The organism is Hymenobacter cheonanensis (assembly GCF_030581075.1).
GTDB lineage: Bacteria > Bacteroidota > Bacteroidia > Cytophagales > Hymenobacteraceae > Hymenobacter.
Window position 1 is genome coordinate 1 of record NZ_JAUQSW010000005.1, and the last position, 56,230, is coordinate 56,230.

Annotated in this window: 53 protein-coding genes (1 of these 53 cut by a window edge); 25 read left to right on the plus strand and 28 right to left on the minus strand. The window is 62.1% G+C overall.

The genetic code is table 11. The annotated features are described in order from the left end of the window. Positions 1 to 2,629 (minus strand): N-6 DNA methylase (locus Q5H89_RS10910; RefSeq protein ID WP_305019349.1); only part of this gene is annotated, 2,629 nt, incomplete at its 3' end. 82 nt (positions 2,630 to 2,711) lie between these two features. Between Q5H89_RS10910 and Q5H89_RS10915 the strand changes: the two genes are divergently transcribed. The 3 genes from Q5H89_RS10915 to ytxJ all read left to right on the plus strand — a co-directional run bounded on the left by Q5H89_RS10915 (position 2,712) and on the right by ytxJ (position 5,948). Then, complete coding sequence (locus Q5H89_RS10915; protein ID WP_305019663.1) at positions 2,712 to 4,691, plus strand: alpha-ketoacid dehydrogenase subunit alpha/beta; 1,980 nt, start codon at positions 2,712 to 2,714, stop codon at positions 4,689 to 4,691. A 66-nt stretch (positions 4,692 to 4,757) separates the two neighbouring features. Beyond that, on the plus strand, positions 4,758 to 5,468 hold the full coding sequence (locus Q5H89_RS10920; protein ID WP_305019350.1) for a hypothetical protein: 711 nt from the start codon (positions 4,758 to 4,760) through the stop codon (positions 5,466 to 5,468). A 126-nt stretch (positions 5,469 to 5,594) separates the two neighbouring features. Then, positions 5,595 to 5,948, plus strand: coding sequence for a bacillithiol system redox-active protein YtxJ (gene ytxJ / locus Q5H89_RS10925; protein ID WP_305019351.1), 354 nt, complete (start codon positions 5,595 to 5,597; stop codon positions 5,946 to 5,948). A gap of 78 nt (positions 5,949 to 6,026) precedes the next feature. Here ytxJ and Q5H89_RS10930 read toward each other — a convergent pair whose 3' ends face one another. Continuing rightward, entirely contained in the window at positions 6,027 to 6,623 is a 597-nt protein-coding gene (locus Q5H89_RS10930) for a DUF4142 domain-containing protein (RefSeq protein ID WP_305019352.1), read from the minus strand. Positions 6,624 to 6,701: 78 nt separating this feature from the next. Then, a complete protein-coding gene (locus Q5H89_RS10935; protein ID WP_305019353.1) occupies positions 6,702 to 7,358 on the minus strand; it encodes a DUF4142 domain-containing protein in 657 nt (218 codons plus the stop codon). Between the two features lie 206 nt (positions 7,359 to 7,564). Between Q5H89_RS10935 and Q5H89_RS10940 the strand changes: the two genes are divergently transcribed. Continuing rightward, a complete protein-coding gene (locus Q5H89_RS10940; protein ID WP_305019354.1) occupies positions 7,565 to 8,416 on the plus strand; it encodes a hypothetical protein in 852 nt (283 codons plus the stop codon). Between the two features lie 229 nt (positions 8,417 to 8,645). On the opposite strand, the gene Q5H89_RS10945 is transcribed toward Q5H89_RS10940, so the two are convergent. Together Q5H89_RS10945 and queA are read right to left on the minus strand one after the other, a co-directional pair. Beyond that, on the minus strand, positions 8,646 to 9,374 hold the full coding sequence (locus Q5H89_RS10945; RefSeq protein WP_305019355.1) for a 2-C-methyl-D-erythritol 4-phosphate cytidylyltransferase: 729 nt from the start codon (positions 9,372 to 9,374) through the stop codon (positions 8,646 to 8,648). 145 nt (positions 9,375 to 9,519) lie between these two features. Further along, positions 9,520 to 10,569, minus strand: coding sequence for a tRNA preQ1(34) S-adenosylmethionine ribosyltransferase-isomerase QueA (gene queA, locus Q5H89_RS10950; protein ID WP_305019664.1), 1,050 nt, complete (start codon positions 10,567 to 10,569; stop codon positions 9,520 to 9,522). A 191-nt stretch (positions 10,570 to 10,760) separates the two neighbouring features. Between queA and Q5H89_RS10955 the strand changes: the two genes are divergently transcribed. From Q5H89_RS10955 to Q5H89_RS10985, 7 genes are all read left to right on the plus strand, one after another. Further along, on the plus strand, positions 10,761 to 12,026 hold the full coding sequence (locus Q5H89_RS10955; RefSeq protein WP_305019356.1) for an ABC transporter permease: 1,266 nt from the start codon (positions 10,761 to 10,763) through the stop codon (positions 12,024 to 12,026). 175 nt (positions 12,027 to 12,201) lie between these two features. Beyond that, positions 12,202 to 13,068 carry an LOG family protein gene (locus tag Q5H89_RS10960; RefSeq protein ID WP_305019357.1) on the plus strand — a complete coding sequence of 289 codons (867 nt, stop codon included), beginning with the start codon at positions 12,202 to 12,204 and terminating at the stop codon, positions 13,066 to 13,068. A gap of 315 nt (positions 13,069 to 13,383) precedes the next feature. Beyond that, positions 13,384 to 15,120, plus strand: a complete 1,737-nt coding sequence (locus tag Q5H89_RS10965) for a hypothetical protein (RefSeq protein ID WP_305019358.1) — start codon at positions 13,384 to 13,386, stop codon at positions 15,118 to 15,120. 167 nt (positions 15,121 to 15,287) lie between these two features. Continuing rightward, positions 15,288 to 18,182 (plus strand): DNA polymerase I, encoded by a 2,895-nt coding sequence (gene polA / locus Q5H89_RS10970; protein ID WP_305019359.1) that lies wholly within the window; start codon positions 15,288 to 15,290, stop codon positions 18,180 to 18,182. A 31-nt stretch (positions 18,183 to 18,213) separates the two neighbouring features. Further along, positions 18,214 to 18,654 carry a hypothetical protein gene (locus Q5H89_RS10975; RefSeq protein WP_305019360.1) on the plus strand — a complete coding sequence of 147 codons (441 nt, stop codon included), beginning with the start codon at positions 18,214 to 18,216 and terminating at the stop codon, positions 18,652 to 18,654. Then, entirely contained in the window at positions 18,633 to 19,100 is a 468-nt protein-coding gene (locus Q5H89_RS10980; RefSeq protein WP_305019361.1) for a 3-oxoacyl-ACP synthase, read from the plus strand. The genes Q5H89_RS10975 and Q5H89_RS10980 overlap by 22 nt, the downstream gene beginning before the upstream one ends. 74 nt (positions 19,101 to 19,174) lie before the next feature. Next, entirely contained in the window at positions 19,175 to 19,588 is a 414-nt protein-coding gene (locus Q5H89_RS10985; RefSeq protein WP_305019362.1) for a DoxX family protein, read from the plus strand. A gap of 11 nt (positions 19,589 to 19,599) precedes the next feature. Here the strand turns inward: Q5H89_RS10985 and Q5H89_RS10990 are convergent, their stop codons facing one another. Next, positions 19,600 to 20,808, minus strand: coding sequence for a serine hydrolase domain-containing protein (locus tag Q5H89_RS10990; protein WP_305019363.1), 1,209 nt, complete (start codon positions 20,806 to 20,808; stop codon positions 19,600 to 19,602). A 58-nt stretch (positions 20,809 to 20,866) separates the two neighbouring features. After that, entirely contained in the window at positions 20,867 to 21,886 is a 1,020-nt protein-coding gene (locus Q5H89_RS10995; RefSeq protein ID WP_305019364.1) for a class I SAM-dependent methyltransferase, read from the minus strand. Between the two features lie 48 nt (positions 21,887 to 21,934). On the opposite strand from Q5H89_RS10995, the gene Q5H89_RS11000 reads away from it, so the two are divergent. After that, positions 21,935 to 22,927, plus strand: coding sequence for a YpdA family putative bacillithiol disulfide reductase (locus Q5H89_RS11000; RefSeq protein ID WP_305019365.1), 993 nt, complete (start codon positions 21,935 to 21,937; stop codon positions 22,925 to 22,927). Between the two features lie 71 nt (positions 22,928 to 22,998). Here Q5H89_RS11000 and Q5H89_RS11005 read toward each other — a convergent pair whose 3' ends face one another. Then, a complete protein-coding gene (locus tag Q5H89_RS11005; RefSeq protein ID WP_305019366.1) occupies positions 22,999 to 23,484 on the minus strand; it encodes a lipocalin family protein in 486 nt (161 codons plus the stop codon). Positions 23,485 to 23,571: 87 nt separating this feature from the next. Next, a complete protein-coding gene (locus tag Q5H89_RS11010; RefSeq protein WP_305019367.1) occupies positions 23,572 to 24,735 on the minus strand; it encodes a J domain-containing protein in 1,164 nt (387 codons plus the stop codon). Positions 24,736 to 24,874: 139 nt separating this feature from the next. Between Q5H89_RS11010 and Q5H89_RS11015 the strand changes: the two genes are divergently transcribed. The 3 genes from Q5H89_RS11015 to Q5H89_RS11025 are packed head-to-tail and all read left to right on the plus strand — an operon-like array spanning position 24,875 to position 26,995. Further along, positions 24,875 to 25,246 carry a phage holin family protein gene (locus tag Q5H89_RS11015; RefSeq protein WP_305019368.1) on the plus strand — a complete coding sequence of 124 codons (372 nt, stop codon included), beginning with the start codon at positions 24,875 to 24,877 and terminating at the stop codon, positions 25,244 to 25,246. A gap of 44 nt (positions 25,247 to 25,290) precedes the next feature. Next, positions 25,291 to 26,247, plus strand: a complete 957-nt coding sequence (locus tag Q5H89_RS11020) for a hypothetical protein (protein WP_305019369.1) — start codon at positions 25,291 to 25,293, stop codon at positions 26,245 to 26,247. Further along, positions 26,240 to 26,995, plus strand: coding sequence for a geranylgeranylglyceryl/heptaprenylglyceryl phosphate synthase (locus Q5H89_RS11025; RefSeq protein ID WP_305019370.1), 756 nt, complete (start codon positions 26,240 to 26,242; stop codon positions 26,993 to 26,995). Before Q5H89_RS11020 ends, Q5H89_RS11025 begins: the two co-directional genes overlap by 8 nt. A gap of 142 nt (positions 26,996 to 27,137) precedes the next feature. Here Q5H89_RS11025 and Q5H89_RS11030 read toward each other — a convergent pair whose 3' ends face one another. The 5 genes from Q5H89_RS11030 to panD form a co-directional block, all read right to left on the minus strand. After that, positions 27,138 to 28,064, minus strand: coding sequence for an AraC family transcriptional regulator (locus Q5H89_RS11030; RefSeq protein ID WP_305019371.1), 927 nt, complete (start codon positions 28,062 to 28,064; stop codon positions 27,138 to 27,140). 164 nt (positions 28,065 to 28,228) lie between these two features. After that, positions 28,229 to 29,392: an acyl-CoA dehydrogenase family protein gene (locus tag Q5H89_RS11035; protein WP_305019372.1), complete on the minus strand. Its 1,164-nt coding sequence runs from the start codon at positions 29,390 to 29,392 to the stop codon at positions 28,229 to 28,231. Between the two features lie 111 nt (positions 29,393 to 29,503). Continuing rightward, positions 29,504 to 29,989 (minus strand): D-glycero-beta-D-manno-heptose 1-phosphate adenylyltransferase, encoded by a 486-nt coding sequence (gene rfaE2 / locus Q5H89_RS11040; RefSeq protein ID WP_305019373.1) that lies wholly within the window; start codon positions 29,987 to 29,989, stop codon positions 29,504 to 29,506. A gap of 52 nt (positions 29,990 to 30,041) precedes the next feature. Further along, positions 30,042 to 31,112 carry a lysylphosphatidylglycerol synthase transmembrane domain-containing protein gene (locus tag Q5H89_RS11045; RefSeq protein ID WP_305019374.1) on the minus strand — a complete coding sequence of 357 codons (1,071 nt, stop codon included), beginning with the start codon at positions 31,110 to 31,112 and terminating at the stop codon, positions 30,042 to 30,044. 78 nt (positions 31,113 to 31,190) lie between these two features. Next, positions 31,191 to 31,538, minus strand: coding sequence for an aspartate 1-decarboxylase (gene panD, locus Q5H89_RS11050; protein ID WP_305019375.1), 348 nt, complete (start codon positions 31,536 to 31,538; stop codon positions 31,191 to 31,193). 110 nt (positions 31,539 to 31,648) lie between these two features. Between panD and Q5H89_RS11055 the strand changes: the two genes are divergently transcribed. The 4 genes from Q5H89_RS11055 to Q5H89_RS11070 are packed head-to-tail and all read left to right on the plus strand — an operon-like array spanning position 31,649 to position 35,540. Further along, on the plus strand, positions 31,649 to 32,482 hold the full coding sequence (locus Q5H89_RS11055) for a hypothetical protein (protein WP_305019376.1): 834 nt from the start codon (positions 31,649 to 31,651) through the stop codon (positions 32,480 to 32,482). Positions 32,483 to 32,516: 34 nt separating this feature from the next. Then, positions 32,517 to 32,717, plus strand: coding sequence for a hypothetical protein (locus Q5H89_RS11060; protein WP_305019377.1), 201 nt, complete (start codon positions 32,517 to 32,519; stop codon positions 32,715 to 32,717). Between the two features lie 12 nt (positions 32,718 to 32,729). Then, positions 32,730 to 34,790 (plus strand): prolyl oligopeptidase family serine peptidase, encoded by a 2,061-nt coding sequence (locus Q5H89_RS11065; RefSeq protein WP_305019378.1) that lies wholly within the window; start codon positions 32,730 to 32,732, stop codon positions 34,788 to 34,790. A gap of 51 nt (positions 34,791 to 34,841) precedes the next feature. Next, entirely contained in the window at positions 34,842 to 35,540 is a 699-nt protein-coding gene (locus Q5H89_RS11070) for a DUF4369 domain-containing protein (RefSeq protein ID WP_305019379.1), read from the plus strand. A gap of 21 nt (positions 35,541 to 35,561) precedes the next feature. On the opposite strand, the gene Q5H89_RS11075 is transcribed toward Q5H89_RS11070, so the two are convergent. The 9 genes from Q5H89_RS11075 to Q5H89_RS11115 all read right to left on the minus strand — a co-directional run bounded on the left by Q5H89_RS11075 (position 35,562) and on the right by Q5H89_RS11115 (position 43,028). Further along, on the minus strand, positions 35,562 to 35,864 hold the full coding sequence (locus tag Q5H89_RS11075) for a DUF4286 family protein (protein WP_305019380.1): 303 nt from the start codon (positions 35,862 to 35,864) through the stop codon (positions 35,562 to 35,564). Positions 35,865 to 35,882: 18 nt separating this feature from the next. Next, entirely contained in the window at positions 35,883 to 36,323 is a 441-nt protein-coding gene (locus tag Q5H89_RS11080; protein ID WP_305019381.1) for a DUF6526 family protein, read from the minus strand. A 117-nt stretch (positions 36,324 to 36,440) separates the two neighbouring features. After that, positions 36,441 to 36,827, minus strand: coding sequence for a hypothetical protein (locus Q5H89_RS11085; protein ID WP_305019382.1), 387 nt, complete (start codon positions 36,825 to 36,827; stop codon positions 36,441 to 36,443). Positions 36,828 to 36,966: 139 nt separating this feature from the next. After that, complete coding sequence (locus tag Q5H89_RS11090; RefSeq protein WP_305019383.1) at positions 36,967 to 37,941, minus strand: cation diffusion facilitator family transporter; 975 nt, start codon at positions 37,939 to 37,941, stop codon at positions 36,967 to 36,969. Between the two features lie 71 nt (positions 37,942 to 38,012). Continuing rightward, positions 38,013 to 38,711, minus strand: coding sequence for an ATP-dependent Clp protease proteolytic subunit (locus Q5H89_RS11095; protein WP_305019384.1), 699 nt, complete (start codon positions 38,709 to 38,711; stop codon positions 38,013 to 38,015). An 89-nt stretch (positions 38,712 to 38,800) separates the two neighbouring features. Next, complete coding sequence (locus Q5H89_RS11100) at positions 38,801 to 39,082, minus strand: hypothetical protein (protein WP_305019385.1); 282 nt, start codon at positions 39,080 to 39,082, stop codon at positions 38,801 to 38,803. A gap of 4 nt (positions 39,083 to 39,086) precedes the next feature. Next, complete coding sequence (locus Q5H89_RS11105; protein ID WP_305019386.1) at positions 39,087 to 39,647, minus strand: RNA polymerase sigma factor; 561 nt, start codon at positions 39,645 to 39,647, stop codon at positions 39,087 to 39,089. A gap of 306 nt (positions 39,648 to 39,953) precedes the next feature. After that, positions 39,954 to 42,425: a TonB-dependent receptor gene (locus tag Q5H89_RS11110; RefSeq protein ID WP_305019387.1), complete on the minus strand. Its 2,472-nt coding sequence runs from the start codon at positions 42,423 to 42,425 to the stop codon at positions 39,954 to 39,956. Between the two features lie 261 nt (positions 42,426 to 42,686). After that, positions 42,687 to 43,028 carry a hypothetical protein gene (locus Q5H89_RS11115; RefSeq protein ID WP_305019388.1) on the minus strand — a complete coding sequence of 114 codons (342 nt, stop codon included), beginning with the start codon at positions 43,026 to 43,028 and terminating at the stop codon, positions 42,687 to 42,689. A 213-nt stretch (positions 43,029 to 43,241) separates the two neighbouring features. Here Q5H89_RS11115 and Q5H89_RS11120 point away from each other — a divergent pair, with 213 nt between their 5' ends. Next, positions 43,242 to 43,742, plus strand: a complete 501-nt coding sequence (locus Q5H89_RS11120) for a hypothetical protein (protein ID WP_305019389.1) — start codon at positions 43,242 to 43,244, stop codon at positions 43,740 to 43,742. Between the two features lie 68 nt (positions 43,743 to 43,810). On the opposite strand, the gene Q5H89_RS11125 is transcribed toward Q5H89_RS11120, so the two are convergent. After that, positions 43,811 to 44,008 (minus strand): hypothetical protein, encoded by a 198-nt coding sequence (locus tag Q5H89_RS11125; RefSeq protein ID WP_305019390.1) that lies wholly within the window; start codon positions 44,006 to 44,008, stop codon positions 43,811 to 43,813. Here Q5H89_RS11125 and Q5H89_RS11130 point away from each other — a divergent pair. Both Q5H89_RS11130 and htpG read left to right on the plus strand, forming a co-directional pair. Next, positions 43,988 to 44,386 (plus strand): hypothetical protein, encoded by a 399-nt coding sequence (locus Q5H89_RS11130; protein ID WP_305019391.1) that lies wholly within the window; start codon positions 43,988 to 43,990, stop codon positions 44,384 to 44,386. The two genes, Q5H89_RS11125 and Q5H89_RS11130, sit on opposite strands and share 21 nt — an antisense overlap. 112 nt (positions 44,387 to 44,498) lie before the next feature. Then, positions 44,499 to 46,328, plus strand: coding sequence for a molecular chaperone HtpG (htpG, locus tag Q5H89_RS11135; RefSeq protein WP_305019392.1), 1,830 nt, complete (start codon positions 44,499 to 44,501; stop codon positions 46,326 to 46,328). A gap of 124 nt (positions 46,329 to 46,452) precedes the next feature. Here the strand turns inward: htpG and Q5H89_RS11140 are convergent, their stop codons facing one another. Next, on the minus strand, positions 46,453 to 47,340 hold the full coding sequence (locus Q5H89_RS11140) for an SDR family oxidoreductase (RefSeq protein ID WP_305019393.1): 888 nt from the start codon (positions 47,338 to 47,340) through the stop codon (positions 46,453 to 46,455). Positions 47,341 to 47,486: 146 nt separating this feature from the next. Further along, entirely contained in the window at positions 47,487 to 48,386 is a 900-nt protein-coding gene (locus Q5H89_RS11145) for a helix-turn-helix transcriptional regulator (protein ID WP_305019394.1), read from the minus strand. A 169-nt stretch (positions 48,387 to 48,555) separates the two neighbouring features. Here Q5H89_RS11145 and Q5H89_RS11150 point away from each other — a divergent pair, with 169 nt between their 5' ends. Then, on the plus strand, positions 48,556 to 50,178 hold the full coding sequence (locus tag Q5H89_RS11150) for a carboxylesterase/lipase family protein (protein WP_305019395.1): 1,623 nt from the start codon (positions 48,556 to 48,558) through the stop codon (positions 50,176 to 50,178). Positions 50,179 to 50,350: 172 nt separating this feature from the next. On the opposite strand, the gene Q5H89_RS11155 is transcribed toward Q5H89_RS11150, so the two are convergent. Next, positions 50,351 to 51,046 carry a LytR/AlgR family response regulator transcription factor gene (locus Q5H89_RS11155; protein ID WP_305019396.1) on the minus strand — a complete coding sequence of 232 codons (696 nt, stop codon included), beginning with the start codon at positions 51,044 to 51,046 and terminating at the stop codon, positions 50,351 to 50,353. Beyond that, positions 51,043 to 52,098 (minus strand): sensor histidine kinase, encoded by a 1,056-nt coding sequence (locus Q5H89_RS11160; protein WP_305019397.1) that lies wholly within the window; start codon positions 52,096 to 52,098, stop codon positions 51,043 to 51,045. The genes Q5H89_RS11155 and Q5H89_RS11160 overlap by 4 nt, the downstream gene beginning before the upstream one ends. 225 nt (positions 52,099 to 52,323) lie before the next feature. Between Q5H89_RS11160 and Q5H89_RS11165 the strand changes: the two genes are divergently transcribed. Further along, positions 52,324 to 54,756 carry a TonB-dependent receptor gene (locus tag Q5H89_RS11165; RefSeq protein ID WP_305019398.1) on the plus strand — a complete coding sequence of 811 codons (2,433 nt, stop codon included), beginning with the start codon at positions 52,324 to 52,326 and terminating at the stop codon, positions 54,754 to 54,756. Between the two features lie 319 nt (positions 54,757 to 55,075). After that, positions 55,076 to 56,230, plus strand: partial view of an AsmA family protein gene (locus Q5H89_RS11170; protein WP_305019399.1) — the start only. Its footprint extends 1,884 nt past the window's final position; only the first 1,155 of its 3,039 coding nucleotides appear in the window; the start codon lies at positions 55,076 to 55,078; its stop codon lies beyond the right edge, outside the window.

A 56,230-nucleotide genomic window follows, 5' to 3' on the forward strand; every position in this document is an offset into this window, starting at 1 on the left:
CCCCCCCCCCCCCCCCCCCCCCCCCCCCCCCCCCCCCCCCCCCCCCCCCCCCCCCCCCCCCCCCCCCCCCCCCCCCTAAAAGCTTAATCGCAGCGGGCAACACTATCAATGCCGGGTCAATCAATCCAAACGGCACTAAGTGCCGGGCTAGCGCCGTGCGAAATAGGAAGTTGGTGTTGATACGCCCCTTTAAATGGACGCCCTTCCACGGCTCTTTCGCATCCTTATCATTCGCCTCGTCCGAACGCACCGATATGCTGCGGTCATTCCAATCGGGTGGAATGGTGCCTTCGGGTTTTATAAAAAAGAAGTTACGGGGCAGAATACTCGCGCCTTGCTTAAACAACTCCTTATAGGGAGTTCCTCCACTGGTTTGGTCGTCGCTGGCCTCACCCGTTGTCAGGGCCGAGCCGCCGGCCGTTTGGGCCACGCGCCAGGTCACGTCGGCTACGGTGAGGCGGCTGTGGGCCTCTTCCCAGGTGGCATTGTGGCGGCGGGGGCGGCCGGTGTAGCGGCGGCCGGGCAGGCCCTCGGGGGGTAGGGAGCGGGGCACGGGGGTGGCCTCGGCAAAGAGCACGCAGGCCGGCACCGGAAACAGGGGCTGCACGCCCTTCAGGTCCCACACCCCGGTGAGGCGCAGGCCCTGGGCCGTGCCCAGGCGGGTAGCGGCGTGCTGGTCGGCCGACAAAAACGCGCGGGGCAGCACAAAGGCCAGCTGCCCGCCCGGCCGCAGCAGGTAGCTGGCGGTGTGCGAAAGGAAGATGGCCGCTATTTCGAGCTGCGGCATCAGGGCCTTGCGCCTGGGTTCGAGGTGGTAGGCGCGGGCCAGGCGCAGCAGCTTGGCTTGGTAGTCGGCGTTTTCCACGGCGTTGTAGGTAAACCACGGCGGGTTGCCCACCACCACGTCGAACTGCTGCTTAAGAAAAAACGGCTGGTAGGTATTGCGCAGCAAAAAGTGCCAGATGCTGTCTTGGCGGGTTTCCTTGGCCTTTTTCAGCTCGCGGTACACGTCATAGAAGGCTGAGTAGAGGCCAGCGGGCGCGGCCGTGCGGTACTCGGTTTCGATGGCCTTGGCCAGCGCTCCGGCCGGGGCATCGGGCTGGCCCTGGGTTTGGAGGGCCAGCTTCTCGGCCACCCGAATGCCCACATCGAACAGGGCCGGGTGCTGCAAGAGCAGCGCCGGCAGGTGCACCCGCTTGCGGTTGATGCGCAGGCTCAGGTCGTCGCCAAACAAGCCCACCTGCCCGCCGGCCGGCGTATCGAGCGTGTTGGCCAGGTACACGCGCAGGCGCACCTTGCGGCGGGCCTGGCGCACGCGCTCCTGGCCCAGGGCCAGCAGCAGGGTGGTTTTGGCAATTTGCACCGACAGCGGGTGAATATCAATGCCCGCCACCTGCTCGCACAGCGCCTCCACAGGCCGCTCAGGGTCGGCAATGGTGAGCGAGCGCACGGCGGCCAGCAGAAATGAGCCCGAGCCGCAGGCCGGGTCCAGCACCCGCGCCGTGGGCGCGAGGTGCAGGCTAGCCACTACCTGCTGGCACAGCCAGTCGGGGGTGTAGTACTCGCCCAGGGCCTGGCGGGTGGCCCGGCTCACGAGGCTCTGGTAAATGCCCTTGAGAATGTCGGCCTCGGTGCGGCGGTAGTCATAGTCGGCCAGCTGGTCGGCGAGCTGCACCAAAGCCGGGCGCACAGCCGCGAAAGCCGCTGCATCGGCCGCCACCCACTGGTAGAAGTCGTTCTCCACAAAGTTCTCCACCTGCAAGCCATCGAAGGCGTGGCCCGTGAGCACCTGCGCCAGCAGCGGCCCGCCCAGGTCGGGCGGGGTAGGCTGGCCGGCACTCAGCAGCTCATAGGCCATGAGCTTGCTGAACACCGAGAGGTAGGTGTGCACCACAAACACGTCGGGCGAGTCGTCGAACGAGCCGTAGGCCAGCGACATGAACTTGCGCCACTCGCGGTAGGCCACCTTTAATTCGGGCCGCCCGATAGCCTCGTCATAAGCCAGCTTGAGGGCCTGAAACGTGGTGCCAAACAGCGCCGATGTATCGCCGAAATCATACAGAATGTTATCCAGCGTAGGCTGCTGCGGCTGCGTGCGAAACAGGTGCCGGTCGAGGAACCCAAACAGCCCGGTTGCCGAACTGACCGTTAACTCAAAGCTTTCGGTGGGGCGCAGCTCCACCTGGGCCGAGGTAAGGTGCACCTTGCCCACGTAGCTTTCCGAAGCTACCCCATACACACGCCAGCGCACGCCGTCGGCGGCAATGAGGCGAAAGTCGTCGCGCCGGCCCGCGTTGTAGTTGGCCGCGAAGTAATCGCGCAGCTGGTCTTCGGCGTGGCGCAGCTTGGCCGGCGCTTTGATATCGCGCTCAAACTCAATAATGACGTCACGATACTGCGTATCGGCGCGGCCGGCAGCAGCCCCGCTACTACGGTCGGGGCGCGGAATGCGCAGCTGGTGCTCGGCGCCCCGGTTAAACTCCTGGATAATGCGCCTGTTATCGTCGTCGGTGCCAAATACCTGGTTGAGATAAGTCACAAACTGCTCTTTGCGAGCGGCCTCTGATTGAGCCGTTTCGAGGTGGCGCAGGAAGTTGCGGGCGTGGCTTTCGGCAGTAGAATTAGGCATAAAAGCAAATATACCAGGCGGTCCCGTCCACCCCGCCACCCCGCCGCTACCTTTGCCGCTCCCAACCCGCCCCGAAAATTCCATGATGTTCGACCGCAAAGACTACCCCAACGACCTGCTGCTGCGCCTCTACCGCGAGCTGCTGAAGCCGCGAATGATTGAAGAGAAAATGCTGATTCTGCTGCGCCAGGGCAAGGTGAGCAAGTGGTTTTCGGGCATCGGGCAGGAGGCCATTTCGGTGGGTAGTACGCTGGCGCTGAACCCCGATGAGTACATTTTGCCGCTGCACCGCAACCTGGGCGTGTTTACGGGGCGCGGGGTGCCGCTGGGGCGCTTGTTTGCGCAGTGGCAGGGCAAGGCCACCGGCTACACCAAGGGCCGCGACCGCTCGTTCCACTTCGGCACCAACGAGCACCACATCGTGGGCATGATTTCGCACCTCGGCCCCCAGCTGGCCGTGGCCGACGGCATTGCCCTGGCCGATGTGCTCGACCAGAAACCGCGCGTCACGCTCACCTATTCGGGCGATGGCGGGGCTAGCGAGGGCGATTTTCACGAGGCCCTGAACGTGGCGGCGGTGTGGCAGCTGCCGGTCATCTTCCTCATCGAAAACAACGGCTACGGCCTCAGCACGCCCAGCAACGAGCAGTTTCGCTTCAAGTCATTCGTCGACAAAGGCCCCGCCTACGGCATGGAGGCCGTGCAGATTGACGGCAACAACGTGCTGGAGGTCTACGACAAAATCAATACCCTTGCCCAGGACCTGCGCCAAAATCCGCGCCCGGTGCTGGTCGAGGCCCTTACCTTCCGCATGCGCGGCCACGAGGAGGCGAGCGGCACCAAGTACGTGCCCGCCGAGCTGATGCAGGAGTGGGCCACCAAAGACCCGGTCGAAAACTACGAAAAGTGGCTGCTGGCCGAGGGCATTCTCAGCGAAACGGCCAGGGTGCAAATCCGCGAAAGCATCAGGCAGGAGATAGACAAAGGCTGGCAGGAAACCGAGGCCGCCCCCGCCCCGGTAGCCGATGCCGGCCAGGAGCTGGCCGATATGTATCAATCCTTTACGCCGCCAGTGGCTAGCCCCCCGGCCGATGGCCCGGCGCCGGAGAAGCGCTTTATCGACGCTATTCAGGAGGGGATGCGCCAGAGTATGCAGCGCTACCCCGAGTTAGTGCTCATGGGCCAGGACATTGCCGAGTACGGCGGCGTGTTCAAGATTACCGAAGGCTTCGTGGCCGAGTTTGGCAAGGGCCGCGTGCGCAACACGCCCTTGTGCGAGTCGGCCATTGTGGGCGCGGGCCTGGGCCTGAGTATTCGGGGCAAGAAGGCGATGGTGGAGATGCAGTTTGCCGATTTCGTGACCTGCGGCTTCAACCAGATTGTGAACAACCTGGCCAAGAGCCACTACCGCTGGGGCCAGAACGCCGACGTGGTGGTGCGCATGCCCACCGGCGCGGGCACGGCCGCCGGCCCCTTCCACAGCCAAAGCAACGAGGCGTGGTTTACACACGTGCCCGGCCTGAAAGTGGTGTACCCCAGCAACCCGCACGATGCCAAGGGCCTGCTCTGCGCCGCCTTCGAAGACCCTAACCCAGTGCTGTACTTCGAGCACAAGCTGCTCTACCGCTCGCTGAGCGGGCCGGTGCCCGAGGCGTACTACACCACGCCCATCGGCCAGGCGGCGCTGGCCCAGGAGGGCGAGGAGGTCACCATCATCACCTACGGGCTAGGGGTGCACTGGGCCCTGAGCGCCTGCAGAGAGCTGGGCATCAGGGCCGATATTCTGGATTTGCGCACACTGTTGCCCTGGGATACCGAGGCCGTGGCGCGCTCGGTGCGCAAAAACGGCCGCGTGCTCATCCTGCACGAAGACACCCTAACCGGCGGCCTGGGCGGCGAGATAGCGGCCTGGATTGCCGAAAACTGCTTTGCCAGCCTCGATGCGCCGGTGCGCCGCGTGGCCTCGCTCGATACGGCCGTGCCCTTTGCGCCGCCGCTTGAGGCAGGGTTTTTGCCGCAGCAGCGCCTGCGCGAGCAGTTGCTGGCGCTGCGCAACTACTAGCCCCGCCCGGCGGCTAGTATCTTGCGGGTAGTCCAGCTCCGTATTCTTGTTGTGAAGTTTTTACCGATGCTATTCTTTCGGGCGGCCCTGCCGCTGGTGCTGCTAGGGCTGCTCAGCGGCTGCGCGGTCTACGACTCCGTGTTTCACCCGCACCGGCTGCCCACGCCCAAAATGGACGCCGCCACCAAAGCCAAGGTGAAAGCGGCCGAAAAGGCCCGCCACAAAGGCTTGTCGCTGAAGGCAGCCGACGAGCCGGGCACCAGCGCTACCGCCACCGACGGCGGCGACCCCGCCGCGCCCTCCGTGGCCCCGGCCGGCACCGAGGAAAAGAAGAAAACCATGTCGTACAGCGACTTGCCCGAGGGCACCCGCATCAAGTACGACAAGCAGGGGCTGGTAAAAAAGAGCTTCCTCGACCGCGCGGCCCTCAACCGCCGCAAGCTGCACCACTACGATACCCGCCCCCTCACCCCGCGCGAGGCGAGCCGCGAAAACCGCAAGCTGCGCAAAAAGGGCCACACCGACCACAGCAAAGGCGCGCCATCCGACAAGGCCAAAAAGGAGCCGCTCGACCCCGCCCTCGACCCGGGCCCCGACCCCGGCCCGCCCCCCGCTAGCCCCGCCGCCCCCGCGCCGCCCGCCAAAAGCAAGCAGGCTGCCCCCAAGCCCGACCCCACGCAGCCCGCCCCGGCCCCTAAGCCGGAAAAAGCGAAGAAAAAGGCCAGCAAAGCGCCCGTACCTAAGCCCGACCCCACGCAGCCCGCGCCCGGCCAGTAGCTTCCGGGCCGGGGCTGCCAGCCCCAAAACGAACCCAAGCCCCGGCCAAGTAGTTAAAAGGCCTGGTGCGCTGGCCGCGCTAACTTGCCCGGTTTCTATTTTTTTGATTTTCACCAACTTATTAATATGGCTACCCCCTGGATTCCGCTTACCCAGCCCGAGCAGCTGCACGATATCGTGCAGGAATCGCACGAGCACCCGGTGCTTATTTTCAAGCACAGCACCACCTGCTCTATCAGCGCGGCGGCTAAGGCCAAGGTCGAGCGCCAGTGGCCCGATGCTTCGCTGCCCGCCGATACTCCCATTTATTACCTCGATTTGCTGCGCTTCCGCCCCCTCTCGGGCCAGATTGCCGAAGAGTTTGGCGTGCAGCACCAGTCGCCGCAGCTGCTGCTCATCCAGGATGGCCAAGTGCGCTACCATGCCTCGCACATGGGCATCCGCCTCAGCGAGGCCGGCGAGGCGCTGGCTGCCAAATAAGCCCTGGCACAAGGCCATAAAAAGCCCCGACGCTACCTGGCGTTGGGGCTTTTTTATGCTGGCCAACGCTAATGGGATTTATTTTTTAGCGTCCACAGTGGGCTGAATCTTCTTCACCATTGCCAGGTGCATTTGCAGCGTGGGCAGCGTTTTAGCGGCCAACGCTTTCACTTCCGGGTCGCCGGCTTTGGTGCTAGCCTCCTGAAACTCTTTGATGTCTTCCTGGTGGTCGTCTACCATCTCGGACACGTATTTCTGGTCCAGCTTCACGCCTTTCTCGGCGAGCACCTCGTCGTAAACCTTCTTCTGGTCGTCGCCGAGTGAGGCCGGTAGCTTGATGCCCTTCTTGGCCGCCAGTGCTTTCAGCTCGGCGTTGGCCTTGGTGTGGTCAGTCACCATTTGCTGGGCAAACTGCCTGGCCTCGGCCGTGGTAGCGCGCTGGGCCACTACCTTGCCCAACTCCACTTCGAGCATGCCGCCGCTGGCGGCCTTGGTCATAAACTCGGAGTCATATTCCTTGTCTTCGCGCACCGCGGCATTCTGGCCCCCGCCCCGGGTGGTGCTGTCGATTTTGGCTTCATTGGTTTGCTGGGCTTCCTTCACCGAGTCGGAAGACGAGTTGCAGCTGGCGGCCCCTAGCAACAGGGCGGCCAGTGTAAGCTGGCTGATTTTCATGGAAAGGATACAATAAAAGGGCAGCATCTTATACGTAAGATACTGCCCTTCTGGCTACTTAAGTAAGAAGCCGACTACTTACATTTTCATGTTGGCGTCGTTGCTAGCCATTTGCAGGTGGCTTTCTACCACGGGCAAGGTCTTGGTGATAAAACCCTGGATGGCCGGGTCTTTGGTCATCGTTTGGTGCGCGGCCATGGTGTTGGCCGTCTTCTGGTGGTCGGCCACCATCTGGCTGATGTATTTCTGCTCAAAGGCCTTGCCCGACAGCTTTTCCATGGCTGGGGCCATTGCCTTGTGGTCGGCATCCATGTCGGTAGGCAGCGTCACGCCTTTTTTGGCGGCTATCTGCTTAAGGTCGGCCGTGCTCTTGGTGTGGTCGGCTATCATCTTGTTGGCCATTTCTTTGGCTGCGCCGGTCACACCTTTGGCCAGTGCCATTTTGCTCTGCTGAATCTCGTTCTGGTCAGAGTGCGCGGCCGTCATCATAAACTCAGCATCGGTAGCATGCGGGCCAGTGGGGCCGTTGGGGTCAGCCTTGCCGGTGCCGGCGGGGGCCTGCGCGGCCATCGACGAGCTGCTGTCGCCGGCGGCCGGCGTAGTAGAAGCCGACGTCGAGTCGGTGGCCGAGGTGCCGCCGGCCGTGGTGGTGGTAGTGCTGGTATCAGTATTGGAGCCGCACGAGCTAAGGGTGAGCAGACAGGCGGCGAAGAGGGGCAAAGAAGCGCGAAGCATGGGCTGGGGGAGGGGAAAAGGGAATGGTATGAGGTCCTTGATTACGAGGGTTTTAGTTAAAAGTTAGGGTAATTTATAAGGCCTTGATTGCTAGTTTGGCACGCGGTGCTGCTGTTCAGGACAAATTTTTACAGGGCCTGTTAAACCTCCCGTTGGCTTCGCACTCTCAGCTACCATAACACCTCACTTTCTTTTACCTTCCTGCCATGCGCTACGCTACTCCCCTCCGCACCCTCGCCTACGCTGCCCTGGCTAGCGGGCTGCTTTTCACCGCCAGCTGCCAGCGCGCCGATGTGGTGGCCGACGACCTGACCTCGGCCGAAGACCAGGGCCAGGGCGACGAAGAAAATGCCGCCACCGCCGACCTCGTGGAGGCCGCCTCTCCGCAGGATGTTACGGCCTCGGCTAGCCCGTCTATCGTGGGCGCGGCCGAGCTGCGCAGCCTCACTGCCGGTTGCTTCACGCGCACCTACGATGCCGCCACGCGCACGCTAACCCTCGATTTTGGGCCTACCAACTGCCTGTGCGCCGATGGCCGCTACCGCCGGGGCCAAATCACGGCCGTGTTTAGCGGGCCTTACCGCCAGGCCGGGGCGGTAGTCACCATCAACCGCACCAACTATTTTGTGAACGACAACCAGCACCTGGGCACGCGCGTCATCACTAACTTGGGCAGCGGCTCGTTCGACCTGAGCGTGCAAAACGCCAGCATCATCTTCGCCAATAATGGCGGCACCACGGCGTGGTCGTCGCAGCGGCGCTACACGCGCACGGCTGGCTTCGGCACCCCGTCCATCCTCGACGATGCGTACAGCATTACCGGCTCGCTCACTGGCACCAACCGCCGCAGCGTTACCTACACGGCCACCATCCAGAGCCCGCTCATCAAGAAGTTTGCCTTGGGCTGCGCCCGGCATTTTGTGGCCGGTACCATCGAGGTCACCAACTCGAAGTCGCAGGCCATGCTCATCAACTACGACCCTAGCGGCACCGCCGCCTGCGACAATATTGCCACCGTGACCATAAACGGCCACACTCGCACCATTTATCTCAAATAAATCACGGATTACCCGGATTTTAGCGGATTACGCGGATTTTGTGGACGTCTCCCGCGAGGCTCTTTACTTATTGACTGCTTAACTGCCCTTCCCGCTCGTTATTTATTCGTAAGCTTACCTTAAGCAAAAAGGGCCACTCAAGCGAGTGACCCTTTTCGTTTCTTACTTGCTCGCCCGGCAAGCCCATTGAGCCTGCAAGGCACACCGTCCACAAAATCCGCGTAATCCGCTAAAATCCGGGTAATCCGTGATTTAGGAGCGCCTCGGCCAGCAGCAGGTCTTCGGGCGTGGTAATTTTGAGGTTGCGGTAGTCGCCCTCCACCAGCTGCACGGGGTGCAGGTCATCGACCACGCTGGCGTCGTCGGTGAAGGTGGGCAGCTCGGGCAGGCGGTAGGCGCGGCGCAGCAGGGCCAGGTCAAAGGATTGGGGCGTTTGCATCAGGCGCAGGCGCCGCCGGTCGAGCGGCGACGAGCCGGCCGCCCCCAGCAGGCGCACCGAGTCTTTGGGCGGCACAGCGGCGGCCGCCGCGCCGTGCGTGGCCGCGGCTTGGTAGGCTGCCTCAATTACGGCCTGCGGCACCAGGGGGCGCACACCATCGTGCACGGCCACAAGGGCCCCAGGGGGGGCCTCGGCGGGCAGCGCGGCCAGCCCCGCCTTCACCGAGGCCCAGCGCGTGGCCCCGCCGGCCACTAGGGTATGCGTAATCGTAACGCCATGCTCTGCCGCCAGCTGCTGCCAAAAGGCGAGTTGGTCGAAGGGCAGCACCACCACCAGCTGCGCCACCCCTAGCGCGGGCTCGGCAAAGCGCCGCAGCGTGTGCAATAGCACCGGCTCGCCGCGCAGCAAGAGAAACTGCTTGGGGCGGTCGGCGCCCATGCGCAGGCCGCTGCCACCCGCCACGATAATGGCATAGCGGGCAGATAATGAAGTGGGTGCAGAAACAGAAGCGTCTGTCATTGCGAGCGTAACGAAGTGAAGCGTGGCAATCTTTCCTCCCCGCTAGGGTTTGTAATCCAATGATAAGGACGACAAGGAAAGATTGCCGCGCTTCACTTCGTTGCGCTCGCAATGACAGACGTTTTACTACGCTGCCTAACCTGCTTTACAAAATCAGCATCGCGTCGCCAAAGGCGAAGAAGCGGTACTTTTCCTTGATGGCTTCCTGGTAGGCTTCCATCAGCAGCTTGTAGCCGGCAAAGGCCGAGGCCATCATCACCAATGTGCTTTCGGGCAGGTGGAAGTTGGTAAGCAGCGAGTTAGCTATTTTAAACTCGTAGGGCGGATAGATAAATTTATCGTTCCAGCCCGAAGTTACCTTGATGCGGCTATTGGCCGATACCGAGGCGTCGAGGGCCCGCATGGTGGTGGTGCCGATGGCACACACCTGCTTTTTGGCGTCCATGGCTTTGTTGACCACCCGCACCGCATCGGCATTCACGAAGAACTGCTCCGAGTCCATTTTGTGCTTGGTGAGGTCTTCCACATCCACGTTGCGGTAGGTGCCCAGGCCCACGTGCAGCGTCACGTAGGCTTTCTCAACGCCCTTGATTTCCATGCGCTTCATCACCTCGCGCGAGAAGTGCAGGCCGGCGCTAGGGGCTGCCACGGCCCCGATGTTCTCGGCGAAAATGGTCTGGTAGCGCTCCTTGTCGGCGGGCTCGGTTTCGCGCTTCAGCACGTCTTTGGGCACGGGCGTTTCGCCCAGTTCGTAGAGCGCCTTACGGAATTCCTCGTCGGTGCCATCAAACAAAAACTTGATGGTGCGGCCGCGCGAAGTAGTGTTATCAATGACCTCGGCCACGATGTCGGACTCGCCAAAGTAGAGTTTGTTGCCCACCCGTATTTTACGGGCCGGGTCTACCAGCACGTCCCAGAGGCGGCCTTCTTTATTCAGCTCACGCAGCAGGAAAACCTCAATCTGGGCACCAGTGCGCTCTTTTTGCCCGTACATGCGGGCCGGAAATACTTTCGTGTCGTTGAAAACGAAGACATCACCTTCCACGAAATAGTCCAGAATATCTTTGAACATCTTGTGCTCAATCTGGCCGGTAGCGCGGTGTACCACCATCAGGCGCGATTCGTCGCGGTGGCGGGCAGGGTGACTGGCAATCAGCTCTTCGGGGAGTTCGAACTTGAACTCATGCAGTTTCATCGCCATGATGGGCAGTACTAGGGGGAAGTTACCGAAAATTCGGGGGGCAAAGGTACGGCTTTGTTTTTAGATTGTTGATACGCTGCAAGGTTTACCAGGCCGCGCAGGCCAGAAATAACTCCGGGGCTGCTCCTTGGTTGCTGCCGGCCCGCACGGCCTGCCGTTATTTGGCCTCTCAAACCCCGCGTGCCATGCTCCTCACCCTTCGCCTCGTACTCGAAAGCTTCGCCTTTGCCTGGCAGGCGCTGCGGTCCAACCTGCTGCGCACCATCCTGTCGCTGCTCGGCGTCACGGTGGGTATATTCTCCATCATTGCCGTGTTCATGGTCGTCGATTCGCTCGAATCGAACGTGCGCAGCAGCATGAACTTCCTGGGCGACAAGGTAGTGTACGTGGGCAAGTGGCCCTGGGTCTTCGACCCCAACCAGCCCTGGTGGAAGTACTTCAACCGCCCCGTGCCCACGGTGCGCGAGTTTCGGCAGCTGCAGCGCATGCTGCCCCCTAGCAGCCAAAAAGGCATCGCCATCTTTGTGCCCAAAAGCGGCAACACTTTTAAGGCCGATGCTAACTCGGTGAGCGACTGTGCCATGCAGGGCGTGAGCTACGAGTACCGCGACGTGTCGAACGTGCCCATCGAGCAGGGACGCTACTTCACGCCGCAGGAAGTGGAGGCCGGCCGGCCGGTGGCCATCATCGGGGCCACCATTGCCGAAAACCTCTACCCGCAGGGCGAGCCGGTGGGCCGGCAGTTTAAAACGCATGGCCGCTACTTCACGGTTATCGGCGTGATGAAAAAGGAGGGCAAAAAGCTGCTCGATACCCCTAGCAACGACACCAACTGCCTCATTCCGTACGATGCCTTCGCCAGCCTCTTCGCCATGAGCAGCACCGGCATGAGTGGCCCCTCGCCCAGCATTGGCGTGAAGGGCCGCGACGACGACCCCGGCCTGCTCAACCTGGAGGCCGAGATGCGCGGCGACCTGCGCGTTATCCGCGGCCTCAAGCCCCGGCAGGAAGACAATTTTGCCCTCAACCGCCCCGAGATGATTGCCGAAACTATCGGCAAGCTCTTCAGCGTCATTGGCATAGCGGGCGGCATCATCGGCTCGTTTGCCATGCTGGTGGGCGGCTTTGGCATTGCCAACATCATGTTTGTGTCGGTGCGCGAGCGCACCAACATCATCGGCATCCAGAAATCGCTGGGGGCCAAAAATTACTTTATCCTGTTTCAATTTCTGTTCGAGGCCGTGTTTTTGTGCCTGCTAGGGGGCGCGGCGGGCATTTTTCTGGTGTGGCTCATTACGCTGATTCCACAGGAAGCGCTAGCCCTCACGCTGAGCGCGGGCAACATCTCGCTGGGCCTGCTGGTGTCGGTGGGCATTGGCATTCTGGCCGGCATTATCCCGGCGGTGCTGGCCGCTAACCTCGACCCGGTGATTGCCATTCGGGCAAAGTGAAAAAATAGCGAAGCGCTCCGGAAAGGCAAAAAAAAGCGGTTTGACCGCCGCTTTTTTGCAAAAATTTACCTTTTCACCTCATTTTTCGGCGCACACATCTATCTTCGCGCCCCTACTTTTGGCCGCCCCGCTTTTTGAGCCGGGGCGGTTTCGTTTTTTCCCCACCCTGGCACTCATGTCAAAACTCAAGAAAACCAGCAAAACCAAGTCTTCCGACGAAACCCTGAACGCGGGCTCGGGCAAGACCATTGTGCAGCCCAACGTTAACGATAACAAACTCACCAGCATTACGGAGCTGCGCCAGCAAACCGGCGGCGTGGCCAAGGGTGCGCACGACCCCGACGAGCAGCGCATCCGCAAAGCCTTCGTTGACAAGGACTGGAACGAGATTAAAATCGCCGATAGCTGGCAGATTTTCAAGGTGATGGCCGAGTTTGTGGAGGGCTTCGAGAAGATGTCCAAAATCGGCCCCTGCGTCAGCATCTTTGGCTCGGCCCGTACCAAGCCTGATAATCAATACTATAAGCTAGCCGAAGAAATTGCCTCCAAGCTCGTGCGCCACGGCTACGGCGTCATCACGGGGGGCGGCCCCGGCATTATGGAAGCCGGCAACAAGGGGGCCCGCGCCGAGGGCGGCAAGTCGGTGGGCCTCAACATCGAGCTGCCCTTCGAGCAGACGCACAACATCTACATCGACCAGGATAAGTGCATCGACTTCGATTACTTCTTCGTGCGCAAGGTGATGTTTGTGAAGTACGCGCAGGCCTTCGTGGGTATGCCCGGCGGCTTCGGCACCATCGATGAATTATTTGAGGCGCTGACCCTTATCCAAACCAAAAAAATCGGCCGTTTCCCCATCGTGCTCGTGGGCTCGGCCTACTGGGGCGGCCTGTTCGAGTGGATTCAGAACGTGATGCTGGGCGAAGAGCGCAATATCTCGCCCGAAGACATGGACCTCGTGCACATTGTGGACGACGCCAGCGAGGCGGTAAAAATCATCGACGATTTCTACCACAAATACTCGCTGTCGCCCAACTTCTAGGGCGCTTCTATCTGCGCAGAACATGCCAAAAGGCCGGCCCGGTGCACGCTGCACCGGGCCGGCCTTTTTGTGTGGCAATACCGGCAGACTGCTCCCAAACCAGAAGCAATTCTGAAGAAAGGCTGGGGTAGTATAATGCAAATTCATCGAGGAATCAGCCTAATTCAACGCCAAAAAAAGGCCGTTGAACGAAAAACCGGCTGAACCAAGAAGAAGGGAATCGGACCGGGAAATACTTTTGGTACAAAAAAAACTAGGTATTATACCAACGGTTTTTTTGCTCGCTCTTTGTCATCCTTTCCCTTCCTTCTTTTTATGAAACACACTGCTACCTGCCTCGCCACCACCTTTTTGCTAGGGCTGACGCCTTGCTTAACGGCCACTGCCCAAACCAGCACCATCGACTACCGAAACAGCACCAGCACCGGCAGCCTTGAAAAACGCACGGCCACGGAAACCAGCCTGGCCACCTCGTTCAAATTCGGGTCGTACAACACGGCCGTTACCAACCCCAACGAGGCCACCTTGGGAAACGACAACGACGTATTTCAGCTCACCAACCAGTACAGCGCCCAAATCAGCGGCCGGGCCCTGGTGTGGCGGCAAGACAACTCGACCACCTACCTGCCGAGCAGCGTGCCTAGTGTGCAGGTGAATACGGCCACGCCCTTGAAGTCGCAGGTGCTGCTCACCTTCAGCCGGGAGGTGACGGGCCTCACGTTTGTGATTCAGGATATTGACCTCTCGACCCTGACGAGCAGCGCCTCGACCGGCGGCAGCGACTACACCGATGAGGTAGATTTTTACCCGCTCGACGGCGATGGCCAGCCCGTAGATATGTCGCCGGGCAACGTGACAGGCAGCATTGGCAACCCCAACACCTGCACTTACTATGGCCCAACCACGATTGATGGCAAAAAGCAGGTGGCCCTGCGCGGCACGGGCCTGAACGGCACCATCAGCGGCCCTAGCCGCCGGGGCAACGTGACCATCACGTTTGTGAACCCGGTGAAGACGATGCTGCTCACGTACCGCAACCTGAATACGTTTAGAAACAGCGATTTTCGCTTGCAAACCATTGCCTTTGAGCAGATTGCGTGGTGCTCGCAGGCCGACCTCACCACCACCATCGTCAACTCGGATACGGGCACGCTGGTGGCCGGCAAAACCGGCAAGTTCACGGTGACCTTCAGCAACGTGGGCGACCTGGACACCGACAATGTGCAGGCCCAGGTGAAGCTGGCCCCCTTCCTGAGCAACGTGACGGCCACCAACGGGGGCCTCTACAACCCGCAAACCGGCATCGTGACGTATCCAACCACGGCCATTGCGCCCTATGGCGGCAAGCTTTCCTCGGTAATCAGCTACACGGCCCCGGCTGCCAAAACCCTCGTAACGGCCACCGCTACCATTACCACCACTACCAGCCAGGGCCTCGACCCCAGCCCCAACACGGCCACGGCCACGGCTACGCCGGTGGGCCCGCTGCCGGTAGCGCTGACGGCGTTTGCCGCGCAGGCCGTGGGCCGCGATGCCCGCCTGACCTGGACGACGGCCTCGGAGCAAAACAACGACTACTTTGGCGTAGAGCGCAGCCTGGATGGGCAAGCCTTTACGCAGGTGGGCCGCGTAGCCGGGCACGGTACCGCGCTGGTAGCCAATAGCTACAACTATACCGATGCCGCCGTGGCCAGCCGCGCCGCCGGCCCCGTGTACTACCGCCTGCACCAGGTAGACCTGGACGGCACGAGTACCTACTCGCCGGTGCGCACCGTCAGCTTTGACGGGGCTGGCGCGGTGGCCGGCCTGGGGCTGTACCCCAACCCCGCCGCGCCCACCGATGCCGCCGTAACCCTCGACCTGCGCACCCTGCCCCTGGGGGCCTACGACGTGAACCTGGTGAGCGCCCTGGGCAGCACCGTAGCGCACTACCCCGTGCAGGGCGGCCAAAGCCAGGCCCTTACGCTGCCTGCCACGCTGGCTAGCGGGGCCTACCTCGTGCTGGTGCAGGGCAATGGCCTGCGCCTGTCGCAGCGCCTGGCCCGCCACTAGGCCAACTAATTGAACCATAGTTTGAAAGGCTCACTGAAAAGAATTTTTAGTGAGCCTTTTGGCTGGGCCCTTTTTGCCAGGGGATGGTGGCCGACGGAATCAACGGCAGGGCTAGCCGGTTTAAAATATGGGCCGCCCGCCGCGCCGGCCCGTACTTTGTCTCTACCATGACTGACCAGCCCACCGCGCCCGCCAAAAAGCTTTTCCTGCTCGACGCTTTTGCCCTCATCTATCGCTCGCACTTCGCCTTCGCCAAGAACCCTAGGGTCAACTCGAAGGGCATGAATACGGGCGCCATTCTGGGCTTCACCAACACCCTGGTGGAGGTGCTGCTCAAAGAGAAGCCTACCCACCTGGGCGTATGCTTCGACTCGGGCAAAACCTTCCGGCACGAGAAGGACGAGAACTACAAGGCCAACCGCCAGGCCATGCCCGAGGACATTGGCATTGCCATCCCCTACATCAAGCAGATTATCGAGGGCTTCCACATTCCGATTCTGCTGATGGCCGGCTACGAGGCCGACGACGTGATTGGTACCCTGGCCCAAAAAGCTGAGAAAGAAGGCTTTGAGGTGTTTATGATGACGCCCGACAAAGACTACTGCCAGCTCGTAACCGAGCACATCAAGATTTACCGCCCCGCCTTCATGGGCAACGCGGCCGAGGTGCTCGACGTGCAGCACGTGCTGGAGCGCTTTGAGGTGGAAAACGTGATGCAAGTAGTTGATATTCTGGGCTTGCAGGGCGATGCGAGCGATAATATCCCCGGCATTCCGGGCATTGGCGAAAAGACGGCCAAGGCACTCATCAAGCAGTTTGGCTCGGTCGAAAACCTGATTGCCAACTCCGATAAGCTCAAGGGTAAGCAGCAGGAAAACGTGCGCAACTTTGCCGAGCAGGGCCTGCTGAGCAAGGAGCTGGCCACCATCCACGTCAACGTGCCCATTGAGTTTGAGGCCGATAAGCTCGTCATGGACGCGCCCGACGCCCCGCGCCTGCGCGAGCTGTTTGAGGAGCTGGAGTTTCGGCAGCTCGCCGCCCGGGTGCTGGGCGAAAGCGGTGGGGCTAGCGCCAGCCGCCCGCCCGCCGGCCCCGTGGGGCGCGGCGCCCGCCGGCCCAAGGTAGCCGCGCCGAGCGCCCAGGGCTCGCTGTTTGGCGAGGGCAGCGCGGCGGTAGTTATTGCCGCCGAAAACGGGGAGTTTGCCCCCGGCGAGGCGGGCGAGTACTACCACGGCCCCACCAAAACGCTGGCCGACGTGCCGCACCACTACCACCTGGTAGATACGCCCGAGCTGCGCAAGTCGCTGCTGGATTTTTTGTTACAGCAAAAGGAAGTGAGCTTCGACACCGAAACCACCGGGCTCAATACCATGACGGCGCGGCTGGTGGGCCTGAGCTTTAGCTGGCACGCGGGCGAGGCGTACTACGTGCCCGTGCCCAGCGACGATGCGGAGGCTAGCCAGGCGCTGGTGGAGGAGTTTCGACCGTTTTTTGAGAGCCCGACTATCCTGAAAATTGGGCAGAATATCAAGTACGACCTACTGATTCTCAAGAACTACGCCGTGCGGGTGAGCGGGCCGTTCTTCGATACCATGCTGGCGCACTACCTCATCGAGCCCGACATGCGCCATAACATGGATGTGCTGGCCGAAACGTATCTGCACTACACGCCGGTGCCCATCACGGACCTCATCGGGCCCAAGGGCAAGAACCAGAAAACAATGGCCGACCTCGACCCGGCCGCCGTGAGCGACTACGCCTGCGAAGACGCCGACGTGACCTTACAGCTGCGCCACGTGTTCGAGCCCATGCTCAAAGACCTGGGTTTGCTAGGCCTGCTCAACGACGTAGAAAACCCGCTGGTGCCGGTGCTGGCCGACATCGAGCACGAGGGCGTGCGCATCGACTCGGGCGCCATGAATGAGTACTCGGCCGAGCTGCAAGGCTACGTGCAGGAGCTGGAAACCCAGATTTTTCGCGAGGCCGGTCAGGAATTCAACATCGGCTCGCCCAAGCAGCTGGGCGAAGTGCTGTTTGACAAAATGCAGGTGGGCGCCGGCAAAATCAAGAAAACCAAGACCGGCCAGTACGCCACCGGCGAGGAAATTCTGAGCCAGCTGGCCGGCGACTACCCCATTGCGGGCCTCATCCTGGAATATCGCCAGCTCAGCAAGCTGCGCAGCACCTACGTGGAGGCGCTGCCGCAGCTGGTGTGCGGCGATGGCCGCGTGCATACCACGTTCAACCAGGCAGTTACGGCCACGGGGCGCTTGTCCTCGACTAATCCCAACCTCCAGAACATTCCCATTCGCACCGAGAAGGGCCGCGAAATCCGCAAGGCCTTCGTGCCGCGCGACAGCCAGCACATTCTGCTGGCCGCCGACTACTCGCAGGTAGAGCTGCGCATCATGGCCGATTTTTCGGGCGATGCCACGATGATTGAGGCCTTCCGGCTAGGGCAAGATGTGCACACCAGCACCGCCAGCAAGGTATTTAAAGTGCCCCTGGGCGAGGTCGATGGCGAGATGCGCCGCAAGGCTAAGACCGTGAACTTCGGCATTATCTACGGCATCTCGGCGTTCGGGCTAGCCCAGCGCATCGGCATCAGCCGCAAGGAAGCCACCGATATTATCGACACCTACTTTCAGGAGTTTCCGAGCGTGAAGCAGTTCATGGACGACAGCATCAACCGCGCCCGCGAGCTGGAATACGCCGAAACGCTGCTCAAGCGCCGCCGCTACCTGCGCGACATCAATTCGCGCAACGCCACGCTGCGCGGCTACACCGAGCGCAACGCCATCAACGCCCCCATCCAGGGCACGGCCGCCGACATCATCAAGATGGCCATGATAAACATCCACGACTGGCTTATCGAAGAGAAACTGGGTACCAAGATGATACTGCAAGTGCACGACGAACTGGTGTTCGACGCCGTGCGCGAGGAAGTGGAGTACGTGACCCCAAAAATCCGCGAGCTGATGACCACGGCGCTGCTCTTGCCCCACGGCGTGCCGCTGGAAGTAGAAGTAGGCACCGGCGACAACTGGCTGAAGGCGCACTAGGCCCGCCGAGTTGTCTTAAACTTGGGTAGTCATGCAAAACGGAATCATAAAAATCAAAGCCACAAAAGATTATGACGATGACTGCACCTTTGAGGCGGTAGTAAATACTGCCGATATTAAGGCAACTGCCAGCTTCTGGGGTTACACCGACACCTTGGAAGAATTTGGGACAGCGTTGGCGAACTTTCCGGCTACTGCTCAGCAAAGAGTGCGATTTCAGTCTGGTGAAGACGTGGAAGCGAGCTACCCGTATTTTTTACTCGAAGCCTACTGCGTAAGTCCGCTTGGGCATACTGCTTTGCAGGTAATCATTGACAACAAGGAACCCCATCCACGAAAAAAGCGAGTGGAGTTCTCCATCTTAGCAGAAGCGGCCGCGCTGAATAAATTTGGTAAAAGGTTATTAAGTCTGCAAGCCGGCTTAGCTTCCGAGCAAGAATATAGTATAGAATGGGAAGCCCGAACGAGTTAGTTAAACCCGCCCTCTACGCCGCCTGCCTAGCCTACGTGCACACCCGCCTCGACGCGGCCCGCGCCGGCATGGCCGCCGCCCAGGAATCGAGCAACTCCGAAACCAAGAGCAGTGCCGGCGACAAGTACGAAACCGGCCGCGCCATGGCCCAGCAGGAGCGCGACCGCCACGCCGCCCAGCTGCACGAGGCCCAGCAGCTGCTAGGGGCGTTGCAAAAGATTAACCCCGAGCTGGCCGCCGACACCGTGCGGCTGGGGGCGCTGGCCAGCACCAGCCTGGGGCTGTTCTACGTGAGTATCAGCGCGGGGCGCTTGGCTACGGCCGAGGGGCAGGCGTTTATGGCCGTGTCGCCGGCGGCGCCGCTGGCCGTGGCGCTGCACGGGCGCCGGGCCGGCGAGGAAGTCGTTTTCAATGGTAAGCCCGTGCGGATAGAAGCCGTGGGCTAGCGGCCCGCGCGTCACCCTGACCGCCAGCTAGCCGTATGTAGGGGGCGCGGAGCCAAACTGCCGCGCCCCTTCCCATGCCGCAAGACGTCAAAACCACCACCCTGCAAAACGTGGCCCGCTACACCCTCGGCACCTTTATGGTAGGCGCCGGCGTGGGGCACCTTACCTTCGCCCGCCAGCCGTTTCAGGCTCAGGCGCCCGACTGGGTGCCGCAGGACAAAGACACCGTGGTGCTCGAATCGGGCGTGGTAGAAATCGGGCTAGGCCTGCTCATGCTCTTCAACCGCCGCCATAAGGTGCCAATGGGCGTTGGGCTGGCCGCGTTTTATGCCGCCGTTTTCCCGGGCAATATCCACCAGTACCTCAGCAGCTTGCCCGCGCTAGGCCTCGACACCGAGCGCAAGCGCTATGTGCGCCTGTTCTTTCAGCCGGTGCTCATGGGCGTGGCGCTGTGGAGTTGCGGCGTTTTCAATAAAAAGCGCAAGTAGTTCGCTAGGCTTTACTTCCGGGGCGGGGGGCTGGCAGTTCGGTACGACACGTAGTTTTCCCAGTCTACCGGCGTGTAGCGGTCGCCGATGGTGAGGCGCAGCAGCTCCGGAAAGGCGCTTTCGCCGTTATCGCTGTTCGTCATCAGCAGCACCCCGATGCCCTGCTTGGGGAAGACAATGGAGTAGTGCTGAAAGCCATCGCCGTGGCCTTCTTTAAAGGCCCCCGGGCCGTAGGGCGACTGCAGCACGCCCCAGCCCAGGCCGTAGCTCAGGGCAATGTTGTCGTTCAGGGTCGAGTCGCGGCGGGCTAGCGGGCCCATTTGCCGCACCGAGCGAATGCGCACCTGGGGGCGAAAAATCTCGTTCCACGACGCCGGACTGATGATTTTACGTTGCAACACGGCCGCCATAAACCGGGTGTAGTCGGCCGGCGTGGTTTCGAGGGTGCTGGCGCTGCGCGGCTCGTTGTCCTTGTCTTTTTCGAGCACCTTGCCCTGCGCATCGTGCCCGAAGCAGTAGTTGGCCTCGAACTGCGGCAGCCAGTGGTAGCTGGAAGTACGCATGCCGAGCGGCCCGAATATTTTTTCCTGCATGAGGTCTTCGAGCGGGCGGCCCAGCTTTTTTTCGAGCACCACCTGCAAGTACACCAGCCCCTCGCCCGAGTAGCTGTAGCGCGAGCCGGGCCGGAAGAGCACGCGCAGCTTCTGGTCGGGCTCATACCAGCGCCAATTCGGAAAGCCCGTGGTATGGCTCAGGCACATGCGGGCCGTGATGCGCGCGTACAGCGTATCGGTGCGCAGGTCGGCGTAGTTATCGTGCCAGCGGGTCTGGGGTTTGTAGGTATAGATAGGCTGGGGCAGGTAGTGCTGCAGCGGCTCATCCAGCGCAAGCTGGCCTTCCTCCACGAGCTTCATCACCAGCACCGCAAACACCGCCTTGCTGAGCGAAGCGCCGTAAATCTCGGTGTCGAACTGCAGCGGCTCCTTCGTGTCGGTGCGCTTCACGCCAAAGGCGTGCGTATAAACCGCTTGGCGGCGGTTGAACACCGCTACCGCCAAGCCGTGCACGTGCGCACTATCCGTTAGCTGCTGAATGCGCTGCGTGAGCGCCTCGGCCCGAATATGCGAACCATCGAGGCGCGCCACCTGGCCCGACGTAGTGCAGGAAGCCAGCAGCGCCACCAGGGCGCATCCCGACCATAAGGTAGGTAAAAGACTCATCGTGAAGGTATTAGCAGTGTTCTGCAAGATAAGCCGGGGCCGCAAATAGTGCTCCTGGCTAGGCTGCCTTCTCGTTCTTAGCCACCACAAACATCCTGTCGCCAAAGCGCCCAGTCAGCTTGTTGAGCCAGTAGGTGGGGTACTGCGTGCCGAGCTTGGCGGCTTGCTCCACCACATTGCCCCCCAGCCGGATGTTGGCCGGCGCCTTCACCGGGTTCAGCAAATCGACCACCGAAAAGCCGTTCTTAGCCAGCATCTTGCGGATGGTGTTGGGCGTGAACTCGTAGAGGTGATAGGGCGGAATATCCATGCGGCGCTGGCGGCCCAGCGCCTTGTAGGCGGCAAAACCCAGGCGCATGCTCGGCAGGTTCGTGACGCTGGGCAGGGCCAGCACCAGCAGCCCGCCGGGCGCCAGGATGCGGCCAAACTTGCGGATGGCCGCCGCCGGCGACAGCAAATGCTCCAGCACGTCGCCGAGGTAGGCCAGGTCAAATTGGTTTTCGTGGAAGTCCTCGGTGGTTTCGATGTTGCCGGTCACCACGGGCAGGCCTAGCGCGCGGCGGGCGTAGTCGGCGGCGTGGGCGCTTATTTCGAGGCCGTGGGTTTCCCAGCCCAGGCTTTGCAGGCTTTTGAGGGTGTAGCCGGGGCCGCAGCCCACTTCCAGGTACCGAAACCGGCGGCCGGGGTAGTGCTGCTGCATGTAGCGCGTAAACTTATCCTCCTTTACCTGGCTCAAATCCAGCGCCTTACCTTCCTCGATAAACGCCTTGTCCTTCTCGGTGCGGTCGTAGTTGGGCCGGTCGGTAAAGTATTCCTTGCCATACAGCTTCTCGAGCTGCGCGGGCGTGGGCTGCGGGTCGAGGAAAGCCAGGTCGCAGCTCAGGCAGCGGGTACCTTGCAGGCGCTGGCCGTCAAAGAGATAGTAGAAGGGTAGGGGCTCGAAGCGGGTGGCTCCGCACAAATCGCAGTGGCGCATGGTGTAAATTCTCAGGTAGCAAGCAGCAGGTAGCAGCAGGAAGGCGGCGCGCTGCGGGCAGCTGATTCTACCCGTAAAGTTCAGCAGCAGAACCCAACTCATAGGCCCCTCGTTGGTTGAGGAAGTTGATTGCTACTTGATAATTGCCCGATGACACCTGAAAAGCTAGACGCCGTTGTGATTGGGGCCGGCCCCGTGGGCCTGGCCTGCGCCCTCGAAATTCAGCGCCGGGGCCTCACCGTGACGGTCATTGACAAGGGCGCGCTCGTCAATTCCATCGTGGGCTACCCCACCAACATGGAGTTTTTCTCCACCCCCGAGCTCCTCGAAATCGGCGGCTACCCCTTCCCGATGGCCTCCTACAAGCCGCACCGCGAAGATGCGCTCGACTACTACCAGCGCGTAGCGGCCTCCGAAAAGCTGCCCCTGCGCCTCTACGAGCGCGTGACGGGCCTGCGCGGCCAGGCCGGCAACTTTGTGGTGGAAACCACGAAGGGCGAAATCGCGGCGCGCGCCGTAGTGGTGGCCACCGGCTTCTTCGATGTGCCCAACCCGCTCGCTATTCCGGGCGCCGACTTGCCCCACGTAAATCATTACTACAAAGAGCCCTACGCCCACGCCAGCCAGGATGTGGTGGTAGTTGGCGCCAAAAACTCGTCGGCCAAGGCGGCGCTGTCGCTGGTGCGCTCGGGGGCCCGCGTCACGCTGGTGGTGCGCGGCCCCGAGGTATCGGAAAGCGTGAAATACTGGATTCGGCCCGACCTGCTCAATCGCATCAAGGAAGGGCGCATCACGGCGTATTTCAATACCGTCCTCAATGCTATTACCCCCACCACGGTGGAGGTCACCACGCCCGAGGGCCCGCGCAGCCTGCGGGCCGACTACGTGTATGCCCTCACCGGCTACCGCCCCGATTATACGTTGCTGGTCGATATGCTAGCCCTGCCGCTCGATGAGAACGACCTCGCCAGGCCCCCCATCTTCGATGTAACGACCCACGAGTCGGCCCGGCCCGGCGTGTACGTGGCCGGCACCGTGTGCGGGGGGCTAGCCACCAGCCGCTGGTTTATTGAGAACGGGCGCCACCACGCGCAGCTCATTGCCCAGGCGCTGGCGTTGCAGCCAGCCAAAGCCAACGCTTGATTAAAAGCAAAACAAAGCCGCCTGTTCAGAAAGAACAGGCGGCTTTGTTTTGCTTTTAAAAAGGCTGCTTATTAGAAAGCGGTGAACGTGATATCGTTGACGGAAGTAGTAGAAACGCCGCCAAGTGAAACCGTAGCCGCGTAGCGAAGGTGCAGCGTAGTGGCCGATAGGTCTACTATATCAAAAGGAATGGGTATGCCGCCTTGGGACGGGTCAGCTAGGGTGAGCTTCGTATCGTTGGTGGTCAAATCCCAACTGCCACTTTGCGTCTGAGGGTCCGAGGGGCTGCACTTAGTAGCGCCCTCATCAGCAGTAAGCGACTTGTTAGTGTTGAATTTCAAGAAGTTGTCGCGTTCGCAGGCCGGCGAGCTAGCGTACTCATCCGAAACGGTGGGCGTACCACTGTTAACGGCAACGCTGTAGGTTTGAGCGGAGATGCGCCAGCTCTTGGCCGTCAGCAAATCAGTTTTAGACGCGCTCGACGGTGAGTTGTCGTCGTTCTTTTTGCAGCTTCCCAGGGCTAGCGCCGCCAAGAAAAGAAGGGAAAGTTTTTTCATGAAGAAAGTGTGTACAAGTGCGCTGCAAAGATAAAGCGAGCCTGTATATACTTTCTATGCTATTTTGACGGGAAATACTTGTATTGTTCACGGGCATTTTTCGGCCGCCGCCTTCGCATACGAGTAGCCCGCCACCGCCCCGCGCCGGAAAAACTCGCAGCCGCTGGTCGAGTCGCCGGCCTGCTGCGCCAGCCGCCCCAGCAAAAACAAGGTGCGGCCATCCTCGGGCTGCGCTTCGAGGGCCTGGAAATACACGGTGCGGGCCTCGGGGTAGCGCGCCAGGTGGGCCAGGGCGGCGCCCTCGGCCTGGAGGTAGGCTAGCGGCACGGCGCGGCCGGCGCGCCGCAGCTGGGCGTGGCCGCGGCGCAGGTCGGCCAGGGCCGGGCGGGTCTGGCGCAGGTCGAGCAGGCGGTTTTCGCCCCGGGCCAGGTAGGCTTCGGCCAGGGTCGTGTCGAGGGCCAGGGCGCGGCAGTAGCTCAGCTCGGCCGGGCCGGGCTGGTGCAGGCCCGCCTGGCAGCGGCCCAGGCGGTAGAGGAGGCGGGCGGTTTCGGCGGGCGGCAGGGGCGGGCTCTCGCTCGTTAGCAGGGCAGCTTCGTAGTCGGCGCGGGCTGCGGGTAGGTCGTGGGCAATGTCCTGGTAGAGCTGGCCGCGCAGGCGCAGGGCGGCGGGGTGGTCTTCGCGCAGGGCCAGCGACTGGTCGAGCTGGCGTGCGGCCTCGGCCCACTGGCCCCTGGCAAAGGCGGCGCGGCCGTCGTCGTAGTACAGGTTGGCCTGCACGCGGTCCATCACAATCTTGGCCGATACGCCAAACAGGAAAATCAGGAACGTGAGGCCCGCCACCAGCCAAAAATCCTGGCGGTTGAAGCGCACGCGCTGGCGCGGCACCCGCTGCTGGTAGTGGCGCTCGCGGGCATCGGCGGGCGGGCGGGTGCGCAGGGGCGGGGCGGCGGCCGGGTTGCCCGCCATCTTATGTACGGAGGGGCCGCTGGCCGCCGCCTCGGCGGTGGCGCGGCGCTGCTCCTCGGCCCGGCGGGTGGCTAGCTGCAACTGGTAGTCGTACTGGGCCCGGCGGTCGGCGTCTGAAAGCACGCCGTAGGCCACGGCCACGGCCTTAAAGCGCTCCTCGTAGTGGCGGTCGCCGCCGTGCTTATCGGGGTGCAGCTCGGTGGCGAGGCGGCGGTAGGCGCGCTTGATGTCGGCGGCGGGGGCCGAGGGTGGCACCCCCAGCACCTGGTAATGATTCTGACTCACGCCACGAAAATTTAATCGAAAGCCTGGGGCAAAGGCAGCCCTGGCGGCAAGTTTTGCGTAAAGAACGCCCTAGCTGGCCCAGCGGTTGCTAACGGCTCAGCTACTTAACCGAATTTTCTCGCTAAACAATTCCGCGCCCATGGCCACCCTGACCGACGACAAAACGCCGCGCAACGATAGCCTCATCAGCAACCTGACGGGCTACCTTGATACCCGCATCGATATCATCAAGCTCGAAACGCAGGAGAAGGTGAAAGGCGTCTTCGTAAGCTCCGTGCACGGGGTGGCGCTAGGCCTGCTGGGCTTTCTCTTCATCATTTTTGGCTCTATCTACTTGGGCCTGGCGCTCAATCAGGCGCTCGATAGCCCTTCGGCCGGCTTTGGCCTGGTAGCGGCCCTGTACCTGGTGCTGGCGGTGCTGTTTTTTGTTGGTATCGACAAAAAGCTCTTCCAGGGCGTGGCCGATAAGTTGCTGAACAACACTATTTATAAATCTGACAAGCGCGCCTAACCCGCGCCCTGCTCTCTTTAGCTTCCTTGCAAACCACCTACCCCATGACCGAGCCCACTAACCCGTTGTTTGAAGACGAAAAAGATTTTCTGGAGCGCAAAAAGCTGGAATACGAGCGGGCTTTGCGCGGCGACGTTGAGGAAATAAAGGAAACTACCGTGCAGGCGGGCAAAATTGCCTTGGTTGGCGCAGGCGTTGTCGGTGGTATCTGGCTGCTGGCCAAGGCGTTTGGCGGTGGCAAAGCCAGGAAAAAGAAGCATAAGCACCGCAAGCACCGCCCCGAGTTTGAAGACTACGCTGGCTTCGATGGCTTTGATGAGAATGACCAGGAACTCAATGACCTGGACACTGAGTTTCAGTCCGCCGACTACGACTACGACCCCAACTACGCCTACGCCGGGGCTGATGCCGACGGCTTCTATACTGAGGGCCAAGGCGATACCGATTATGCTGCGCAGGACGATGATAATGGCCTGAGCCAGTATCCCGATTTCCCGGCGCACTCGGCCGGGCACCACGATTCTGATGAAGACCCTAGCGAAAGCTCCGCCGCGAGCCACGACCAGGAAACTTCTTATGCATACGCTTCCGGCGCTTCGTATCAGGCGCGCCCGTATGACGATAGCCGCCGGCTGCCGCATTCAGACAGCTTTACCGAGGATGACACCGCAACGGCGCATCACGAAGCTGCTGCCGAGCCAGCAGCCAGGACCAAGTCGAAACTTAGCATTATTGGCCCGGCGCTGCTATCCTTCGCCCAAAGCGAAACCGGCCGCGTGATTGTGGCTCAGGCCGCCGCAGTGGCCCTGGCGCTCGTTACCAAGGCCGTGCAGGGGATTATCCCCAAGCATGAAGCAGAAGCCGACAAAAATGCCGACCTTGCAGCTTCATCGGCCAGCGCGGGCGTTTCGCCCGCTACCTGGCCCGCCACTTCCGCCCAGGATGCCTCTGCCGCCGCCCGCCACGACGACACTCTCTCCTACCGCGAGCCGCTTGCTTGATACGCTGGCCGGGCTGCGGCTGCGTGGCCGCAAGGCCCTGGCCGTGCTGCTCGACCCCGACGACTTTGAGCCCGCACGCCTGCGCCAGCTGCTACTGCTAACCCGGCAGCATCCCGTTGATTTCTTCCTCGTAGGGGGCAGCCTGGTGCTTACCGAGCACCAGGCTGCCCTTATTGCGTTGCTAAAGGCCGAGGCCCCGCATGTGCCGGTATTGCTGTTTCCGAGCCACGCCCTGCACATCGACCCCGCCGCCGATGGCATTTTGCTGCTCTCGCTCATTTCGGGGCGTAACCCCGATTTTCTCATCGGGCAGCACGTGGTGGCGGCCCCACGCCTGCGCCAGAGTGGCTTGCAGGTGCTGCCTACTGGCTACATGCTGGTTGACAGCGGGCGGCCCACCACGGCTTCCTACATCAGCGGCACGGCCCCGCTGCCGCACGACAAGCCTAGCATTGCCGCCGCCACCGCTATGGCCGGCGAGCAGCTGGGCCTGCGCCTGATGTACCTCGACGGGGGCAGCGGCGCCCAGCACCCCGTGGCGCCGGCCATGATACGGGCCGTGCGGGCGGCGGTAGACGTGCCGCTCATAGTGGGGGGTGGCCTCAATACGGGCGAAAAAGTTTACGCCGCCCTGGCCGCCGGGGCCGACCTCGTGGTGATAGGCAACCACCTGGAGCGCACCCCCACTTTCCTGGCCGATGCTGTGGCCGCTGTGCACGAAGCCTCTGTAAGCCAACCCGTTAAATAAATACTGGCCGCTGCCAATTGGTAAGATATTGGTAGTTATCAAGTTGTGGCTGCATAGAGCTTCTTAGCAAAAAGCCGCTACCAGCTGCCCGCGGGGGCTAGCTGGTAGCGGCTTGCTTGGCCGCCGGGGGCTGGCCAGGACGCTAGATATTCATGGCCGTTTCGCGGCGGCGCATCTTGCCGGCCGGGATGCCGAACATCATCTTGAAGCGGCGGCAGAAATAAGCCGTGTCCTTGTAGCCGACTTCCTTGCCAATGTCGCGGATGCTTTTCTTGGTGGTGCGCAGCAGCGAAACCGCCCGCTCCATGCGCTGATACTCAATGTAATCCTGCGGGTTGATGTTGGTCAGCATCTTGAAATACTGGCCCACGTAGTCCTCGCTCACGTTGGCCACCGTGGCCAGCACCTTATTGGAAAGGTCGCCGCTCAGATTCTCCTTGATGAAGTTGAACAAGTCAATCAGGCGCGGGTCTTTGAAATACGTGCTGTTGGTGGCTAGCTGCTCCACAAACAGGTTGTTGCGCAGGATGTAGCGCACCACCTCTACCACCAGGTTTTCGGTGTAGATGGTGATGAGCCGCTCGCGGCCCGGCAGGTCTTGTAGCGATTCCTCAATAATCTTAATAACCAGGTTGGCCAGCTTCGAATTGCCTTTGATAACGAACGCGGGCACGTCGAGCGAAGCAAAAAAGTTGACCGAGTCAAATACCTTGGCCTCAAACGAGACGAAGCTGTGGCTTTCCTCGGCATCGCCGATAAAATCGAGCTTATCGTTGGAAGTGAAAAAACGGTCCTTGTTGGTAATCAGGTCATCGTTGGAAATTACCCGGTTGGCCGCGCCCTGGCCGTAGCCCACGCGCGTGGCGCGCCCGCCCGGCAAAAACAGCAGCTCCGCTTCCTCAACTACCTGGTCATCTTCGCCAAAAACAATTTTACCCTGATGTAGCAGAATAAGGTTATTCCCCACGTCATAAGCATTCCGAACCGTGAAGGCTTGCCGAAGGACCAGGTTCTTCGCTTTAATGTAGCGAACCCCTAGTGATTCTATAACTTTATTGTAGTCTTCCATTTACTTAGTGCTTACCAGGGAAAAACCCCACTGACTCTCCCAAAAGTACCTAACGTTGCACTTAATTACTACAATGGATTCTAAAAAAAATTCAGTAAAACAAAAACCCAGGCCGATTTGGCCTGGGTTCCGTACAAAAAAGTGGCTAAATTGCTGGAAAAGTGCTATTTCAGAATCTCGCGGGAAATAACAATTTTTTGAATTTCGGAAGTGCCCTCGTAAATCTGAGTAATCTTCGCGTCGCGCATGAAGCGCTCCACGTGGTACTCCTTCACGAAGCCGTAGCCGCCGTGAATCTGCACCGCTTCCACGGCCGAGTCCATGGCTACTTTCGAGGCAAACAGCTTGGCCATAGCGCCGCTTTTGGCGTAGTCGGCGTGGTTGTCCTTATCGGCGGCGGCCTGCAGGCACAGCAGTCGCGCGGCCTCCACGTTGGTAGCCATATCGGCTAGCTTGAACTGAATAGCCTGGTGCTTGGCAATCTCCACGCCGAAGGCCTTGCGCTGCTTGGCGTACTTGATGCTCAGCTCGAGCGAGCCCGAGGCGATGCCCAGCGCCTGCGACGCAATGCCGATGCGCCCACCCGCCAGCACCTGCATAGCGAACTTGAAGCCGAAGCCATCGGCGCCGATGCGGTTTTCCTTGGGCACCTTCACGTCGGTAAACATGAGCGAGCAGGTGTCGGAGCCCCGGATGCCGAGCTTGTTTTCCTTGGGCCCCTGCACGAAGCCGGGCATGTCCTTGTCGACAATCAGCACGTTGATGCCGCGCGATTTTAGTTCCGGATTGGTTTGAGCAATAACGAGATACACCGAGGCCGTGGTGCCGTTGGTAATCCAGTTTTTGGTGCCGTTCAGCAGGTAATAATCGCCCATGTCCTCGGCCGTGGTGCGCTGGCTGGTGGCGTCGGAGCCGGCTTCGGGCTCGCTCAGGGCAAAGGCGCCGATGATTTCGCCCGAGCACAGGCGGGGCAGGTACTTCTGCTTCTGCTCTTCGGTGCCGTATTTCTCCAGGCCCCAGCATACCAAGGAGTTATTGACGCTCATGATGACCGAACACGAGGCATCGACTTTGGAGATTTCCTCCATCGCCAGCACGTAGCTCACGGTATCGAGGCCCGAGCCGCCGTACTCGGGGCTCACCATCATGCCCATGAAGCCGAGTTCGCCCATGCGCTTGACCTGGGCAGCCGGAAATTTCTGGTGCTCATCGCGCTCAATCACGCCTTCCCACAGCTCGCTCTGGGCAAAGTCGCGGGCGGCGGCCTGCACGGCCAGTTGCTCTTCGGTGAGCTGGAAGGGGGAGGCCGTGGCCGTCGAAGTTGTCATGTCCAAAATGCTATGGGGTGGGGTAGGGTGGGTGGGGTGGGAGAGAGTGGAGAAACAAAAATACGCTGGCCAGCGCGAAAGAGGTTTGCTAACTAGGCATTCGACAATTACTTAGCTGCGCAGGCCGTCGCTTATCTTCTTGACAATGTTGGAGGTACTGTAGCCCGCCACGAGCGGCACCGTGCACACCTGCCCGCCCCGGGCCAGCACCAGCTCGTGCCCCACAATGCCGGCCAGGGCATAGTCGTCGCCCTTCACCAGAATGTCAGGCTGCACTAGCTCAATAAGTTGCAGGGGCGTGGGCTCGCCAAACAGCACCACGGCATCCACAAAAGCCAGGGCGGCCAGGATACGCGCCCGCGCGGTTTCATCCTGCAGCGGCCGGCCGGGCTTGAGCACGCTCACCGAGGCATCGGTATTGAGGCCCACCACAAGGCGCTCGCCGAGGGCGCGGGCCTTTTCGAGGTAGTCGACGTGGCCCAGGTGCAGCAAATCGAAGCAGCCGTTGGTGAATACCAGGCGCTCGCCCGCCGCACGCCACGCCGCCAGGGTGGCCGGTAGCTGCGAGCGGGTCAGGATTTTATCGGCGGTAGGCATTAGCGGGAAGAGGGCGGGAAGGAAGCAATAAGGTAGTAACAACGCAGCCAGGCTATTGGGTTCGGGCTTCGTCCAGGCCTTCGGTGGTGAGGGGCTCGTCGGCCAGGGCCTCAGCTTCGGCGGCCAGGGTGCCTTTGTCGGCGGCGGCCACAGCCACGAAGCTGATGCCGCCCAGGAGTACCACCAGCAGCGTTTGGGCGCCGTGCACCACCAGGGCATAGGCAATGCCCGCCTCCTTGCTGATGCCGTAGGCTAGCAGAATGCCCTGCACCAGCACGTGAAACGGCCCAATGCCGCCCGCCACCGGCGCCGCCATGCCAAACGCCCCGAAGGTAAGCACCGCCAGGCCGGCCCTGGCCCCTAGCCCGTAGGTTTCGGGGAAGCAGAAAAACGCCAGGTAATCAAGGATATAATAGACAAACCAGGTGAAGAGCGTGTGCAGCAGAAACAGCCACTTATGCTCGAGCTTCAGCACGCTGAGGATGCCGGCCAGCAGGCCTTTCACAAACACGGCGGCCTTGTTGAAGAGCGCATTCTGGCGCAGGCGCTCCAGGTTGCGAAACAGGGTGTAGCCCGCGCCCGCCAGCAGCAGCAGCGCAATAAGGCCCGCAATGAGTAGCGGCAGCGGATTGCGGGCAATGGCATCGGCCTTGCCGCCGAGCAGCTTGTCGTTGAAAAACCCCCAGAACGTATTGAAATCCAGCAGCAGCGTGGCCCCTAGCAGGCTCAGCAGCACCAGCACGTCGATAACGCGCTCCGTCACTACCGTGCCCAGAGCCACCTGCACCGGCACGCCGCTCGTGCGCCGCAGCACCGAGCACCGGATGACTTCGCCCGCCCGCGGCAGCACCAGGTTGGCGAGGTAGCCCACCATCATGGCGTGGTACACCTGCCAGAACTTGGCCGGGGTGCGCGAGGCCGTCAGCTGCATCTGCCAGCGGTAGGCCCGGCTCAGGTAGCCTAGCGCCGAAATAATGAGCGAGAGCCCCAGCCAGAAGTAATTGGCCGAGCGGATGTAGTACCCGATTTGCGACAAGTCCTGCCCCCGCACCGCATACCACATCAGGGCGCCCGAAATGCCCAGCAGCAATACGTATTTGAGAAAGGTGAGCAGGTGCTTCATAAGGGCAGTAGAGGGGCGGAAGGAAGCAGGAAGAAGCAGCGGGAATAAAATGCTCCATCCTTCATCCCTGGTTCTTCATTAAGCAATCCGGTTGTGCTGGTCGGGAAAAATGACGGTGGGCTGGTGGGCGCGGGCTTCTTTGAAATCGACCAGGCCGTAGGAGATGATGATGACGATGTCGCCCACGGCAGCCTTGCGGGCGGCAGGGCCGTTGAGGCAAACCATGCCCGAGCCGCGCGCCCCCTTGATGGTGTAGGTTTCGAGGCGCTCGCCGTTGTTGACGTTTACCACGGTCACCTTCTCGTTTTCGACCATGTTGGCGGCGTCGAGCAGGTCTTCGTCGATGGTGATGCTGCCCACGTAGTGCAGCTCGGCCTGCGTCACTTTGGCGCGGTGAATCTTGGATTTGAGAACTTCGATATGCATAAACGACTAGCCTAAAAGCGCACAAAGATAGCCGCCCCGCCAGCGCCCGCAGGACTAAGCGCCGAGCCCGTTGTACTTTCCGGCCCCATCTGCCTCCTACCTGCTCCGCTATGCAAATCCAACCTGCCCGCCGCTGGGCGCCCGTGCTGCTGGCCGCCGGGCTGCTGCGGCCGCTGGCTAGCCCCGCCCAAACGCCGCTGGGCCAGCCCTCGCTCGACGAAGCGAAGGTGCAAATCTGGTGCGCCACCGCCCGCTACGTGTATGCCGATGCCGGCCGGCCGCAGCTGCAGCGCACCCTGCGCTGCGAGGGCGGCAACCTGGCCGCGCTGGCCGCCAGCCTGCGCCCCGACAGCCTGCGCATCTACTCGCTGCTATACGCCCCCATTGAAGGCAAGGGGCGGATTTATAAGGGGTTGAAGGACAACCCGGCCCGGCTGGCGGCGCTTACCAGGGCTATTATCGGCAAGCTAAAAGCCTCGCCCGCCCGCCAGCGCGACCCCGCCCGCCTGGCCGGCCTGCAAACCCTGGAAAAAAAGCTGACCGACTACGTGCAAACCGGCCTGCCGCCCGCCGACCCCGCGCCCGCGCCCCAGGCCGAGGCCGACGCCACCGCCAACCCCGGCCTGGCCGAAGCCGCCGAGGCCAGCGCCGCCCCAACCCCGGCCGCCGGGCTAGCAGCGGCCCCCGCCGCCGAGCCGCTGCTCAACCGCATTTTTGCGCCGCTGGCGCTCATTCTGAGCATCCTGAGCCTGGTGCTCTACGGGATGCTGCGCCTCAGCCTGGGCCGCACCCTGCGCGAGCTGCGCCGGGCTAGCCCACCCGCCAGCCGCGACCTCACGGCCGCCCAGCGCCAGCAGCTAGAGGAGCTGGTAGCCCAGCGCGTGGCCGAGGCCCTGCGCGCCGCCCAATCTACTATGCCCCCCGATGCCGAGCAGCCGGGCTAGCCGCGCCGCGCGCCGCGCCGTATGGGAAGCTATGATGCGCCAGACTTCCCTCTTCGTTGGTGTGCTGGCCGGGCTGCTGCTCGGTGGCTGCCGCATCTCCACCTCGCGTGCGCCAGAACGTAGGGAAGCCGTGCGCACCAATGCCATTTCCAATAAACACCTGCTCAGCGAAGAGCCCACGCTGGAGCGCGCCGCGCCCCGCGTGGCGCCCGATTCGGGAGTTGTTGTGCACTAGCCTTTTCGTAGCTTGACTTACCCCGCCGCCCGCCGCGACCCGCAGCCCGATACTTATTTTGGCATCCAAGTGCCCGACCCCTACCGCTGGCTCGAAGACGCCGATGCCCCCGAAACCACGGCCTGGGTAACGGCCGAAAACGAGGTCACCTTCGGCTACCTCGCCCAGATTCCGTTTCGCAGCCAGCTGCGGGCGCGCCTCACCCGGCTCTGGAACTACGAGCGCTACGGCGTGCCGCATCAGGAGGGTGAGCTGCTGATTTTCAGTAAGAACGACGGGCTGCAAAACCAGGCCGTGGTGTATGCCGTGCCGGTGGGCCAGCCCCTCGAAACGGCCGAGGTATTGCTCGACCCCAACCAGTTTTCGGCCGATGGCACCACGGCGCTCATGGGCCTGCACTTCAGCCCTAGCCACCGCTACCTGGCCTACACCACCAGCGGCGGCGGCTCGGACTGGCAACAGATTCGGCTACTCGATATGGCCAGCCGCCAGCCCCTGGCCGAGGTGCTCGACTGGGTAAAAGTGTCGGACGTGGCTTGGGCGGGCGATGGCTTTTACTACGGCGCCTACGACGCGCCCCGGCCCGGCGAGGCCGCGCTGGCCGGCAAAAACGAGTTTCACAAGGTGTACTACCACCGCCTGGGCACGCCGCAAAGCCAGGACGAGCTGGCATATGAAAACCCCGCCATGCCCCTGGGCTTCCGCATTGCCAGCACCACCGAGGATGAGCGCTGGCTGTGCCTGAGCCTCACCGATGGGCTAGCCGATGGCAACCGCCTGCTGGTACGCGACCTGCGCGACCCTAGCCAGGCCAATGCCTGGACGACCATTCAGCCGAGCTACGAGTTTGACACGAGCGTAATCGGCAACGTGGGCGATGAGCTGCTGGTGTACACCAACGACCACGCGCCCAACTACCGCGTGGTGCGCGTGCACCCTAGCCGGCCCACCGAGTGGCACGACGTGATACCCGAAAGCGCCGAAAAGCTGGAGGGCATCAGCCAGGCGGCGGGCTGCCTGCTGGCCACGTACCTGCACGATGCCAGCTCGCAGGTGAAGGTGTATTCGGAGCGCGGCGAGTATCGGCACGATGTGGCCCTGCCGGCCATCGGCACGGCCGGCGGCTTTGGCGGGCGGCGCGACGATACGGTACTCTATTACGCCTTTACGTCGTTTACCTACCCTACTACCATCTACCGCTACGACCCGGCGGCCAACGTGAGCACGGTATTCAAGGCACCCACCGTGGACGTGCAACCGGCTGACTACGTGACGACCCAGGTGTTTTACCCTAGCAAGGACGGCACGCAGATTCCGATGTTCATCACCCACAAGAAGGGGCTGAATCTGGATGGGCAAAACCCGACCTACCTCTACGCCTACGGCGGCTTCAACGTGAGCCTCACGCCCAGCTTCTCGGTGGCTAGGGTGCTGTGGCTGGAGCAGGGCGGCGTGCTGGCCATTCCGAACCTGCGCGGCGGCGGCGAGTACGGCGAGGCCTGGCACCAGGCCGGCATGACACCCCACAAGCAAAACGTATTCGACGACTTCGTGGCCGCCGCCGAAACATTGTTTGCCCAGGGCTACACCAGCCCGGCGCGGCTAGCCATTGCGGGCGGCTCGAACGGTGGCCTGCTCGTAGGCGCCATCCTGACGCAGCGGCCCGACCTGTGCCGCGTGGCCCTGCCTGCCGTGGGCGTGCTGGACATGCTGAAGTACCAGAAATTCACCATCGGCTGGAACTGGGCGCCCGAATACGGTACCTCCGACGACGAGGCGCAGTTTCATAACCTGCTGGCCTACTCGCCCTTGCACAACCTGAGGCCCGGCACGGCGTACCCGTCCACGCTCATCACCACCGCCGACCACGACGACCGGGTGGTGCCCGCGCACTCCTTCAAGTTTGCCGCCGAGCTGCAAGTGTGCCAGGCTGGGTCTAGCCCCGTGCTCATCCGCATCGACGTGAACGCCGGCCACGGCGCCGGCAAAAGCACCCAGCTGCAAATAGCCGAATGGGCCGATGTGTGGAGCTTTACGCTGCACGAAATGGGCGTGACCCCTAGCGCGTTGTAACGTTTGGGCCGCGCCCGCGGTAGCCCAGGCACCCCCACCACTCTTTGGTTTATGAAACTGCTAGCCCTCCTGTTCCTGCCCTTGGCCCTGCTGCCGCTGGCTGGCCGCGCCCAGCCTGGCGCGGGCTACGAGATAACCGGCCAAATAACTGGCCTGGCCGATGGTGCCCGCTTGTACCTCATAGATGGCAGCCAGCGCCGACGCATCGACTCAGCTACGGTGCAGCAAGGGCATTTCGCTCTGCGCGGCACCGTGGCCGAGCCTGTGCACACGTACCTCTACGCGGGCCGGGGACGCGCCAGTAGCAAGCTGGCCGATATTCTGCTCGATAACCAGCGCGTGCAGATAAACGGCTCGCAGCCAGCATATAATGACGTGGTGGTAAGCGGTTCCGATATCGACCGCCAGTGGAAGGAGTGGTTTCGGGAAGACGCCCGGCTGGCGCAGCGCCGCCTCGACCTAGGCCAGCGGTATCAGGCGCGGCTAGCCCAGCCCGATACCGCCGGGTCCGGAGCCCTGCGGCACGAGCGGGCCCAGGTGCAGCACGCGCGCATTGTGCTGCTGAAAGCCTACGTGCGCCGCTACCACGATACCGCCGTGGGGGCCGCCCTGCCTACTATGTGCACGCTCGGCACGTCGCTCACCGGGGCCGACTACCAGGAAATGTATCAGAGCCTGACGCCCCGCTGGCAGCAGTCGACGCTAGGCCGCGAGATACTGACGCAGGCCGGCAAGCACCCCGCCAGGTAGCAGGGTGCCTGCCTAAACACTTTACTCTATCACTTCCAGCACCGTGCGGAAGGAGTGGTATTTGCCCGCAAATTTTTGGTCCATCTCCTGGCGCAGGGCCGGGGCAAAGTGCTGCTGGTAAGCCTCCAACTGTTCGAGGCTGATGCTGAAATATTGGGCGGCGTAGGTTACGCCGTCGTCTTCTTCATTTAACAGGCGCAGCAGCACGCTGCGAATAAAGCAGCCGGTGCCCACTACTTCGGCCATGTGGTGGTCGCGCATGTAGGCCACCCATTCGTCGGCAATACTAGGGTCGAGGCTGGTGGTGACGTTGTAGAGAATCATAAGCGGTAAGGGCCAGCTTCAGACGCGCATGGCGTCGAACTGGTAGTCGTTGATGCGGGCTAAAATGGCTTTGGGGTCGAGGTTTTCGGTAGCCGTGGCCTGGGCCAGGGCGGCTAGCTCCTGGTCGCCGGCCAGGCGCAGGGTCAGTATCTGCTTCAGGGTCAGCTTTTTTTCCAGTGGGGCAAAGCGCTGGCCGCTCACCTCAAAGTAGCGCTGGCGCACTTCGAGGCGGGCTAGCCGGTCTTGCAGCGTGAGGGCGTAGTGCTGGCGCAGCATTACGAGCGTGGCAAAAAAGAGCAGCGCCACGGCCGCCAGCGTAAACCACAGCCGCGAAAACTCGGAGTCGTCGCCGGCCACGCCCACGTAGCGCCGAATGCTGTAGCCCACCATGAGCAGGGTGAGAGGCAGCAGCACAAAGTGGTGCAGGGGGTAGTAGCGAGCGGGGTTTTGGGCAGCCATAGGGCGAAAATGCAGTGCCAGGAAGTAAAAGCAAGCATACGAGCAAAACAAAAAAAGCTCCGGCCGGAGCCCGAGCTTTTTCAATTGGATACCCTGTAGCGGGTTAAGAAGAGCCAATTACATACCCTTGCGGGCATCTTTCTCGGCCTGCTTTTCCATTTTCATCTGGCTTTTGGCGGCCTTCTCCTGAGTGCGGGCGGCCTTGGCATTCTGGCGCTCCATTTTAAGCTGCTCTTTTTGCTGCTTGGCCTGCTGGCGCTGGGCCTTCATCTGGTGCTTGAGGTCGCGGGCCTGGCTTTCCTGCTGCTTGAGGGCGCGGCGGTTTTCGGCCACCGACTGGTCGGCCATTTTGCGCTGGTCGCGCTGCTGGTCGTAGGTAGCCTGGGTACTCTGTACCGTTTGCGGCGTGGCAGCGGCGGGGTCGTTGGTCGTGGTTTGGGCGTGGGCCGCGGTGGCGGCGAAGCTGGCTAGCCCGAAGGCTGCCAAAATAACGAGAGATTTCATCAATAAAAGCCTTTTAAAACAGGCAACTCCTTCAACGAAATTCGCGCCTAATAGTTGGCGGCCTATTGCTGACAGTAGTCCGTTAAGCTGGCTAAAAAGGATTATTTATCAGCTTATTAGCGCCCCACTTGCCACGTTCTTAATGCGCGTGGCTGCCCACGGGCTGCGCAACGGCGGCGGGCACGGCGCAGCCGCTGTGGCAGCCATCGGGCAGCTCCACATCCTCGACCTGCACCGTGCTGTGGTGAATGTGAAACTCGCGCAGCAGCCCCGCCGAAAGGCTGGCCAGCCAGGCGGCATCGGCGCCACCGGGGCGCACCAGGTGGGCCATCAGGGCGGTGTCGTGGCCGTCGCTGCTCATGCTCCAGATGTGCAGGTCGTGCAGGCTCTGCACGCCCGGCTGGGCCAGCATAAACTGCTGCACTTTCTCCAGGTCAATGCCATCGGGCACAGCTTGCAGGCCTAGCCGAATGGTATCGCGCAGCAGGCCCCACGAGCCCACGGCTATCACGGCCAGCAGCCCGAGGCTGATAAGGGGGTCGAGCCAGCTGATGTGGGCGAAGTAGGTGATGGCCCCGCCCACCACCACGCCCAGGCTCACCAGGGCATCGGTGAGCATGTGCAGGTAGGCACCGCGCACGTTCACATCGCCCTTCTGGCCGGCCCGAAACAGCCAGGCCGTGAAGCCATTGACTAAAATGCCGCCCCCGGCCAGCAGCATCACCATCACGCCGTTCACGGGCTGCGGATGGCGCAGGTGGTCAATGGTTTCCCACAAAATGAACCCTAGCGCGCCGTAGAGCAAGGCAGCGTTCAGCAAGGCCGCCTGAATGGTGGCGCCCCGGTAGCCGAAGGTGTAGCGCCCGGTGGCGGGCCGCCCGGCCAGCCAGGCCGCGCCCCAGGCCAGGGCCAGGCTCAGCACGTCGCTCAGGTTGTGGCCGGCGTCGGAGAGCAGGGCCGAGGAATTGGCCAGCAGCCCGCCGATAACCTCGGCCACTACAAAGGCCAGGTTTAGCCCGATGCCGATGGCGAAAGCGGCGCTAAACTGGCCGCCAGCCGGTGGGGCAGCGTGCACGTGGCCGGCGTGCGAGTGGTCGTGGTGGTCGTGGGGCATGGCTGGAACAGGGCAGGTGAACGTGCCAAGAACGCAAGCAGCCCACAATTAGATGCCTCGTGCGGGGCGGGCTAGCCAGCCGGGCGCGTCAGCACTTCGTCAATTAGCCCGTACTCTTTGGCTTCGGCGGCGCGCATCCAGTAGTCGCGGTCCGAGTCGTCGTGAATCTGCTGGTAGGTTTTGCCGGTGCGCTCGGCGTAGATGCTGTATAGCTCGTGGCGCAGCTTCACCACCTCGCGGGCCGTTATCTCGATGTCGGCCGACGGCCCCTGCACCCCGCCGCTGGGCTGGTGAATCATCACCCGCGCGTGCGGCAGCGCCAAGCGCTTGCCAATGGCGCCGCCACAGAGTAGAAATGCCCCCATCGAAGCTGCTAGCCCCGTGCAGATGGTCGACACATCGGGATTCACATACTGCATGGTGTCGAAAATGCCCATGCCCGCATACACCGAGCCGCCGGGCGAGTTGATATACAAGAGGATATCTTTCTTAGCATCAGCCGATTCCAGAAAGAGCAGTTGGGCCGTGATGATGTTGCCAATGGTTTCCTCCACGGCCGTACCCAGGAAAATAATCCGGTCCATGATGAGCCGCGAAAACACGTCGATTTCCCGAAAATTCTGCGGGCGCTCCTCAATCACTGCGCGCGTCATGCCGGTGGGCAGCGACCGGGCCAGCCCCTCGGCGTGGTGTAGGTACTGGTCCACGGCCAGGCCGTTGAGCCCCTGGCCCTTCACGGCAAATTTGCGAAATTCAGCTTGCGTAAGCATGGTGTTATCAGTTGAGAATGAACAGGCAAGGCGCGGCCAGCTTTGCCGAAAAAGCAAAGTAGTCAAACCCATTATATGCGGAGAATCAGTTAATTAAGCCCCATGATGCCGCGTAGCCAGCTGGCCACCCGGTGCGGCCACGCGCCCGGCGGCGGGCCATACAGGCGCGCATGAATGGCGGCTAGCTCACTCCGCAGCTGGCGCCGCCCCGCCGCCCGCAGGCCCGCGTATAGGCGTTGCTGCGCCTTGGCATCGGCTTGCAAATCGGGGTCTAGTAGCAGCTGTAGCTGCCACTCGGTGGCGGGCACGGCGGCCGGGCCATTCAGGAGCTGCTCCTCCAGGCGCAGGAGGCGTTCGAGTTCGGGGCGCATGGCGTCAGACGTGCATGGTTTCGGCTCCGAACGCGGCCCGCACCGCTTGGCGCAGCCGCTCCAGGCACTTGAATTTTTGCACCGTGGCCGAGCGCACGCTGCCGTAGCCGAGCGCGGCCGTAATCTGGGCCAGCGGCTGCTGGAAGTAGTAGAAATCCAGCAGAATGCGCTTGCACTTGTCGCCCAGCCGCTCCACGTAATCGAGCACGGGTACCTCGGCTTCGGCCGGCGCGGGGGCAGGCAGCTCCAGGCCGTCGGGCAGGGTTTCGTGGGGCAGGCGGGCGCGGCGGCGCTGCTCGTGGCGCCACAAATTGCGGGCAATGCCCACCAAATAGGTGCTGGCCGAGGCCGTGAGCACCAGCGTGCCGCCCACTGCTTGCTCATACAGTAGCAGCAGCGCATCCTGAAAGATATCCTGCGCATCCTGGGCCGAGCCGCCGTGGCGGCCCACGTGCCGCTGCACCAGCGGAAAAGCGCGGGCGTAGAGCTGCGTCAGGGCCTGCTCGCGGTCAGTCAGCAGGGCTAGCCGCAGGGCGGCCGGGTCAGAAAGCGAAGTAGCAGACATGGTACTAGTTAATCCATTTTTGGCATGACTATCACCCGGAGTTCTCAAAAATAAAAAGCCGCCCACCTCCGGGCTAGGGCGGTGGGCGGCTTTAAGATTATGATTTATAGGACGTTGGGCCTGTTGCTGAGTTATATTTTGAAGATTGCCCTGGCGCCGGACCTCACCCCCGGCCCCTCTCCTTGGGGAGAGGGGAGCCACGGCACTACCAGGCGTTCACTTTGCCTAATCGTCAGGCTCCCCTCTCCCTAAGGAGAGGGGCCGGGGGTGAGGTCCGGCGCCAGCACAGCCTGGCAACCGCCCCGCTTACTTGAACGCCAGCGGCACCACCACCTTCACGCTCAGCGTGCGGCCGATGTTGTAGACGCCGCGCCGGCCGCTGAGGTAGTTGACCTGCTCGTACTTCAGGCGGCTGAGGTGGCTCTGGTAGGCCACATCAAACAAATTATTGGCCGTGAGGTAGAGCGAGAACAGCGTGCGGCCTTTGGCATCGGCCACGTCGGTGCCCAGGCCGGCATTAAACAAGGTGTAGGCCGGCGTGGCCGTTTCGGTGTCGAAGGCGGCGAAGTAGCGGTTTTGGGCAAAGGTCTGCTCCAGCTGAAAGCGGGCGTACACGTTGGTGAAGCGCTTGCCCTGGCGGCGGAAGTTGCCGCGCAGCTCGCTTTGCAGGCGGTCGGCCGGGATGAAGGGCAGAAACTGCTGGTTGCTGGGCACATCGAGTTGGCGGGCGCGCACCATCGAAAACGAGTTTTCGAAGTGCAGCCAGTCGAGCGGGTGCGGGTGAAAATCGAGTGTAACCTCGCCCCCTAGCAGCCGCGCCTGGCCCTGCACGTAGTTGAAGAGGCCGATGTCCGGCCCCGTCGACACGAGCGAGTCGGTGCCGGCCCGGTTCAGCACCCGCCGCTCAAAGATGTAGTTATTGATGCTGTTCTCAAAGGCATCGACCGTGAAGCGCACGTGGTCGCTGGTGTAGCTCACGCCGGCATCGACTTGCAGGCTGGTTTCGGCCTTCAGGTTGGCATTGCCCACCTCGTAGCGAATAGTGCCCTCGTGCACGCCATTGGCCCCTAGCTCGGCAATGTTGGGCGCCCGGAAGCCGCGCGAGAGGTTGGCCTTCACCGTCAGCCGGTCGCTCACATTATAGGCCGCGCCCAGGCTGCCGCTGTAGTTCTGAAACGTGCTCAGGAAGCCCGGAAACTTGGTTTCGGCGCCTGGCGTGGTGGGCGCGGTGGGTAGCTCGTTGCCATCCAGATACAGGCTCTGGGCCGAGATGCGGCGCACATCGTAGCGCAGCCCGCCGCTGAGGTCGAGGCCGCCAAACGATTTTTTCACCACCCCAAACACGCCGCCCTCGGTCATGTCGTAGGCCGGAATGAGAAATTCAGTAGCCAGGTTGCGGTTTTGCTGGCGCAGGCCAGTGGTGCCCACCGCCACGTTCCAGCCATTAAGCTCGGGCAGGAAATAGCGCAGCGCATAGTCTACGGTGCGCAGCTGGAAATAGAGCTGCGGCGTGTCGGGGGCCAGCGCGTCGCCAAATTCGCGGCGCAGGTTCTGCTGGTAGTTCACTTGCAGGGCTAGCCGGCCGCCCCGGTCACCGATAATAAAGCTGTTGTCGGTGCCAAAGCGCAGGTGGTTAATGCGTTGGCGCGGCACGGCCAGCGCGTAGCCGCGCAGCTCGTCGTCGCTCACGATGCGCGACTCTACCTGGCCGCCCACGGCCACGTCGCGCACAAAGCGCCCGCTCAGGCTGTCGCGCCCTCCCTCCACTAGCCCCAGGTTTTGGTTGAAGGTGCTGAACGTGAGGTGCGAGTAGCCCCAGCTTTTGTTCAGGCCCACGTAGCCGTTGGCGTCCCACTCGTTGAAGCCCGAGTTGAAAACCAGCCCGTCGTAGCGGTTCTGGTAGTTGCCGGCCACCTTGCGGGTGCCGCGCACCAACCAATTGAGGCCGTTGATATTGCCCGCGTTTTCGAGCGAGTAACCCTGCTGTTGGTTGTTGGTCTGATAGTTAGCCGTGGCCGTGCCCGTGATGTGGCCCTCGGCAATGGGGTCGGGCGCCAGAAAGTTGATAACGCCCGCCATGGCATCGGAGCCATAGAGCAAGGAGCCCGGCCCCTTAATAATTTCGGCCCTATCGATGCTAAACTCGTCAATCTCAATGCCGTGCTCGTCGCCCCACTGCTGGCCTTCCTGCTTGGCGCCGTTATTCAGCGTCACCACGCGGTTGTAGCCTAGCCCGCGCACCACGGGCTTGCTGATGGCCGCGCCGGTCGTAATCTGGCTCACGCCCGGCGTGTGGGCAATGGCGTCGATGACATTGGTCGAAGAGGTTTGATTGAGCCGCGTGCGGTCAATCACCGTGGTGGGCACCGGCGAGCGGCGCAGCTCGGTGGCCTGGCTCACGCCCGTGACCACCACCTGGCCGATTTCGGTGGCTGCCGGCGTCAGCCTGAGGTCGAGCGGCTGGCCGCTGCCAGTGTCCACCGTCTGGGTCACCGTATTGTAGCCCAGCGAGGTTATCTGCACTGTAAAGCGCCCCCGGGGCAAATTGCCGAAGCTGAAGCGGCCGTCGGCATCGGTGGCCGTGCCCTGCTTGAGGTCAGGAAAAACCACGTTGGCGCCCGGCAGTGCCTGGCCGCTGGCCGCATCGGTGAGGCGCCCACTGAAGGTAGCCGCCGCCCGCGTGCGGGCCGGCGTGGCCGGTGGCGCCACTTGGGCCACCGCCGTAAAAGAAAAAGCAAACGTGCTGGCTAGCACCACTATCGCAGAGGTACGGAGCATAAAAACCACAAAATAGAAGGGGGTAAACTGCCGCTTGGCCGGGCCAAATAAGCCTTGCCCTGCTGGCCAGCCCTGCCAGGCCCCGCAAACAAACCCCGGCCAGGGGCCAGGGTCTGTCTGCATTTTCTCTAAAACCAAACCAGAGAAAAAATCGGAGCGGCCGCCCTCAAAGGGGCGCGCGGCAAATAGCTTGCAGTCAGCTTAAAAGCTGGCCGGTAAACGAAAGTCCTGAAAAAAAGAAAAAGGCTGCATCCACGGAGGCTAGGCCTGCGGGGGGCCGCGCAGGGCCGTGCGCCGCAGCATAATGGCCGAGGCCGCCAGCTGCGTGGGCACGGCCAGCGCCTGGTAGGTGGCCCGCTTGCGCGGCTGGGGCAGGCGCACTGGCAGGGCCGGTGCAAAGGGCACGTTGTAGAACTGCTCGGTGTGGCAGTGCGTGTGCTGGGCGCTCAGCACATCCTGGCCGGTAGGGCGGCGGCGGGTGGCCACTTCCTCGGTGGTGTGCGCGTGGCGGTGCAGGGCCAGCACCCACGCCTCGGGCAGCAGCGTCCGCACCAGGCAGAGCAGCAGCAGCAGGGCGAGGCAGGGGCGAAGAGAAAGCCGCAACACAGAAGCGCTAGGTGAGCTGACCCAAGGAAGACCATCGCAGCCCAAAGGTTGCATCAGCGGCACAAAGGTACGGCGGGCCGGGCCGGGAAAAGAACTTTTATGCAACGTTGTTACAAAATAAGTATGCCGCTTTGCTGGGCTACCCAGCCCGGGCTAGGCCGCCGCAGGCCGGGTAGCCGGCCCGTAGCGTACCTTGCCGCCTCCCGCCATTTGTCTCGCTCTTTTATGCCGCTCCGGCGCTGGTATTCCTTGTTTGGGTTGGTATGCTGGGGGGCTGGCCTGCTGGCAGCCCACCCCGGCCGGGCACAGGTGCCGCCGCTGCTGCTGGGCCGCTGGGAGCTGCGCCAAATCAGCTTTATAGCGAACCAAACGGTGCCGCCCGACATTTTAGAACGGATGGACAACCCCGAGGTGGCCGAGCTAAACCAAGAGGTGGCCGCCGGGGCGGCCCACCTGGTGGTTGAGTTTCGGCCCGACGGTACTTACCACTTCACGGTGATGCGAGCCGGGCAGCCCGCACGCACGGAACAAGGTGCTTACCGCGTTAGTGGTAAAACCCTACTAGCCCAGAGCCCCGGCACCGAGGGCGGTTCGTCCTTCGACCGCCAGCAACTGGTTGAGGTAAGCCGCCGCCGGCTGGTAGTCCGGTTTTTGGTGGGCGACGAGCTGCCCGGGGTAGCGGAGGAGCTGGCGTACCGCCGGGTGCCCTAGCTCGGAAAAATCAAATTTTTTGGCGATTAGCCAGACCAAACAGAATAGTTTTGCGTAAGTGTGCCGCTTCACGGGGACACCAATGGACTGGCCGCCAGCGCATCGAGATTGAAGCGGCGAATAATTTTATGATTATCAATACGATAGCTGAATTGTGTGTTCAGCATGATAAACCTTTGAATCTGGTGCGAGTGGCCTGGGTGGCTGGCCGCAATATGCGCTTTTTTCAGCAAGCCTTTACTCAGTTGCGCGCGGTTATTACGCAATTGGGAGTAGGCCGGGTGGTGCTGGAGCTAAATGCCATGCCCGATATTCCGGTATACGACCAGATTTGGCTGAGCAAGGTGTTTATGCCGGCGCTGCTCAAACTGCCGCTGCAGCAGGTGGTGGTGGTGCTGTCGGCGCGGCGCGTATACAACCAGCAGGTGGTAGAGGGGGTATTGGCGGCTTCGGCCATGAGCATTTTATTCGACGTGCAGTTTTTTGCCCAGCCCGAAGCCGCGCTGGCCTGGCTCACCGACGACTCGCCCCGCCTGCCGGCGCTGCTGCGCGAGTGGGCCGGCCACTGCGGCGCCGCTGCCTCAGTTACCGATGAGGTAGCTGAGCCCCGCCCCCCCTACGGCCGGCCGGGCCGCACCGACTAACTGCCAACCTGGCAGCTAGCCAAGCATTGGAATAGCCTTTGAACTACGAGGTTGATTGACGGGCGCTGCCTGTTAGTCAGCCTTTTATTGTTTTACTACCCTAGCAAATCCCATGTCTGAAACTGGCTCTATTTCCATTCACACCGAGAACATCTTCCCCATTATCAAGAAGTTCTTGTATTCTGACCACGAGATTTTTCTGCGCGAGCTGGTCAGCAACGCTGTCGATGCCACGCAAAAGCTGCAAAGCCTGGCCCGCCAGGGCGAGTTCAAAGGCGAACTGGGCGAGCTGAAAGTGCGCGTGACGGTGGACAAGGAAGCGCGCAAAATTACCGTCTCGGACCACGGCCTGGGCATGACGGCCGAGGAAATCAAGAAGTACATCAACCAGATTGCCTTCTCCGGTGCCACCGAGTTTGTGGAGAAGTACAAGGAGACGGATGCGCAGGCTAAAGACCAGATAATCGGGCAGTTCGGCCTGGGCTTCTACTCGGCCTTCATGGTGTCGAAGGAAGTTGAAATCTGGTCGAAGTCGTACAAGGAAGACACCCTGACCGCGCACTGGACCTGCGACGGCTCGACCCAGTACACCCTCGACGAGCCCACCGGCGAGCACGCCAAGGCCGAGCGCGGCACCGACGTGGTGCTGCACGTGGCCGACGACTCGGATGAGTTTCTGGAAGAGGCCCGGCTGCGCACCATTCTGGAGAAGTACTGCAAGTTCCTGCCCATCCCGATTGAGTTTGAGGGCCAGCTCATTAACGATACTACGCCCATCTGGACCAAGCAGCCCGCCGACCTCACCGACGAGGACTACAAGAAGTTCTACCGTGAGCTCTACCCGATGAGCATGGATGAGCCGCTGTTCTGGATTCACCTGAATGTGGACTATCCGTTTAACCTGACGGGTATTTTGTACTTCCCGAAGGTAAAGGATGAGCTGCAGTTCTCGCGCAACAAGATTCAGCTGTACTCGCGCCAGGTGTTCATCACCGACGAGGTGAAAGATGTGGTGCCCGAGTTCCTGATGCTGCTGCACGGCGTGATTGACTCGCCCGATATTCCGCTCAACGTGTCGCGCTCGTTTCTGCAAGCCGACGCCAACGTGCGCAAAATCAATACCTACATCACCCGCAAGGTAGCCGACAAGCTAGCCGAGCTGTTCCGCAAGGACCGCGCCGGCTACGAGGAGAAATGGGCTGATATTGGCCTGTTTGTGAAATACGGGATGCTCTCGGACGATAAGTTCTACGAGCGCGCCAAGGACTTCGTGCTGCTGAAAAGCGTGGACGGCAAGCTCTACACGCTCACCGAGTACACCGAGCACGTACAGGCCAACCAGAAGGACAAAAACGACAACACGGTGGTGCTCTACACTACCGATGCGGAGGCGCAGCACGGCTTCGTGGCGGCCGCCCAGGAGCGCGGCTACGATGTGCTGAATATGGACCACATTCTCGATGCCCACTTCATTGGCCTGCTGGAGCAGAAATTAGAAAAAACTACGTTCAAGCGCGTGGACTCGGCCACGGCTAGCCAACTTATCGAGAAGGAAGAAGCCCCGGCCAGCGTGCTGAGCGAGGACGACCAGAAGAAGCTGGAAGAAGTATTCCAGGGTGCCATCAGCAACCCCGCGATGCACGTCAAAGTGGCGGCCCTCTCGCCGCAGGATGCGCCGGTGGTTATCACCCAAAACGAATTTATGCGCCGCATGAAGGATATGCAGCGCACCGGCGGCGGGGGCGGCATGCAAATGTTCGGCAATATGCCCGACTCGTTTGACGTGACTGTGAACGCCAACAGCCCCCTGGTGAGCAAGGTGCTGGCTGACGGCGGCGACACCATTGCCAAGCAAGCCTTTGACCTGGCCCTGCTAGCCCAGGGTCTGCTGAAAGGCGAGGCGCTGACGGCCTTTGTGAAGCGCAGTACGGAGCTGCTGTAGTATCGCCAGGCTTTGCCGAGGCATAAAAAACCGCCATTGCCAGAACGGCAATGGCGGTTTTTTATGCCCGTAACTGGCGCCAGTTGCGAGCTTTACATAGAGGAGCTATTTTGGATGCAACTGCTTATTTAACAGCATAATCTGCCAGGTCGGCCAGCAGGCCGGGCTGAGTGGGCTGCCAGCCCAGGCGGGCGCGGGTCTGCTCGCTGGAAGCGGGGCCATTGCCCGCCACAAACATGGCAATGGGACCAAAATGGGCGTTGGCTTCTTCGGGCGACTGCGACACCACCGGCAAGTTCAGGAGCTGGCCGATAGCCTCGGCAATGGCCTTGAACGGGATGCCTTCTTCAGCCACGGCGTGGAAGGGGCCGCCCTGCGCCCCGTGCTCCAGGGCCAGGCAAAACACGCGGGCTGCATCGAGCCGGTGCACGGCGGGCCACAGATTCTGGCCATCGCCCACGTAGGCCGATACGCCTTTCTCGCGGGCCGCCCGGATGAGCATGGGCATGAAGCCGTGCTGCTCGTTTGCGCCGTGCACCGTGCGCGGCAGCCGCACCACCGTGGCCCGCACGCCCCGCCCGATGACGGCCTGCAAGGCCTGCTCGGGGTCGCGGGGAAAGCCCGGCATTTTGGGCAGGCTCACTGCTTCGGGCAGCACCTGGCCCGCCGGCGCAAACCCGAGGCCGCTCGTCACGATGAGGGGGCGGTCGGAGCCGGCCAGCACCTCGCCCAAGGCCTCGATGGCTTGCTGCTCCTCGGTGCTTGATTTGGCAATGTCGGTCAGGTCAAGGCCGAAGGCGGTGTGGATAATACCGTCGGCCTGGCTAGCCCCGCGCCGCAGGCTGTCGAGGTCGTTGAGGCTACCCAGCAGCGGCGTGCCGCCCGCGGCGGCCAGGGCCTGGGCGTTGGCATCGGAGCGTACTAGGCCAAGCACTTGATGGCCTGCCCCAAGCAGCTGCTGCACAATAGCGGAGCCAACCCAGCCGGTGGCACCAGTTACAAAAACACGCATACTAATTTGATTTAGAGTGAGGTAGCAAGCTGCGGGCAGAATGCAATCTCGTGGCTGGCCTGCTACTACACAAAGGTGCGGCGAGAGGCCAGGGCCTGGGTTGCGCCAGCTAAACCAGTTACTGCGCCAATCAAACAAATGGGCGGCTACTGCCGAAAATCGCCGGGTGTGAGGCCGGTTTGGCGCTTAAAAAACGTGCAAAAGTGCGCCGCATCAGTAAAACCCAGGTAGTCGGCGATTTCTGATACATTCTGGGTGGTTTGCTTTAGCAGCAGCTTGGCCTCGTGGGCTAGCCGATTGCTAATCAAGGCGGTGGTGGTGTGGCCGGTAGCTTCCTTCAGCACGCGGTTGAGGTGCACGACGTGCACGGCCAGCGCGTCGGCGTAGGCCTTGGCGGTGCGCAGGCGCAGCGGGCTAGCCGGGGCCGCCCGCGGAAACTGCCGCTCTAGTAGCTCGGCGAACTGGGCAGCCAGCCGGGCCGCGGCCGGGGCCCGGGCCGGCGCGGGCGCGGGCTGCAGCTTCTGCACCAGGTGAATCAGCTCGACCAGGTAGGTGCGCAGCAGGTCGTACTTATAGGCGTAGGTAGAGGCCATTTCCTGGGTCATCTTCTCAAAAATGGCCTCTATGGCCTGGCACTCGGCCGCAGTTACCTCGATAACCGGGTGGGCGCCGGGCCGGAATAGCGGCAGCTCCTCGACCAGCACGCCGCCTTTGGCAGGCAGCAAAAATTCGTCGGTAAAGATGCAGAAGCAGCCCGTGTGCGCGGCCTCGGTGGGCGTCCAGCGGTAGAGCAGGCTAGGGGTAGCCATAAACAGGAAGTGCGGCCCCACCTCCTGGGCTTGGCCCCCAAATTCGAGGCGCCCACACCCGTGCGAGAGGCTGATTTTATAAAAAGCCTGCCGGTTGAAGTGCGCAGGCGGCCGGTGGGCGGCGCCACCCACCGTAAACACGTCGAAGTGCCCTAGCTCACGCCGCATATCGGGCGGCGCGTCGCCCACTGCCGGTGTGAAGGCCGCATAAAGCGCATCGATTGGAACAGGTTTCATAGTGCAGGCGCAGTCAGTTAATAACGGGTAAGATACTAGGGCGCTACTGCCCGGCCGGGGTACTTGCTTAAGCACGCGCCCGGGATTCTTGTTTTTTACGGCTACGCTGGTGGCCCGCGCCTCGGCTGAGCGGCCGCCCCGGGCGCAATTATCTCTTTACCTTGCTGGCATGAAAATCCTGCTCCTTTTCCCCACCCTATTGCTGGCTGCCGCCGCGCTGGCCCAAGCCCCGGCCGACCTGGCCCACGACCGCGCCCGCACCGCGGGCGGCGCCCTGCAAGGCACCACGCTTCCCAGCGGCATCCACGCTTTTAAGGGCGTGCCTTATGCGGCGCCGCCCGTGGGCCCGCGCCGCTGGCAGGCCCCGCAGCCCGCCCAGCCCTGGACTAATGTGCGCCCGGCCACGCAGTTTGGGCCCCGCGCCATGCAGCTGCCGCTATTTGGCGACATGAATTTTCGCTCGGACGGCGTGAGCGAGGACTGCCTTTATCTCAACGTGTGGACCGGCGCCAAGGCTAGCCAGGAGCGGCGCCCGGTGCTGGTGTATTTCTACGGCGGCGGCTTTGTGGCCGGCGATGGCTCGGAGCCGCGCTACGACGGCGAGGCCCTGGCCAAAGAAGGCATCGTGACCGTGACGGTAAACTACCGGCTAGGGGTATTCGGCTTTATGGCCCACCCCGAATTGACCAAAGAATCGCCCAATCACGCCTCGGGCAACTATGGCTTACTCGACCAGCAGGCGGCTATTCAGTGGGTTAAGAAAAATATTGCCGCCTTTGGTGGCGACCCGGCGCACATCACCATCGCCGGCGAGTCGGCGGGCTCGTGGTCGGTGAGCGCCCAAATGGCGGCCCCGGCTTCCAAAGACCTGCTGAAAGGGGCCATTGCTGAAAGTGGCTCACTGCTAGGCTTGCAGCCGCTGCCCACGCTGGCCCAGGGCGAGCAAACGGGCGTGGCCTTTGGCACCGCCGTGGGGGCTAGCTCGCTGGCCGCGCTGCGGGCGCTGCCGGCCCAGCAGGTGCTGGAGGCCAGCGGCAAGCAGGGCGCGCCGCGCTTCTCGCCCATCGTGGATGGCTACTTCCTGCCGCGCTCGCCCGCCGAGATTTTTGCCGCTGGCCAGCAGGCGCACGTGCCGCTGCTGGTGGGCTGGAACTCGCAGGAGATGGCCTACCAGATGGTGCTGGGCCCAAACCCGCCCACGGTGGCCAACTACACCGCCGCCGTGCAGAAGCTCTACGGCGAGCAAGCGGCTGATATTCAACGTCTGTACCCCGCCACTACCGATGCCCAGGCCGAGCAGGCCGCCACCGACCTGGCCGGCGACCGATTCATCGCCTACAGCACCTGGAAGCTGGCCGATGCCCAGCTCCAGACCGGCGGCCAGCCCGTGTACCGCTACCTCTACGCCCGCCCCCGCCCGGCCATGACGCCCGAAATGGGCAACGCCACCGCCAACCTGGCCGGCGGCGTGACTAAAGGCACCGGGGCCGCTACCCCCGCCCCGCCCGCCAAGGGCGCCGTGCACTCGGCCGAGATTGAGTACGCCCTCGGCAACCTGCCCACCAACAAGGTATTTGCCTGGACGCCTGATGATTATCAGGTATCGAAAACCATGCAGGGCTACTTCGCTAACTTCATCAAAACGGGTAATCCTAATGGCCCCGGCCTGCCCGCCTGGCCCAAGGCTAGCCAGCAAAATGGCCAATACCTGCGCTTGGATGTGACTACCAAGGCCGAGGCTGACCAGACGCGCGCGCGCTACCAGTACCTGGAGCAGCACGCAGGGAAGTAGAGCGGTTTTAGCTCTCTTTGCTTGGATTTAAAAAACGTCCGTCATGCTGAGCTTGTCGAAGCATCTCTACCGAACGGCACCCTAGCGGCGCGGTAGAGATGCTTCGGCAAGCTCAGCATGACGGACGTTTTTGCTTACTTGCAGGCCGACGGTGGCGCCCACGCTAGCCTCCTTACTTCTTGAAAAACGTCACTAAATCAACCTTGTAAGACTGGCCGATGGGAATCTCGTCGCCCGTGGTCAGCACCAGCTGCTCGGGTTGCAACAGCTTGATGTGGGCCGCCGCCACGATGAAGGAGCGGTGCGCCCGCACGAAGCGCTCGCCCAGGGTGTCCACCATTTCCTTCATGGTGGCGTGGTGCAGATGGGTTTTGGCGGTGGTCACGACCTTCACGTAGTCCTTGCAGCCCTCCACGTACACGATGTCGCGGTAGGGGATTTTCAGCAGGCTGCCCTGCTCTTTTAGCAGCAGGTGGGCGTCGGGCTCGGCGGGGGCTAGCGCGACGGCGGGTGGCTGGTAGCGGGCCACGGCCTTGGCAAAGCGCTCGTAGCTGAAGGGCTTGAGCAGGTAGTCGAGCACGTTCAGCTCGAAGCCCTCGTAGGCGTACTCGCGGTAGGCGGTGGTGAGGATGGTGGCGGGCGGCGCGGGCAGCGTTTTGAGAAAGTGCAGGCCCGTGATGAGCGGCATCTCAATGTCGAGAAACAGTAAATCGACGGGGTGCTGGCGCAGGTGGTCGTAGGCCTCCATGGCGTGGCGGCACTGGCCGCCGAGCACCAGGCCGGGCGTTTGGGCAATGAACTGCTTGAGCACCTGGTGGGCCAGCGGCTCGTCGTCGACTATCAGGCAGCGGGTGGGGGCGAGGCTCATAGGTGCAAAATAAGCTCGGCGCGGTAGCGGCCGGCGTGCTCGGTCAGGGTCAGGGTGTGGGCGCTGGGGTAATACAGCTGCAGGCGCCGCTTGATATTGGCTAGCCCAATGCCGCCGCTGCGGCGCGGGGCGGCGGGTGGCGGGGCGGGCAGCATGTCGTTCTCAATCACGAAGCGCAGCTGGCCGGGCGTGGCCGTGAGCGTGGCCGCCACGCGGGCATCGTCGCTGAGGTGGTGGCGGCCGTGCTTGAAGCTGTTTTCGACCAGCGGCAGCCACAGCAGCGGCGGCACCTGCTGCCCGGCCAGCCCCTCGCCGCTAGCCTCGAAGCGGATGCTGGCGCCCGCGTACTTGCGCTGCTCCAGCTCGAAGTAATTCTGCATGAACGCCACCTCGTCGGTGATTTCCACGCGCTCTTTGCCGCTGTCGTACAGCACGTAGCGCATCAGCTCGGAGAGCAGCAGGATGAAGCGCGGCGTGTCGGGCGAGCCCGCTAGGCTCAGGCCGTAAATGCTGTTGAGGGTATTGAAGAGGAAGTGCGGCTGCAACTGTGCCTTCAGCTGCGCTAGCTGCAAGGCGGCGTGCTCTTTCTCAATCTGGCGGCGGCGGGTTTCCTGCTCGAAGGCAAACCGCACAAAGGCCACGCAGCTGAACGCGATAAGGTCGGTGGTGGGCAAATCGAGGCTCCAGTATTCTGGCAGGGCATTGAGGCTGCTGAAACCCTGCCGGGCCAGGAGGTGAAACAGCTTATTAGTCAGAAAGAAATTTACTTGGGGTATGAAGAAGAAGTACAGCAGCGCCACGACCAGCAACAAGACGTGCCGGCGGCGGCGCAGCAGCAAAGGCATCAGCCAGCGGTAGTAAGGCAGCACGTAGAGCGTAACCAGGACGGCGTACACACTCAGGTGAGGATAGGGGAAATACAGCCTCACCGCCAGTTTGCCCGGCACCAGATTTACGCAGGCCGAATACTTGTACAGGCCCACGTACACGAGCCATATCAGGACCTCAAAAACCAGGGGGAAGCGGCTGGGCCGCGCAGTGTCTTCTTGCATGGGGCGAAGGTGGCAGGTAGCCGGCCGGCTAGGGCAAAAACGGGCGGCTTTTTCGACTAAACGGGGTGTTTTTTCGACTAAAAAACAGCTGGCGAGTCTTAGTCGAAATCGGCCCTGGCGTGGTCGAAAAAAGGAAAAAATGGGTTAGGGGCCGCCGTTGCTTTGTCCCATTCCCAGCCGGTTGGCGGCTTGGGAAGCTCCAACAGCCCCTTTTCTCCCTGCGCCATGAACCACACGTTCGCCTCCCTGCTCTTCACTGGCACTCTCGCCTCGGCCGCTAGCCTAGCCACTGCCCAAACCACCCCCGCCGCTACTGCGACTGCTGCCACCGCTGGCACCCTGGCCGGCACCGTGGCCGACAGCGTATCGCGGCAGGTGCTGCCCTTCGCCACGGTGGTGCTGCGCTCCGCCACCGATACCAAAACTTCCCTGAGTACGCTCACCGATGCCAAGGGCGCGTTCAGCTTCACGGGCCTGGCCGCCGGCTCCTACGCCCTCGAAGTGCGCTACCTCGGCTACCGCACCGGCCGGCCCACGGCCGTGACGGTAGGCGCCGGCCGCCCAGCACCCCTAGCCGTGGCCCTGGCTCCTGAGCGCCACGCCCTGGCCGAAGTGAAGGTGACGGCTACCAAGCCCTTCATCGAGCAGCAGGCCGATAAACTAGTGCTCAACGTGGCCGCTAGCCCCCTGGCCGCCGGGGGCACCGCCGCCGACCTGCTGAGCCGTGCCCCCGGCGTGCTGGAGCAGGGCACCGGCTACCAGCTGCGCGGCAAAACCGTGACCGTGATGCTCGACGGCAAGCTCACTAACCTCAGTGGCGACGAGCTGAAAAACATGCTGGCCGCCCTGCCCGCCAATACCTTAGATAAGGTCGAGCTTATCGCCAATCCCTCGGCCAGGTACGACGCCAGCGCCGCCGCCATCGTGAACCTGGTTACGACTAAGAGCCTGAAATTCGGCACCAACGGCACGGCCACCGTGGGCGTGGGCGCCGGCCGCTACGGCCGCTACAACGCCGGCCTCAACATCAACCACCGCACCGAAAAGCTGAACATGTACGGCGGCCTCGACCGCCTCGGCAACCAGACCTACTACACCAGCAGCGCCGTGCGCGCCCTGGGCGGCGAAGGCCAGCTAGCCGAAAACAGCCTCGAAACCCGCCGCACCCAGGCCAACAACCTGAGACTGGGCTTCGACCTTGACCTGAGCAAAACCACCTCGGTGGGCGTGCTGGCCAAGGGCGCCCTCACCGACCGCACCCGCGCCGCGGAGAGCAACGCGCTGCTAACCGGGGCTAGCCCGGCCACCACGCAGCTGCGTAGCGAAGGTGCCTCGCAGGTGCTAAGCTCGGCGGTGAGTGCGTATTACAAAACGGCTTTTGCCAAGGATAAGACGCTGCGCGTGAGCGCCGACTATTTCGGCTACGCCAAGGATAGCCGCAACGACTACGCCACCAGCCTGCTCGACGCCAGCGGCGCCGCTAGCCCCGCCGACTTGCTGCGCGATAATTCGCCGGCCCGCAACTCGGTAAAATCTGTCATGGCTGATTACGCGCAGCCGCTCTACAAAGGCACGCTGGAGGCGGGCCTGAAAGCCATTTCGACCACTACCGACAATGATATCCAGTGGGAGCAGGCGCCCGCCGGCCAACCCTGGACGCCCGACCCCGGCAAAACCAACCACTTTCTCTACCGCGAAAACGTGCAGGCGGCCTACGCCACCTTCAGCCGCAGCATCCAGAAAGTGGCGCTACAAGTGGGCCTGCGCGCCGAGCAAACCACCACCACGGGCACCTCGCTCACGCTCAGCCAAACCACCGAGCGCCAGTACCTTAACCTGTTTCCGAGCGTGTCGGCGCAGTATAGCCGGTCGGAAAAAACGCAGTTCGGCTTCTCCTACAGCCGCAAGATTGAGCGCTTCCAGTTCGGCATCGTCAATCCGTTCGTGACATACATCAGCCCCTACCGCTACTCGCAGGGCAACCCCAACATCATGCCCTCGTTCTCGCACAACTTCGAGGCCAGCTACTCCTACGGCAGCCTGGTGTCGGCCTCGCTGAGCTACAGCTACTTCACCAATGCGCTCGTCGACAGCTACCAGAAGGACGACGCCACGCAGGTAGTTATCAGCTCGTTCCGCAACTACCCCAGCGCCGACCAGCTCAGCGCCAACCTAACCCTGATGAAGCCGCTGCTGAATAATAAGTGGCAGACCGTCACGAACGTAGGCATCCTGTACGCCCGGGTGCAGGGCGGCCCCGGTACCATCGGCGTAGGCAATGCCCGCCCCGCCGCCATGCTCTCCAGCAACCACACGCTGGTGCTGCGCCCCGGCCTGAAGGCCGAAGTATCAGCCTCCTACATGTCGCCCATTACTTTCGGTGGCATGGCCATCCGCGCCAGCTACGGCGGCAGCCTGGGCGTTTCGCAAACGGTGCTCAAAGGCAAGGGCACGCTCACGCTCAACGTTACCGATGTTTTCAACAGCCAGCGTAACCGTTTCGAGGTGCTCGCCGCCGGCATCAACTCGCAAAACGTCAATAAAGTAGAAAGCCGCTTCGTGAAGCTGAACTTCAGCTACAAGTTTGGCAACCAGAAAGTAAAGGCTAGCCAGCGCCGCGATACGGGCGTCGAAGCCGAGAAGTCGCGCATGGAGTAGTTCAACAATTCACCTCACCCCCGGCCCCTCTCCTTGGGGAGAGGGAAGCCTAACGCGGGTAGACGGTCGCGCCGCTGCGGCACCCCTCTCCCCAAGGGGAGGGGCCGGGGGTGGGGTCGGACGCTAGGGCCGTAGCCTCACAAAAGAAGGTTAAGTATAAGAAGCCCCGCGGCCGCCCGGCTGTGGGGCTTTTTAGTGGATGAAGTTCTCGGGTTCGTAGAAAAAATGCTGGGCTAGGGTGCATTCGGCTTCATTTTCGCGTTAAGCTGGGTTGAGCGGGCGCGTATTTTTGCCCGGAGCCCTTAATTATTCTCCTGCTATGCGTAAGATTCTGCTTGGTTTTCTGGCGTTTGTGCTGCTGCTGCTGGTGGCGCTGGCCGCCGCGCCGTTCCTCTTCAAAGACAAGCTGCGCGCGCTGGCCGACAAGCAGATAGCCCAGCGCGTGCGCGCCAGGGTGCAGTACAACCCCGCCGATATCGACGTGACGCTGCTCAGCACCTTTCCCGATTTGGGCCTGGATATCAAGAACCTGCGCGTTATCGGCCTCGACTCGTTCAGCCGCGATACGCTGGCCTACCTGCCCGACCTGAAGGTGGGCTTGGATTTAATGACCGTCATCAAAGGCCAGCAGATTGACGTGAAAACCGTGGCGCTCGACCGGCCCGAGTTTTCCATCAAAGTGCTCAAGAGCGGGCTAGCCAACTGGGATATCATGATTTCGGACTCGGCCGCTGCCGCCAAGGGCCAGGATACGAGCCAGGTAAACCTGGCCATTAGGGGCTGGGAGGTGAAAGACGGCCGCCTGCGCTACGACGACCGCAGCATCCCGTTCAGCATGGATGCGCGCGGCGTGAACCACACTGGTAAGGGCGACTTCACCAAGAACGTGTTTGACCTGACTTCGAACACCACCATAGATAAGCTCACGGCCAACTACAACGGCATTGATTACCTGACGGATAAGCAGGTGAACGCCGACGTAGCGATGGCGATGGATTTGAACAAGAACCTCTACACGTTCAAGGAAAACCAAGTGAAGCTCAACGACTTCCCGTTCAGCTTCGCGGGCGCCATCGGGCTGCCCAATGCCACGGATATCACGTATGATATCACCTTCAAGGCGCTGCAAACCGACTTTAAGAACATTCTGAGCCTCGTGCCGGGCGTGTTCGACAAGCAGTTTAAGGACGTGCAGGCGAGCGGGCAGGTGGCCTTCAACGGCTACTACAAGGGCGTGCAAAACAAGCTGCGGATGCCCGGCTACGGCGTGAACCTGACCGTGGCCAACGGCCGCTTTAAGTATCCGCAGCTGCCGCAGGAGGCTAAGAATATCAACGTGGCGATGGTAATGGACAACCCTTCGGGCTTTACTAATAACGTGAAAGTCAACGTGTCGAGGTTTCACCTTGACCTGGGTACCAACCCCGTGGATGGCAACGTGACCATCGACGGCCTGGAGCCCATGAAGGTGGAC

Bases quoted from the DNA above. Each gene is read 5' to 3' on its own strand.
- Q5H89_RS10915 (WP_305019663.1), top strand. From the start codon at position 2,712: ATGATGTTCGACCGCAAAGACTACCCCAACGACCTGCTGCTGCGCCTC.
- Q5H89_RS10920 (WP_305019350.1), top strand. From the start codon at position 4,758: ATGCTATTCTTTCGGGCGGCCCTGCCGCTGGTGCTGCTAGGGCTGCTC.
- ytxJ (WP_305019351.1), top strand. From the start codon at position 5,595: ATGGCTACCCCCTGGATTCCGCTTACCCAGCCCGAGCAGCTGCACGAT.
- Q5H89_RS10930 (WP_305019352.1), bottom strand. From the start codon at position 6,623: ATGAAAATCAGCCAGCTTACACTGGCCGCCCTGTTGCTAGGGGCCGCC.
- Q5H89_RS10935 (WP_305019353.1), bottom strand. From the start codon at position 7,358: ATGCTTCGCGCTTCTTTGCCCCTCTTCGCCGCCTGTCTGCTCACCCTT.
- Q5H89_RS10940 (WP_305019354.1), top strand. From the start codon at position 7,565: ATGCGCTACGCTACTCCCCTCCGCACCCTCGCCTACGCTGCCCTGGCT.
- Q5H89_RS10945 (WP_305019355.1), bottom strand. From the start codon at position 9,374: ATGACAGACGCTTCTGTTTCTGCACCCACTTCATTATCTGCCCGCTAT.
- queA (WP_305019664.1), bottom strand. From the start codon at position 10,569: ATGAAACTGCATGAGTTCAAGTTCGAACTCCCCGAAGAGCTGATTGCC.
- Q5H89_RS10955 (WP_305019356.1), top strand. From the start codon at position 10,761: ATGCTCCTCACCCTTCGCCTCGTACTCGAAAGCTTCGCCTTTGCCTGG.
- Q5H89_RS10960 (WP_305019357.1), top strand. From the start codon at position 12,202: ATGTCAAAACTCAAGAAAACCAGCAAAACCAAGTCTTCCGACGAAACC.
- Q5H89_RS10965 (WP_305019358.1), top strand. From the start codon at position 13,384: ATGAAACACACTGCTACCTGCCTCGCCACCACCTTTTTGCTAGGGCTG.
- polA (WP_305019359.1), top strand. From the start codon at position 15,288: ATGACTGACCAGCCCACCGCGCCCGCCAAAAAGCTTTTCCTGCTCGAC.
- Q5H89_RS10975 (WP_305019360.1), top strand. From the start codon at position 18,214: ATGCAAAACGGAATCATAAAAATCAAAGCCACAAAAGATTATGACGAT.
- Q5H89_RS10980 (WP_305019361.1), top strand. From the start codon at position 18,633: ATGGGAAGCCCGAACGAGTTAGTTAAACCCGCCCTCTACGCCGCCTGC.
- Q5H89_RS10985 (WP_305019362.1), top strand. From the start codon at position 19,175: ATGCCGCAAGACGTCAAAACCACCACCCTGCAAAACGTGGCCCGCTAC.
- Q5H89_RS10990 (WP_305019363.1), bottom strand. From the start codon at position 20,808: ATGAGTCTTTTACCTACCTTATGGTCGGGATGCGCCCTGGTGGCGCTG.
- Q5H89_RS10995 (WP_305019364.1), bottom strand. From the start codon at position 21,886: ATGAGTTGGGTTCTGCTGCTGAACTTTACGGGTAGAATCAGCTGCCCG.
- Q5H89_RS11000 (WP_305019365.1), top strand. From the start codon at position 21,935: ATGACACCTGAAAAGCTAGACGCCGTTGTGATTGGGGCCGGCCCCGTG.
- Q5H89_RS11005 (WP_305019366.1), bottom strand. From the start codon at position 23,484: ATGAAAAAACTTTCCCTTCTTTTCTTGGCGGCGCTAGCCCTGGGAAGC.
- Q5H89_RS11015 (WP_305019368.1), top strand. From the start codon at position 24,875: ATGGCCACCCTGACCGACGACAAAACGCCGCGCAACGATAGCCTCATC.
- Q5H89_RS11020 (WP_305019369.1), top strand. From the start codon at position 25,291: ATGACCGAGCCCACTAACCCGTTGTTTGAAGACGAAAAAGATTTTCTG.
- Q5H89_RS11030 (WP_305019371.1), bottom strand. From the start codon at position 28,064: ATGGAAGACTACAATAAAGTTATAGAATCACTAGGGGTTCGCTACATT.
- Q5H89_RS11035 (WP_305019372.1), bottom strand. From the start codon at position 29,392: ATGACAACTTCGACGGCCACGGCCTCCCCCTTCCAGCTCACCGAAGAG.
- rfaE2 (WP_305019373.1), bottom strand. From the start codon at position 29,989: ATGCCTACCGCCGATAAAATCCTGACCCGCTCGCAGCTACCGGCCACC.
- Q5H89_RS11045 (WP_305019374.1), bottom strand. From the start codon at position 31,112: ATGAAGCACCTGCTCACCTTTCTCAAATACGTATTGCTGCTGGGCATT.
- panD (WP_305019375.1), bottom strand. From the start codon at position 31,538: ATGCATATCGAAGTTCTCAAATCCAAGATTCACCGCGCCAAAGTGACG.
- Q5H89_RS11055 (WP_305019376.1), top strand. From the start codon at position 31,649: ATGCAAATCCAACCTGCCCGCCGCTGGGCGCCCGTGCTGCTGGCCGCC.
- Q5H89_RS11060 (WP_305019377.1), top strand. From the start codon at position 32,517: ATGCGCCAGACTTCCCTCTTCGTTGGTGTGCTGGCCGGGCTGCTGCTC.
- Q5H89_RS11070 (WP_305019379.1), top strand. From the start codon at position 34,842: ATGAAACTGCTAGCCCTCCTGTTCCTGCCCTTGGCCCTGCTGCCGCTG.
- Q5H89_RS11075 (WP_305019380.1), bottom strand. From the start codon at position 35,864: ATGATTCTCTACAACGTCACCACCAGCCTCGACCCTAGTATTGCCGAC.
- Q5H89_RS11080 (WP_305019381.1), bottom strand. From the start codon at position 36,323: ATGGCTGCCCAAAACCCCGCTCGCTACTACCCCCTGCACCACTTTGTG.
- Q5H89_RS11085 (WP_305019382.1), bottom strand. From the start codon at position 36,827: ATGAAATCTCTCGTTATTTTGGCAGCCTTCGGGCTAGCCAGCTTCGCC.
- Q5H89_RS11090 (WP_305019383.1), bottom strand. From the start codon at position 37,941: ATGCCCCACGACCACCACGACCACTCGCACGCCGGCCACGTGCACGCT.
- Q5H89_RS11095 (WP_305019384.1), bottom strand. From the start codon at position 38,711: ATGCTTACGCAAGCTGAATTTCGCAAATTTGCCGTGAAGGGCCAGGGG.
- Q5H89_RS11100 (WP_305019385.1), bottom strand. From the start codon at position 39,082: ATGCGCCCCGAACTCGAACGCCTCCTGCGCCTGGAGGAGCAGCTCCTG.
- Q5H89_RS11105 (WP_305019386.1), bottom strand. From the start codon at position 39,647: ATGTCTGCTACTTCGCTTTCTGACCCGGCCGCCCTGCGGCTAGCCCTG.
- Q5H89_RS11110 (WP_305019387.1), bottom strand. From the start codon at position 42,425: ATGCTCCGTACCTCTGCGATAGTGGTGCTAGCCAGCACGTTTGCTTTT.
- htpG (WP_305019392.1), top strand. From the start codon at position 44,499: ATGTCTGAAACTGGCTCTATTTCCATTCACACCGAGAACATCTTCCCC.
- Q5H89_RS11140 (WP_305019393.1), bottom strand. From the start codon at position 47,340: ATGCGTGTTTTTGTAACTGGTGCCACCGGCTGGGTTGGCTCCGCTATT.
- Q5H89_RS11145 (WP_305019394.1), bottom strand. From the start codon at position 48,386: ATGAAACCTGTTCCAATCGATGCGCTTTATGCGGCCTTCACACCGGCA.
- Q5H89_RS11150 (WP_305019395.1), top strand. From the start codon at position 48,556: ATGAAAATCCTGCTCCTTTTCCCCACCCTATTGCTGGCTGCCGCCGCG.
- Q5H89_RS11155 (WP_305019396.1), bottom strand. From the start codon at position 51,046: ATGAGCCTCGCCCCCACCCGCTGCCTGATAGTCGACGACGAGCCGCTG.
- Q5H89_RS11160 (WP_305019397.1), bottom strand. From the start codon at position 52,098: ATGCAAGAAGACACTGCGCGGCCCAGCCGCTTCCCCCTGGTTTTTGAG.
- Q5H89_RS11165 (WP_305019398.1), top strand. From the start codon at position 52,324: ATGAACCACACGTTCGCCTCCCTGCTCTTCACTGGCACTCTCGCCTCG.